The 45632-nt window shown below is 63.3% G+C and carries 40 protein-coding genes, 1 tRNA gene and 3 rRNA genes; 8 read left to right on the forward strand and 36 right to left on the reverse strand.

The window, feature by feature from the left end; translation table 11 throughout:
• The 3 genes from EET13_RS20095 to EET13_RS20105 all read right to left on the reverse strand — a co-directional run.
• Positions 1-503, reverse strand: a 503-nt coding sequence (locus EET13_RS20095) for a PE family protein (RefSeq protein ID WP_136623206.1), incomplete at its 3' end; no start/stop codon positions are given.
• 506 nt (positions 504-1009) lie between these two features.
• The gene (locus EET13_RS20100; RefSeq protein WP_122443932.1) at positions 1010-1924 is read right to left on the reverse strand and encodes a thioredoxin family protein; all 915 of its coding nucleotides are present in this window, start codon (positions 1922-1924) and stop codon (positions 1010-1012) included.
• Between the two features lie 176 nt (positions 1925-2100).
• On the reverse strand, positions 2101-3294 hold the full coding sequence (locus EET13_RS20105; RefSeq protein ID WP_122443933.1) for an acetyl-CoA C-acetyltransferase: 1194 nt from the start codon (positions 3292-3294) through the stop codon (positions 2101-2103).
• Between the two features lie 82 nt (positions 3295-3376).
• Here EET13_RS20105 and mce point away from each other — a divergent pair, with 82 nt between their 5' ends.
• Positions 3377-3832 (forward strand): methylmalonyl-CoA epimerase, encoded by a 456-nt coding sequence (mce, locus tag EET13_RS20110; RefSeq protein ID WP_122443934.1) that lies wholly within the window; start codon positions 3377-3379, stop codon positions 3830-3832.
• A gap of 10 nt (positions 3833-3842) precedes the next feature.
• On the opposite strand, the gene EET13_RS31705 is transcribed toward mce, so the two are convergent.
• On the reverse strand, positions 3843-4136 hold the full coding sequence (locus EET13_RS31705) for a hypothetical protein (RefSeq protein ID WP_122443935.1): 294 nt from the start codon (positions 4134-4136) through the stop codon (positions 3843-3845).
• 2 nt (positions 4137-4138) lie between these two features.
• Positions 4139-4810 (reverse strand): endonuclease NucS, encoded by a 672-nt coding sequence (gene nucS / locus EET13_RS20120; RefSeq protein ID WP_122443965.1) that lies wholly within the window; start codon positions 4808-4810, stop codon positions 4139-4141.
• 338 nt (positions 4811-5148) lie between these two features.
• On the opposite strand from nucS, the gene EET13_RS20125 reads away from it, so the two are divergent.
• From EET13_RS20125 to EET13_RS20140, 4 genes are all read left to right on the forward strand, one after another.
• Positions 5149-6819: an adenylate/guanylate cyclase domain-containing protein gene (locus tag EET13_RS20125; protein WP_122443936.1), complete on the forward strand. Its 1671-nt coding sequence runs from the start codon at positions 5149-5151 to the stop codon at positions 6817-6819.
• A 213-nt stretch (positions 6820-7032) separates the two neighbouring features.
• On the forward strand, positions 7033-8658 hold the full coding sequence (locus EET13_RS20130; RefSeq protein ID WP_122443937.1) for an adenylate/guanylate cyclase domain-containing protein: 1626 nt from the start codon (positions 7033-7035) through the stop codon (positions 8656-8658).
• A 91-nt stretch (positions 8659-8749) separates the two neighbouring features.
• Complete coding sequence (locus EET13_RS20135) at positions 8750-10246, forward strand: DNA-3-methyladenine glycosylase 2 family protein (RefSeq protein WP_122443938.1); 1497 nt, start codon at positions 8750-8752, stop codon at positions 10244-10246.
• Positions 10243-10740 carry a methylated-DNA--[protein]-cysteine S-methyltransferase gene (locus EET13_RS20140; RefSeq protein ID WP_122443939.1) on the forward strand — a complete coding sequence of 166 codons (498 nt, stop codon included), beginning with the start codon at positions 10243-10245 and terminating at the stop codon, positions 10738-10740. The genes EET13_RS20135 and EET13_RS20140 overlap by 4 nt, the downstream gene beginning before the upstream one ends.
• A gap of 53 nt (positions 10741-10793) precedes the next feature.
• Here EET13_RS20140 and rrf read toward each other — a convergent pair.
• From rrf to murA, 4 genes are all read right to left on the reverse strand, one after another.
• Positions 10794-10907, reverse strand: a 5S ribosomal RNA gene (gene rrf / locus EET13_RS20145).
• A gap of 83 nt (positions 10908-10990) precedes the next feature.
• Positions 10991-14108, reverse strand: a 23S ribosomal RNA gene (locus EET13_RS20150).
• A 281-nt stretch (positions 14109-14389) separates the two neighbouring features.
• Positions 14390-15918 (reverse strand): 16S ribosomal RNA (locus EET13_RS20155).
• The 16S, 23S and 5S rRNA genes sit together here, the layout of an rRNA operon.
• Before the next feature lie 284 nt (positions 15919-16202).
• A complete protein-coding gene (murA, locus tag EET13_RS20160; RefSeq protein ID WP_122443940.1) occupies positions 16203-17459 on the reverse strand; it encodes a UDP-N-acetylglucosamine 1-carboxyvinyltransferase in 1257 nt (418 codons plus the stop codon).
• A gap of 71 nt (positions 17460-17530) precedes the next feature.
• Here murA and EET13_RS20165 point away from each other — a divergent pair, with 71 nt between their 5' ends.
• Positions 17531-18127, forward strand: a complete 597-nt coding sequence (locus tag EET13_RS20165) for a cob(I)yrinic acid a,c-diamide adenosyltransferase (protein WP_122443941.1) — start codon at positions 17531-17533, stop codon at positions 18125-18127.
• A gap of 91 nt (positions 18128-18218) precedes the next feature.
• Here the strand turns inward: EET13_RS20165 and EET13_RS20170 are convergent, their stop codons facing one another.
• The 21 genes from EET13_RS20170 to argS all read right to left on the reverse strand — a co-directional run bounded on the left by EET13_RS20170 (position 18219) and on the right by argS (position 40011).
• The gene (locus EET13_RS20170; protein ID WP_122443942.1) at positions 18219-18662 is read right to left on the reverse strand and encodes a DUF2550 domain-containing protein; all 444 of its coding nucleotides are present in this window, start codon (positions 18660-18662) and stop codon (positions 18219-18221) included.
• A 7-nt stretch (positions 18663-18669) separates the two neighbouring features.
• Positions 18670-19035 carry a F0F1 ATP synthase subunit epsilon gene (locus EET13_RS20175; protein ID WP_122443943.1) on the reverse strand — a complete coding sequence of 122 codons (366 nt, stop codon included), beginning with the start codon at positions 19033-19035 and terminating at the stop codon, positions 18670-18672.
• Between the two features lie 33 nt (positions 19036-19068).
• Positions 19069-20520, reverse strand: a complete 1452-nt coding sequence (gene atpD, locus EET13_RS20180; protein ID WP_122443944.1) for a F0F1 ATP synthase subunit beta — start codon at positions 20518-20520, stop codon at positions 19069-19071.
• 28 nt (positions 20521-20548) lie between these two features.
• The gene (locus tag EET13_RS20185) at positions 20549-21463 is read right to left on the reverse strand and encodes a F0F1 ATP synthase subunit gamma (RefSeq protein WP_122443945.1); all 915 of its coding nucleotides are present in this window, start codon (positions 21461-21463) and stop codon (positions 20549-20551) included.
• Positions 21464-21469: 6 nt separating this feature from the next.
• Positions 21470-23125 carry a F0F1 ATP synthase subunit alpha gene (atpA, locus tag EET13_RS20190; protein WP_122443946.1) on the reverse strand — a complete coding sequence of 552 codons (1656 nt, stop codon included), beginning with the start codon at positions 23123-23125 and terminating at the stop codon, positions 21470-21472.
• Between the two features lie 71 nt (positions 23126-23196).
• Complete coding sequence (locus EET13_RS20195) at positions 23197-24537, reverse strand: F0F1 ATP synthase subunit B/delta (RefSeq protein WP_122443947.1); 1341 nt, start codon at positions 24535-24537, stop codon at positions 23197-23199.
• Positions 24538-24543: 6 nt separating this feature from the next.
• Positions 24544-25068 carry a F0F1 ATP synthase subunit B gene (locus tag EET13_RS20200; protein WP_122443948.1) on the reverse strand — a complete coding sequence of 175 codons (525 nt, stop codon included), beginning with the start codon at positions 25066-25068 and terminating at the stop codon, positions 24544-24546.
• A gap of 9 nt (positions 25069-25077) precedes the next feature.
• Positions 25078-25323, reverse strand: coding sequence for a F0F1 ATP synthase subunit C (locus EET13_RS20205; RefSeq protein ID WP_003406686.1), 246 nt, complete (start codon positions 25321-25323; stop codon positions 25078-25080).
• Between the two features lie 62 nt (positions 25324-25385).
• Positions 25386-26135 (reverse strand): F0F1 ATP synthase subunit A, encoded by a 750-nt coding sequence (gene atpB / locus EET13_RS20210; RefSeq protein WP_036400335.1) that lies wholly within the window; start codon positions 26133-26135, stop codon positions 25386-25388.
• Positions 26128-26613, reverse strand: a complete 486-nt coding sequence (locus tag EET13_RS20215; protein ID WP_122443949.1) for an ATP synthase subunit I — start codon at positions 26611-26613, stop codon at positions 26128-26130. The genes atpB and EET13_RS20215 overlap by 8 nt, the downstream gene beginning before the upstream one ends.
• Positions 26614-26840: 227 nt before the next feature.
• A complete protein-coding gene (gene rfe / locus EET13_RS20220; RefSeq protein ID WP_122443950.1) occupies positions 26841-28049 on the reverse strand; it encodes a UDP-N-acetylglucosamine--decaprenyl-phosphate N-acetylglucosaminephosphotransferase in 1209 nt (402 codons plus the stop codon).
• Positions 28046-28705, reverse strand: coding sequence for an L-threonylcarbamoyladenylate synthase (locus tag EET13_RS20225; RefSeq protein ID WP_122443951.1), 660 nt, complete (start codon positions 28703-28705; stop codon positions 28046-28048). The genes rfe and EET13_RS20225 overlap by 4 nt, the downstream gene beginning before the upstream one ends.
• Entirely contained in the window at positions 28702-29550 is an 849-nt protein-coding gene (gene prmC / locus EET13_RS20230) for a peptide chain release factor N(5)-glutamine methyltransferase (protein ID WP_122443952.1), read from the reverse strand. The genes EET13_RS20225 and prmC overlap by 4 nt, the downstream gene beginning before the upstream one ends.
• On the reverse strand, positions 29547-30620 hold the full coding sequence (gene prfA / locus EET13_RS20235) for a peptide chain release factor 1 (protein WP_122443953.1): 1074 nt from the start codon (positions 30618-30620) through the stop codon (positions 29547-29549). Before prfA ends, prmC begins: the two co-directional genes overlap by 4 nt.
• A 225-nt stretch (positions 30621-30845) precedes the next feature.
• Positions 30846-31091, reverse strand: a complete 246-nt coding sequence (rpmE, locus tag EET13_RS20240; protein WP_122443966.1) for a 50S ribosomal protein L31 — start codon at positions 31089-31091, stop codon at positions 30846-30848.
• Between the two features lie 179 nt (positions 31092-31270).
• Positions 31271-33115, reverse strand: a complete 1845-nt coding sequence (gene rho, locus EET13_RS20245; RefSeq protein ID WP_122443954.1) for a transcription termination factor Rho — start codon at positions 33113-33115, stop codon at positions 31271-31273.
• 258 nt (positions 33116-33373) lie between these two features.
• Positions 33374-34327 (reverse strand): homoserine kinase, encoded by a 954-nt coding sequence (gene thrB, locus EET13_RS20255; RefSeq protein WP_122443967.1) that lies wholly within the window; start codon positions 34325-34327, stop codon positions 33374-33376.
• 220 nt (positions 34328-34547) lie between these two features.
• Positions 34548-35630 carry a threonine synthase gene (gene thrC / locus EET13_RS20265; RefSeq protein WP_122443955.1) on the reverse strand — a complete coding sequence of 361 codons (1083 nt, stop codon included), beginning with the start codon at positions 35628-35630 and terminating at the stop codon, positions 34548-34550.
• Positions 35627-36952 carry a homoserine dehydrogenase gene (locus EET13_RS20270; RefSeq protein ID WP_122443956.1) on the reverse strand — a complete coding sequence of 442 codons (1326 nt, stop codon included), beginning with the start codon at positions 36950-36952 and terminating at the stop codon, positions 35627-35629. Before EET13_RS20270 ends, thrC begins: the two co-directional genes overlap by 4 nt.
• A 3-nt stretch (positions 36953-36955) precedes the next feature.
• The gene (gene lysA, locus EET13_RS20275; RefSeq protein ID WP_211189105.1) at positions 36956-38299 is read right to left on the reverse strand and encodes a diaminopimelate decarboxylase; all 1344 of its coding nucleotides are present in this window, start codon (positions 38297-38299) and stop codon (positions 36956-36958) included.
• A gap of 59 nt (positions 38300-38358) precedes the next feature.
• Positions 38359-40011 carry an arginine--tRNA ligase gene (argS, locus tag EET13_RS20280; protein ID WP_168990843.1) on the reverse strand — a complete coding sequence of 551 codons (1653 nt, stop codon included), beginning with the start codon at positions 40009-40011 and terminating at the stop codon, positions 38359-38361.
• Between the two features lie 125 nt (positions 40012-40136).
• On the opposite strand from argS, the gene EET13_RS20285 reads away from it, so the two are divergent.
• Together EET13_RS20285 and EET13_RS20290 are read left to right on the forward strand one after the other, a co-directional pair.
• Positions 40137-40212, forward strand: a tRNA-Arg gene (locus EET13_RS20285).
• A gap of 79 nt (positions 40213-40291) precedes the next feature.
• Positions 40292-40603 carry a hypothetical protein gene (locus EET13_RS20290; protein ID WP_122443959.1) on the forward strand — a complete coding sequence of 104 codons (312 nt, stop codon included), beginning with the start codon at positions 40292-40294 and terminating at the stop codon, positions 40601-40603.
• A gap of 312 nt (positions 40604-40915) precedes the next feature.
• Here EET13_RS20290 and EET13_RS20295 read toward each other — a convergent pair whose 3' ends face one another.
• The 6 genes from EET13_RS20295 to EET13_RS20320 form a co-directional block, all read right to left on the reverse strand.
• Positions 40916-41209: a hypothetical protein gene (locus EET13_RS20295; protein ID WP_244604014.1), complete on the reverse strand. Its 294-nt coding sequence runs from the start codon at positions 41207-41209 to the stop codon at positions 40916-40918.
• A 302-nt stretch (positions 41210-41511) separates the two neighbouring features.
• A complete protein-coding gene (locus EET13_RS20300) occupies positions 41512-41715 on the reverse strand; it encodes a hypothetical protein (RefSeq protein WP_122443960.1) in 204 nt (67 codons plus the stop codon).
• A gap of 92 nt (positions 41716-41807) precedes the next feature.
• The gene (locus EET13_RS20305) at positions 41808-43247 is read right to left on the reverse strand and encodes a phage major capsid protein (RefSeq protein ID WP_122443961.1); all 1440 of its coding nucleotides are present in this window, start codon (positions 43245-43247) and stop codon (positions 41808-41810) included.
• A 6-nt stretch (positions 43248-43253) separates the two neighbouring features.
• Positions 43254-43805 (reverse strand): HK97 family phage prohead protease, encoded by a 552-nt coding sequence (locus tag EET13_RS20310; RefSeq protein WP_122443962.1) that lies wholly within the window; start codon positions 43803-43805, stop codon positions 43254-43256.
• A gap of 128 nt (positions 43806-43933) precedes the next feature.
• Positions 43934-44416, reverse strand: coding sequence for a phage terminase small subunit P27 family (locus tag EET13_RS20315; RefSeq protein ID WP_122443963.1), 483 nt, complete (start codon positions 44414-44416; stop codon positions 43934-43936).
• Between the two features lie 263 nt (positions 44417-44679).
• Positions 44680-45198, reverse strand: coding sequence for a hypothetical protein (locus tag EET13_RS20320; RefSeq protein ID WP_122443964.1), 519 nt, complete (start codon positions 45196-45198; stop codon positions 44680-44682).
• Positions 45199-45632 lie beyond the last annotated feature (434 nt).

The following is a 45632-nucleotide window of genomic DNA, read 5'->3' on the forward strand; positions in this document are numbered from 1 at the left end:
GCCCCACCCAGTCCACCGTTTCCGATCAGTCCCGCCGCTCCACCACGACCACCAGCCACCCCCGCGGTGACACCGGCACCACCATTGCCGCCATTGCCATAAAGCAGCCCGCCGGGACCGCCGGGCTGACCGGGCGCGCCGTTCGCACCGTTGCCGATCAGTGGACGACCCAACAACGCTTGAGCCGGCGCATTGATCGCACCAAGCAACGTCTGCTCAACATTGGCCGCTTCGGCGGCCGCGTACGAACTGCCCGCAGCGGCCAGAGTCTGCACAAACTGAGCGTGAAACTTCGCCGCCTGCGCGCTCAACGCCTGATAAGCCTGCCCATGTGCACCAAACAGCGTCGCGATCGCCACCGACACCTCATCGGCACCAGCCGCCAACACAGCCGTCGTCGCAGCCCCCGCAGCCGCATCTGCCTCGACAATCACCGACCCGATACCCGCCAAATCAGCCCCTGCCATCGCAAACATCTCAGGTACTGCCATCACGAACGACACGGTGATCTCCTTCCAGGTCTGCAAACTCCAGGACGGTCGCGGAAAATACTTGAGTATGCCAGCGCAGAGTCGCAAACCACACCGTTCCGCAAGAAAGCCCCCTTTGGAACAACATCACCCCGCAGCCAAGACCAGATTGGCCAGCTCGGCGAATACTGAACTTCAGTGATTTGATGGTCTCGGTGATCGGGCAACGCACCGACCGAGCCATGGTCAAGACGCTTGGACACCACCACTCGCTGGGCAGGCGTCGCCGCTCGCGCACCATTTGTCGAGCAGTTCTGCGGCCACTGCCCTGCTGTCGCTGCGGTCGACCGGTCAGCGTGGCGTCAACGTCGACACGCACCCGCCCGCTCCTGGAGGGTTCGACAGCTCACGCGGTCGCATCGACGCGGTGGTCGTCGTCGACACCACGGCCTCGACGACCTCACCAGCAAAGTGCTTGCCTTCCACGCTGACAGGACCTCAGAAAAATTAGGCCTGTCCGACCCACCACTCAGTACCGCTCAGTAAAGGGCGTTGGCAAGATTGCGCCGACCGGAGATGACTTCGGGGTCGGCAGGGTCGAACAGCTCGAACAGCTCGATCAGCCGAGTGCGCACCCTGGTGCGCTCATCACCAGCTGTGCTGCGCACCAAGGCAACCAGACGACCGAACGCGCCGGTGACATCCTGGTTGAGGATTTGCACGTCGGCGGCCGCGAACGCAGCTTCGATGTCATCGGGCGCGGCGTCGGCGATCAGGACCGCATCCGGCCGCTGTGCGGTTGCGCGAGTGAGGAAGTCGATCTGCCGGATCGCCGCCTTCGCTTCAACATTGCCCGGCTCGGCGTCCAGAATCGCTTGATAAGACTTCTTGGCCGCCTCGAAGTCACCGGCCTCGAGTTCCGCCCGGGCCTGCGCCACGGCCGGGTCGACCTCAGTGAACTCTCCCGAACCCGTTGCGCCCCTGAGCTTTCCCGCTGTCGCCGACAACAGCGAGTCTAGCCAGCGTCGTAGCTGATCGGCGGGCTGGGGGCCCTGGAAGCTCGAGATCGGTTGCGCCGCAGCCAGTGCCACCACGGTCGGGACCGCCTGGACACCGAATATCTGAGCCACTCTGGGAGCAACGTCGACGTTGACCGTCGCCAGCTGCCAGGTGCCCTGATCAGCTGCGGCCAGGCCAGACAACGTGTCGAGCAGGTCAACGCACACGTCGCTGCGCGGTGACCACAGCAGCACCACGACGGGCACCTCATCGGAGCGGGCGATCACTTCGTCCTCGAAATTGGCTTCGGTGATCTCGACCGCGCCCGGCTGACCCGAAGGTGTCCGGCCGGCGGCCCCGGCTGTTGCAGCGTTTTGTTGAGCTCGTTGTTTGAGACCGGAAAGGTCGACCGCACCGGCCATGGCAGGCCCGATCGGAGGTCGGGGACGTGTCACGTCATCAAGTCTGTCACGCGGGGGTCGCGCACTCTTCAACCGGTGGCGCCGACCGTCATACGACGGCGGAAATCATCGCCGAAAAATGGCCTGAGCGGTCGCGGCCGCCATATATGACGAAGATCACATCAGTATCCGACAAACGAATCCCAGCAACGTCGCCATGCCTGCCGACACTAGCCGGCCCGCAAGATCAGCGCGTCGCCCTGGCCACCCGCACCACATAGGGCAGCAACGCCATAACCGGAGCCGCGGCGGGCCAGTTCGAGTGCCACGTGCAGCGTGATGCGCGCGCCCGACATCCCGATGGGATGACCGACGGCGATCGCGCCACCGTTGACATTGACGATCTCGGGATCAACCCCCAGCTCTCTCGTCGAAGCCAGCGCGACCGCGGCGAATGCCTCGTTGATCTCGACGACATCGAGCTGGCCGACCGAGATGCCCTCACGCGTGAGCGCCTTCTTGATCGCGTTGGCCGGTTGCGACTGCAACGTCGAATCCGGGCCGGCCACGACTCCATGCGCGCCGATCTCGACCAGCCACGAAACTCCCAGCTCTCGGGCCTTTTCTTTGCTCATCACCACGACGGCGCAGGCGCCGTCGGAGATCTGTGAGGCCGAGCCGGCGGTGATGGTGCCGTCTTTCCGAAAAGCCGGCTTGAGACCGCCCAACGAATCGGCGGTTGTGTTGGCGCGGATCCCTTCATCGTCGCTGAACTGCAGTGGATCACCTTTGCGCTGAGGAATACTCACCGGCACCACTTCGTCGGCGAACACCCCGTCCTTCCAGGCAGCGGCCGCTTTCTGGTGTGACTGCGCCGCGTACTCGTCCTGCTCAGCGCGGGTGAACTGGTCGATGTCGTTGCGTTGCTCGGTAAGCGCGCCCATGGGCTGATCGGTGAACACGTCGTGCAGACCGTCGTAAGCCATGTGGTCGACAACCGTGACGTCGCCGTACTTGTAGCCGGCCCGGCTGTCCATCAGCAGATGCGGGGCCTTCGTCATCGACTCCTGACCCCCGGCCACCACCACGTCGAATTCTCCAGCACGAATCAGCTGGTCAGCAAGCGCAATGGCGTCGATGCCGGACAGACACATCTTGTTGATGGTCAGCGCCGGCACATCCCAGCCGATGCCCGCCGCGACCGCCGCCTGCCGTGCGGGCATCTGTCCGGCGCCCGCTGTGAGAACCTGGCCCATGATCACGTACTCGACCAGCGATGCCGGGTTTTCCACACCCGGGAATGCTTTTTCCAGGGCAGCCCTGATGGCGATGGCGCCCAGGTCACTGGCGCTGAAGTCCTTCAGCGAACCCATCAACTTACCGATGGGCGTCCGGGCTCCAGCAACGATCACCGACGTCGTCATGACTACCTCCTAAGAGCGTGGGAACGGCCGATCCAGTCAACCCGGAGAAGCAGATTCTTCCCCATGAGGTTACCGTTGTGTTATGACCACCGATCAAGTTGACGCCCGTCAGGTTGTGGCCACCTCCTTGGTGACCGGGCTGGATCACGTCGGCATCGCCGTTGCCGATCTAGACGCGGCCATCGAGTGGTACCACGAACACCTCGGCATGATCCTGGTGCACGAGGAGCTCAACGATGACCAGGGAATCCGTGAAGCCATGCTTGCGGTACCGGGCTCCACGGCCCAGATTCAATTGATGGCCCCGATGAATGAATCGTCGGCGATCGCAAAGTTTCTGCAGAAGCGTGGACCGGGCATCCAGCAGTTCGCCTGCCGGGTCGCCGATCTTGACGCCCTCAGCCGCCGGCTACGCTCGCAAGGCGTCCGCTTGGTATACGAGGCTCCCCGGCGTGGCACGGCGAATTCCCGAATCAACTTCATCCACCCGAAGGACGCCGGCGGCGTGCTGATCGAACTGGTCGAGCCTGCTCGCTGAGCGCCGAGAGCTAAGACCACTTACGGGTCGGTCCTCGAGTCGAACGGTTAGCCCAACATGGGGTGTGCCAGTGCCGGCGGTCCTCGACAGCTTTCGGGTTTTCGGCGGGCCATACCACTACATGCGAAGTTCCCGAACGGATTTCGTGATCGCACCCGGGACACCGGTAGATTTTGAGGGCACGCGCAGCCGCGATTGCACGGACTTCGTAGTCGTAGCCATCTGGCCCGGTCTCGATCCGGCGCTGGATCGGCGACGGCACGACTGGCTGCTGCCGTATCGGACGACTACGACGGCGAGCCATCGTCAGAACAGCCGGTACTCATCATTGTCCATACCGCGCATCTTGTCGTAATCCAGTGTGAGGCAACGGATGCCGCGGTCGGTAGCCAAGGTGCGGGCCTGTGGCTTGATCTGTTGAGCGGCGAACACACCCTTGACCGGCGCGAGAACGCTGTCACGATTGAGCAATTCGAGATATCGGGTGAGCTGCTCCACCCCGTCGATCTCGCCGCGCCGCTTGATCTCCACTGCCACGCAGCCGCCATGTTCGTCACGGCACAGCAGATCGACCGGCCCGATCGCGGTCATATACTCGCGTCGGATCAGCGTATAGCCCTCACCCAGAAGTTGAACGTGCTCGGCGAGCAAGGCCTGCAAGTGGGCCTCGACGCCGTCCTTCACCAGTCCGGGGTCGATACCCAACTCGTGACTCGAGTCGTGTTCGATCTCTTCGACGGTGATGCGCAACTGTTCGCCGGACTTGTTCGTGACCACCCACACCGGTGATTCCGCACCCGGTTCCTCGGTCAGCCAGCAGGGGGGACTCATCCAGTTCAGCGGCTTGTAAGCGCGGTCGTCGGCGTGCACGCTGACCGATCCGTCAGCCTTGAACAACAACAACCTGCGCGCCGAGGGCAGATGCGCGGTCAGCCGGCCGATGTAGTCGACCGTGCATTGAGCGATGACTAGCCGCACCCGATTCACCTTAGCCTCGGATAGCTTCGCCCTAGCGCACCGGTAGGCATGGCTGCCGTCGAGTCACGGATTGGCCTGTGTGGATGCTGTTTTCGAGATGCGATGCGCATAGCTGGCCGGTATCGGCAGATCGGACGCGTCGGGGCCACGGCTCTTTCCTGGTCGTTTAGCTCGACAGGTCGGACGGGCTATCGACGGTGGCGACGCCAAAACGATGCCGCGCCTTAAGACAAACCGATCGTGCGCTACGGATCCAGCACCGATCAATGCCTGATACGGATACAGTTCCGCCAAAAAATACGGTTAGAGCAGGTCCGACAATTTAGGCTGAAGCCACAATGCCGTCCCTGAAGACCGTGGCGCAGCGCTTGGATCGGGTGATTGAGAAAGTGACCCGCCAGTACAGCTGGTCGTCGGAAACCCCCGCTTACGGATCACGGCTGCTCGGCGGGGCATCGGAACGCCTGGAACACCGACGGATACGTATCCAGGTGATGATGACCGTCGCCATTCTGGTCGCGCAGTTGGTCGGGATGATCATCGCCACTCTGCTACTCACTATTGCCTTCCCGAAACCGAGCGTGATCTTCGACGCGCCGCATTGGCTGTCCTTCGGGCTGGTGCCCGCTTACAACCTGCTCGCTGTGGTACTGGGCGCATCGTGGCTTACCCGGCAAACGACTCGGGCACTGCGATGGGCGATCGAAGCACGCACACCAACCCGGGCCGAAGCGCGCGATGCATTCCGCATCCCGGCGCGCGTGGCGTTGGTCGTTCTTTTCGTGTGGGGATTCGGGATGGCATTGTGGAGCACCCTCTACGGTTTAGCCAACCCGCTGTTTGTCCCACGGTTCTTGTTTTCGATGAGCGTTGTCGGCGTTCTTGTGGCCACCAGCTCTTATTTGCTATCTGAATTCGCGCTGCGCCCCGTGGCCGCCCGGGCACTTGAAGTAGGACCAACGCCGCGATCCCTAGTGCCGGGCATCATGGGCCGGACCATGGTGGTATGGCTGCTGTGTTCGGGGCTGCCCAACACCGGAATCGCCGTCACCGCATTATTCGAGAATTCGTTTTCGGATCTCGAGAACGACCAATACATAATCTCAGTACTGATCTTGTGGGTGCCGGTTTTGGTCTTCGGTTTCGTCCTGATGTGGATGCTTGCCTGGATGACGGCAACCCCGGTGGACGTCGTGCGCGCGGCGCTCAAGCGCGTCGAGCAGGGCGACCTTACCGACGATTTGGTGGTGTTCGACGGCAGCGAACTCGGTGAGCTACAGCGCGGATTCAACTCGATGGTCCACGGGCTGCGTGAGCGCGAGCGGGTCCGTGACCTTTTTGGCCGGCACGTCGGTCGAGAAGTCGCCCTTGCCGCCGAACGCCAGCCGCCGCAATTGGGTGGCGAAGAACGCCATGTCGCCGTCGTCTTCATCGATATCGTCGGCTCCACAATGTTGGTGAGCACCCAGCCTCCGGCCGACGTCGTGCAGTTGCTCAACCGGTTTTTCGCAGTGGTCATCAAGGAGGTTGACCGACATCACGGGCTGGTCAACAAGTTTCAGGGCGACGCGTCGCTGGCCATTTTCGGCGCTCCCAATCACCTTGAACAACCCGAAGATCAGGCCCTGGCCGCCGCACGTGCAATTGCCGAACGACTGGCCCATGAAGTGCCCGAGTGTCCGGCTGGCATTGGGGTGGCATCGGGGCAGGTGGTCGCCGGTAACGTCGGCGCCAACGAGCGGTTCGAATACACCGTGATCGGTCCGCCGGTCAACGAAGCGGCCCGCCTTTGCGAATTGGCCAAGTCACATCCGGGTCGATTGTTGGCCACCGCCGACACATTGCGTGGCGCAACCGAACGCGAAAGTCCCCTTTGGCATCTGGGCGAGGTCGTGACACTTCGCGGGCTCGGCCAGCCCACCCGGCTGGCATCACCGACGCAGACCGGTGATAACGCTCATCCACAGAATGCATCCAGCGCCGGCGCAACCATGACCGCCAACGGCTAACGTGCGGCGCCAACGAGTAAGGCAACCGCCGATTTGTGGCTTCGAGATGGCTCACAACCGGAATATCAACGGCTGCAGCCATTTCCGTCAACGCCGACGGTGCGACAAGCCCATCGACGCCGCGGGCCGCTACCACAGACGCGAGGCGAACCCGAAACCCACTCGGGCCAGCACGTCAACCACGTGACGGTTCCAGACTAGACTGACTCCACAATGGTGGCCGAAGAAAGTATGGCGCAACGGTTGGGCCGGGTACTTGAGGCGGTGACCCGCCAGAGCGGCCGGCTCTCTGAAACGCCCGCTTACGGTTCCTGGCTGCTGGGTCGGGTATCAGAAGACCAACGACGACGGCGGATACGCATCCAGGTCATCTTGACGGTGATGGTGGTGGCGGCGAACCTGATCGGAATCGGGGTTTCCATCCTGTTGGTTACCGTCGCCATTCCCGAGCCGAGTGTCTTTTCCGATGCGCCGTTGTGGGTGTCGTTCGCCGTTGTACCGGCCTACATTGCGGTCGCCTTGGCGCTCGGAGCGTATTGGATCACGCGACGAACGGTGATCGCGCTGCGCTGGGCGATCGAGGAGCGCGCACCAACCCCGGGCGACGAGCGCAATACCTTCATCACGCCTTGGAGGGTCGCTATTGTCGACCTGATCCTCTGGGGAGTGGGCGCGGCGCTGCTGACAACGCTCTATGGCATGGCCAACACCATGTTCATCCCCCGCTTCCTCTTCGCGGTGACCTTTTGCGGGCTGCTGGTCGCCACGGGCAGCTACCTGCTCACCGAGTTCGCATTGCGTCCGGTAGCGGCTCAGGCGCTCGAGGCGGGACCGCCGCCCCGGCGACTGGCATCGGGGATCATGGGCCGAACCATGATGGTGTGGCTGTTGGGATCGGGTGTTCCCATCGTCGGTATCGCCCTGATTGCAATCTTCCAGATCGAGATGCGGAATCTCACGGCGACTCAGTTCGCGGTCGGTGTGCTCATCGTGTCGATGGCAACGTTGGTCTTCGGGTTTGTCCTGATGTGGATCTTGGCCTGGCTCACCGCGACACCGGTACGCGTCGTCCGAGCGGCACTGCAGCGCGTGGAACGAGGGGATCTCCGAGGCGACCTGGTCGTGTTCGACGGAACGGAGCTCGGTGAGCTGCAACGTGGTTTCAACGCGATGGTCGACGGCCTGCGGGAACGCGAGCGGGTGCGCGACCTGTTCGGTCGCCATGTGGGACGCGAGGTGGCCCTCGCGGCCGAGCGGGAGCGGCCGAAGCTGGGCGGAGAAGAACGCCACGTCGCGGTGGTGTTCCTTGACATCGTCGGCTCGACGAAGTTGGTGACCAGCCAGCCTCCGGCCGAGGTGGTGCAGTTACTCAACCGCTTCTTCGCGATCGTGGTGGAAGAGGTCGATCGCCATTGCGGGCTGGTCAACAAGTTCGAGGGCGACGCCTCGCTGGCCATTTTTGGTGCCCCCAACCACCTCGACCGACCCGAAGACCAGGCGTTGGCCTGCGCACGCACGCTGGCTCAGCGACTGGCCGAGGAAATACGGGAGTGTCCGGCGGGCATCGGGGTGGCTTCGGGGCAGGTGGTGGCCGGCAATGTCGGCTCCAAGGAGCGGTTCGAATACACCGTGATCGGCGAACCGGTAAACGAGGCGGCCCGACTGTGCGAACGAGCGAAATCGCGCCCGGGCAAGTTACTGGCTTCAGCGCAGACAGTAGAGGCAGCGAGCGAAAGCGAGCGTGCCCATTGGACTTTGGGAAGGCACGTGAAGCTTCGTGGGCACAAGCAGCCCACCCGGTTGGCATCGCCGGTCGAGCCGGCCACACCGCGCAGGTAACCTGCGGCCGCCCACCCCAAGGCACGGCACACATGTCCTTGATGTCGCTTTCCCGCCAGCCATGTCGGAGGTCGGGTGTAATTGTCGAACTGTGCACGAAGATTTCGAACGCTGCTACCGAGCGGTCCAGGCCAAGGACGCCCGGTTCGACGGCTGGTTCGTGATCGCGGTCTTGACGACACGGATCTACTGCCGGCCCAGTTGTCCGGTACGGCCACCATATGCGCACAACGTGCGGTTCCTGCCGACGGCGGCGGCGGCCCAACAGCAGGGCTTCCGTGCTTGCAAACGATGCCGTCCTGACGCGTCTCCGGGTTCTCCGGAGTGGAACGTTCGCGGCGATGTGGTGGCGCGGGCCATGCGGCTCATCGCCGACGGGACGGTGGATCGCGAAGGCGTCACCGGGCTGGCGGCCCGTCTGGGTTACACCACGCGTCAGGTGCAGCGGTTGCTGCGCGCCGAGGTAGGTGCCGGCCCGCTGGCACTGGCCCGCGCACAGCGAATGCAGACGGCGCGGGTGCTGATCGAGACCACCGATCTGCCGTTTGGCGACGTCGCGTTTGCCGCCGGGTTTTCCAGCATCCGACAGTTCAACGACACCGTGCGCTTAGTCTGCGACAGCACGCCGACGGCGTTGCGCGAGCGGGCCGCTTCCCGCCGTGAGCCCGGGGCCGGTGGCGCGGGGACGATATCCCTGCGGCTCGCGGTTCGCACCCCCTTTGCCTATGAGGGTGTGTTCGGTCATCTGGCCGCCGGCGCCGTGCGCGGTTGCGAGGAAGTGCGCAATGGCGCGTACCGACGCACGCTGCGGCTTACCTCCGGCACCGCTGTGGTCACCCTGACACCGGCCGCCGATCATGTCCGCTGCCTACTGGCACTCGATGACTTCCGCGATCTCGCGGCCGCCACAGCGCGGTGCCGCCGGCTGCTGGACCTCGATGCCGATCCCGAAGCTGTGGTCAGCGCACTCAGCGGCGACCCGGACTTGGCCCCGGTGGTGACCAAGGCACCCGGACAACGAATTCCGCGCACCGTCGACGAGGCTGAACTCGCAGTACGAGCGCTGCTGGCTCAACAGGTTTCGACCAAGGCCGCGCGAACCCACGCAAGTCGGCTCGTCGCCGCCTATGGACAGCCGGTCAACGACACCAACGGCGGCTTGACCCGTACCTTCCCGTCGGTGGAGCAGCTGTCGCAGATCGACCCGGTCCACCTGGCCGTCCCAAGCGCGCGTCGGCGAACACTCGGCGCGCTCATCAGTGGCCTAGCTGACGGGACGATCCGCCTAGACCCGGGCTGCGACTGGACCGAAGCACGTAGTCAGTTGCTGGCCCTGCCCGGGGTGGGTCCTTGGACGGCCGAGGTCATCGCGATGCGGGGCTTGGGCGACCCGGACGCATTTCCCGCCGGGGACCTCGGTGTCCGGTTGGCCGCCAGACAACTGGGCCTGCCCGAGCAACGTCGCGCACTTACCGAGCGAAGTGCCCGGTGGCGGCCCTGGCGGTCGTATGCCACACAGCATTTGTGGACCACGCTCGAGCACCCGGTAAACCATTGGCCACTTACACCACCCAAGGAAGTCGCATGACTCATTACCGCACCATCGACAGCCCAATCGGACCATTGACGTTGGCCGGGAACGGCGCCGTATTGACCAACCTGCGGATGGTCGATCAGTCCCATGAACCCAACCGAGCCGGTTGGTTACCAAATCAACGTGCCTTTCCAGCCGCGGTCGAACAGCTTGACGCCTATTTCGCCGGCGACCTCCGTGATTTCGATCTGGAACTGGACCTGCGCGGGACGGAATTCCAGCGGCGTGTATGGAAAGCCTTACTAGCAATTCCCTACGGCCAAACTCGATGCTACGGAGAGATCGCGCAACAGATCGGCGCCCCGAGCGCTGCACGTGCCGTCGGTCTGGCCAACGGGCGAAATCCCATCGCTATTGTCATCCCCTGCCACCGCGTAATCGGCGCCAGCGGAAAGCTCACCGGCTACGGCGGCGGGCTTGACCGGAAACTAGCGCTGCTCGAATTAGAGAAGAACCGCGTTTCGGTCAATGTAACATTGTTCGACTGACATGAATCCTGTCAATGCAAAAACACCCCCGGTAAACGGGGGTGTTTTTGTATGTTCGGCGGTGTCCTACTTTTCCACCCGAAAAGGGCAGTATCATCGGCGCTGACAGGCTTAGCTTCCGGGTTCGGGATGGGACCGGGCGTTTCCCTGTCGCTGTGGCCGCCGTAACTCTATGTAAATTTGTATTGGTGGGGGGTGTGGACCCACGGCTAACGCCGTGAGAGTTGGAAAGTGGTTGCGATTTTTGTGTGTTGGTAAGTTTTCGGCCGGTTAGTGTCAGTTCCCTTCACTCATTACTGAGCTTCCAGGTCTGACCTATCGAACCCGTGTTCTGCGGGGGGCCTTATCCCACCAAGTGGGTGAGAAGCCTGATCTTGGAGAAGGTTTCCCGCTTAGATGCTTTCAGCGGTTATCCTGTCCGAACGTAGCTATCCAGCGGTGCCCCTGGTGGGACAACTGGTGCACTAGAGGTTCGTCCGTCCCGGTCCTCTCGTACTAGGGACAGGTTTCCTCAAGCTTCTGACGCGCGCGGCGGATAGAGACCGAACTGTCTCACGACGTTCTAAACCCAGCTCGCGTGCCGCTTTAATGGGCGAACAGCCCAACCCTTGGGACCTGCTCCAGCCCCAGGATGCGACGAGCCGACATCGAGGTGCCAAACCATCCCGTCGATATGGACTCTTGGGGAAGATCAGCCTGTTATCCCCGGGGTACCTTTTATCCGTTGAGCGACACCCCTTCCACTCAGAGGTGCCGGATCACTAATCCCGACTTTCGTCCCTGCTTGACTTGTAAGTCTCGCAGTCAAGCTCCCTTGTGCATTTACACTCAACACCTGATTGCCGTCCAGGTTGAGGGAACCTTTGGGCGCCTCCGTTACATTTTAGGAGGCAACCGCCCCAGTTAAACTACCCGCCAGGCACTGTCCGTGAACCCGATTCAGGGTTCGACGTTAGGTGTCCAATACGATCAGAGTGGTATTTCAACAACGACTCCACCCCAACTGGCGTTGAGGTCTCATAGTCTCCCACCTATCCTACACAAACCGTACCGAACACCAATACCAAGTTGTAGTGAAGGTCCCGGGGTCTTTTCGTCCTGCCGCGCGTAACGAGCATCTTTACTCGTAGTGCAATTTCGCCGAGTCTATGGTTGAGACAGTTGAGAAGTCGTTACGCCATTCGTGCAGGTCGGAACTTACCCGACAAGGAATTTCGCTACCTTAGGATGGTTATAGTTACCACCGCCGTTTACTGGGGCTTAAATTCTCCGCTTCACCCTTGCGGGTTAACGGGTCCTCTTAACCTTCCAGCACCGGGCAGGCGTCAGTCCGTATACATCGTCTTGCGACTTCGCACGGACCTGTGTTTTTAGTAAACAGTCGCTTCTCACTGGTTTCTGCGACCGAATCCCGCTCCCACCGCAACGGTGTTCACGGTATTCCGGTCCCCCTTCTCCCGAAGTTACGGGGGCATTTTGCCGAGTTCCTTAACCATAGTTATCTCGTACGCCTTGGTATTCTCTACCTGACCACCTGTGTCGGTTTGGGGTACGGGCCGTGTGTGTGCTCGCTAGAGGCTTTTCTTGGCAGCAGAGGATCACCGAATTCGCCTCAATCGGCTATGCGTCACCTCTCAGGATTAGTGAGCGACGGATTTGCCTATCGCTCTCCCTACGGGCTTGCCCCAGTATTACCACTGACTGGTACGGCTGCCTTCCTGCGTCACCCCGTCGCTTGACTACTACCAGCGAAGGTTCCACGCAGCCCCGGACCTCCACGCCCCCGAAGGGGAGTGATCGATCCGGTTTTGGGTGGTTAGTACCGCTGATTCATCACGGGCGCCCACACACGGGTACGGGAATATCAACCCGTTGTCCATCGACTACGCCTGTCGGCCTCGCCTTAGGTCCCGACTCACCCTGGGCGGACTGGCCTGGCCCAGGAACCCTTGGTCTTTCGGCGGGCAAGGTTCTCACTTGCCTTATCGCTACTCATGCCTGCATTCTCACTCCCCCACCCTCCACCACCGGTCACCCGGCAGCTTCGCTGAATGAGGGACGCTCCCCTACCCAACCTTGCGGTTGTCGCGGCTTCGGCGGTGTGCTTGAGCCCCGCTACATTATCGGCGCACAATCACTTGACCAGTGAGCTATTACGCACTCTTTCAAGGGTGGCTGCTTCTAAGCCAACCTCCTGGTTGTCTCTGCGACTGCACATCCTTTCCCACTTAGCACACGCTTTGGGGCCTTAGCCGGCGATCTGGGCTGTTTCCCTTTCGACGTACGGAGCTTATCCCCCGCCGTCTCACTGCCACGCTATACACCACGGCATTCGGAGTTTGGCTGACGTCAGTAACCTAGTGGGGCCCATCGGCCATCCAGTAGCTCTACCTCCGTGGTGAAACACGCAACGCTGCACCTAAATGCATTTCGGGGAGAACCAGCTATCACGGAGTTTGATTGGCCTTTCACCCCTACCCACAGCTCATCCCCTCAGTCTTCAACCTAAGTGGGTTCGGGCCTCCACGCGGTCTTACCCGCGCTTCACCCTGGCCATGGGTAGATCACTCCGCTTCGGGTCCAGAACACGCCACTACACACGCTTACGCGTGATACGCCCTATTCAGACTCGCTTTCGCTGCGGCTACCCCGCTCGGGTTAACCTCGCGACATGTCCCTGACTCGCAGGCTCATTCTTCAAAAGGCACGCCATCACCCCACCCGCTATAAACGGAGAGGCTCTGACGGATTGTAGGCACACGGTTTCAGGTACTATTTCACTCCCCTCCCGGGGTACTTTTCACCATTCCCTCACGGTACTATTCCGCTATCGGTCATCGAGAAGTATTTAGGCTTACCGGGTGGTCCCGGCAGATTCACAGCAGATTCCACGGGCCCGCTGCTACTCGGGAATTGATACAAGGCAGGTGCCGGGTTTTCACGTACCGGGCTCTCACCGTCTACGGCAGACCATCCCAGGCCACTTCCGTTAACCACGACACTTTCTGACTGCCCCTCAGCTGGGTAGAGCTGAGACATATCGATCCCACAACCCCGCACACACAACCCCTACCCGGTTACCCATGCGTGCGGTTTAGCCATGTTCCGCGTTCGCTCGCCACTACTGACGGAATCACTTTTGTTTTCTTCTCCTACGGGTACTGAGATGTTTCACTTCCCCGCGTTCCCCCCCGCACCCTATATATTCAGGTACGGGTAACACGACATCACTCGTGCTGGGTTTCCCCATTCGGAAATCCTCGGATCCACGCTCGGTTGACAGCTCCCCGAGGCTTATCGCAGCCTCCCACGTCCTTCATCGGCTCTCGATGCCAAGGCATCCACCATGCGCCCTTAGACACTTACAAACACTACAAAAACCAAAGAATAAAATTGCACAAAAGAACACGCCACCACTCAGGGCAGCGCATCCAGTTGATGCTCGCAACCACTATCCAGTTCTCAAACACCACACCCCACCACCAAGATGGTGGGACAACGACCCAGACAAGTCCGAGTTGTTGCCTCAGGACCCAATAGTGTGTTGGTGATTCATTTGCCGTTGCGCACCCGGCTTCGTCCACTACAGACGAGAACCCCTCACGGCTTGTACCCCACCAATTGGGGCACTTTTCGTGGTGCTCCTTAGAAAGGAGGTGATCCAGCCGCACCTTCCGGTACGGCTACCTTGTTACGACTTCGTCCCAATCGCCGATCCCACCTTCGACAGCTCCCTCCCAAGGGTTAGGCCACTGGCTTCGGGTGTTACCGACTTTCATGACGTGACGGGCGGTGTGTACAAGGCCCGGGAACGTATTCACCGCAGCGTTGCTGATCTGCGATTACTAGCGACTCCGACTTCACGGGGTCGAGTTGCAGACCCCGATCCGAACTGAGACCGGCTTTAAAAGGATTCGCTTAACCTCGCGGCATCGCAGCCCTTTGTACCGGCCATTGTAGCATGTGTGAAGCCCTGGACATAAGGGGCATGATGACTTGACGTCATCCCCACCTTCCTCCGAGTTGACCCCGGCAGTCTCTCACGAGTCCCCGGCATTACCCGCTGGCAACATGAGACAAGGGTTGCGCTCGTTGCGGGACTTAACCCAACATCTCACGACACGAGCTGACGACAGCCATGCACCACCTGCACACAGGCCACAAGGGAACGCCTATCTCTAGACGCGTCCTGTGCATGTCAAACCCAGGTAAGGTTCTTCGCGTTGCATCGAATTAATCCACATGCTCCGCCGCTTGTGCGGGCCCCCGTCAATTCCTTTGAGTTTTAGCCTTGCGGCCGTACTCCCCAGGCGGGGTACTTAATGCGTTAGCTACGGCACGGATCCCAAGGAAGGAAACCCACACCTAGTACCCACCGTTTACGGCGTGGACTACCAGGGTATCTAATCCTGTTCGCTCCCCACGCTTTCGCTCCTCAGCGTCAGTTACTGCCCAGAGACCCGCCTTCGCCACCGGTGTTCCTCCTGATATCTGCGCATTCCACCGCTACACCAGGAATTCCAGTCTCCCCTGCAGTACTCTAGTCTGCCCGTATCGCCCGCACGCTCACAGTTAAGCCGTGAGATTTCACGAACAACGCGACAAACCACCTACGAGCTCTTTACGCCCAGTAATTCCGGACAACGCTCGCACCCTACGTATTACCGCGGCTGCTGGCACGTAGTTGGCCGGTGCTTCTTCTCCACCTACCGTCAATCCGAGAAAACCCGGACCTTCGTCGATGGTGAAAGAGGTTTACAACCCGAAGGCCGTCATCCCCCACGCGGCGTCGCTGCATCAGGCTTGCGCCCATTGTGCAATATTCCCCACTGCTGCCTCCCGTAGGAGTCTGGGCCGTATCTCAGTCCCAGTGTGGCCGGACACCCTCTCAGGCCGGCTACCCGTCGTCGCCTTGGTAGGCCGTCACCCCACCAACAAGCTGATAGGCCGCGGGCCCATCCCACACCGCAAAAGCTTTCCACCACAAGGCATGCGCCAAGTGGTCCTATCCGGTATTAGACCCAGTTTCCCAGGCTTATCCCGGTGTGCAGGGCAGATTGCCCACGTGTTACTCACCCGTTCGCCACTCGAGTACCCCGAAGGGCCTTTCCGTTCGACTTGCATGTGTTAAGCACGCCGCCAGCGTTCGTCCTGAGCCAGGATCAAACTCTCCAAACAAAGACCCCTCGATAACGAGGTGAATTTACAATCAGAGATACCTGACAAGACGCCAATAACTGGCATCTAAATATACGACTACGTCTTCACACGGGGCGTGAACGGCGTAGTCAAAAAACAACAACAAAAAAATACACCAAACACACTATTGAGTTCTCAAACAACACGCTTGCTTGTCTTCGCCCGCTTCGGGGCAACCCTGCCAGCTTAATACGATTGCGGCAGTCTGGTCAAGTCCCGATTCCGACCAACTTTTGCGAGGTGGCCGGGCGCTTCGGACGCATCTAGGAGCATACCCTCTCAACCTCGGCTCCCAGACTCACCAGGTTCTCGACGAACAACGGATAGCCGCGGTCGATGTGGAACACGTCGTGGACCTCGGTGTCACCGTCTGCGACGAGCCCGGCCAGGACCAGGCCGGCGCCCGCCCGGATGTCCGAGCACCAGACTGGTGCACTGGATAGTTGCGGCAGGCCACGCACCACCGCGTGGTGGCCGTCGGTGCGCGCATCGGCTCCCAGCCGGATCATCTCTTCAACGAAGCGGAACCTCGCCTCGAACACATTCTCGGTGATCATGGACGTGCCGTCGGCGATCGATGCCAATGCGATCGCCATCGGCTGTAGGTCGGTCGGAAAACCGGGGAACGGTAAGGTCGCGACGTTGACGGCCCTAGGGCGTTCGTACTGGACGATGCGAAAGCTGTCGTCGGTTTGGGTGACGGTGGCGCCCGCGTCGTGCAACTTGTGCAGCACCAGTTGAAGGTGCGACGGGTCGATGCCCGTCACGGTGATGTCTCCGCGTGTCATGGCCGCGGCGATGCCCCAGGTGGCCGCGACGATGCGGTCCCCGATGACCCGATGCTCGGTGGGGTGAAGCCGTGGGACACCGGTGATCGTCATGGTCGGCGAACCGGCACCTTCCACTTGGGCGCCCATCTGATTCAACATCGTGCACAGGTCGATCACGTCAGGTTCCCGCGCCGCGTTGTGGATGGTCGTCACACCCTCGGACAGCACGGCGGCCATCAAGATGTTCTCGGTAGCGCCCACTGAGGGGAACTCCAACTGAATCTCGGCGCCGCGCAAGGTTTCTGCCTGGGCCACGACGCACCCATGCTCGATATTGCACCGAGCACCCAGTTGCCGCAGACCGGCCTGGTGCATGTCCAGCGGTCTGGAGCCGATCGCATCACCACCGGGGAGAGCGACCTTGGCCCGCTTGCATCGCCCGACTAAGGGTCCCAGCACGCAGACCGAGGCCCGAAACTGACGCACGGCGGCAAAGTCGGCGTCGTACTTCGGTTCGTCCGGTGAGGTAACGCGCGCGACGTCACCGTCGAGTTCCACGGTGGCGCCCAAGCCACGCAGTACTTCCGCCATCAGCGGCACATCGAGGATGTCGGGGCAGTTGGTGATTGTGCTGGTGCCTTCGGCCAGCAATGTCGCGGCCATAAGCTTGAGAACGCTGTTTTTCGCGCCTCCGACGGCGACTTCGCCTGACAACCGGTTGCCACCGGTCACCACGAATCGCTCCGCCACCCGGGTCAGTCTAGTGAAGCGCTATCGGCTTGTCAGTCAGCCAATCGAGTCGGCCCGGTACCGTTTCTGCTATGGCTGTGCACCTGACCCGCATCTATACCCGAACCGGGGACGACGGAACCACCGGGTTGAGCGATTTCTCACGGGTGCCCAAGACCGACGCACGCCTGGTGGCGTACGCGGATTGCGACGAGGCAAACTCCGCGATCGGTGTGGCCGTGGCACTGGGAAACCCTGACCGGCAGCTGACGGACGTGCTGCGGCAGATTCAGAACGATCTGTTCGACGTCGGTGCTGATCTGTCTACACCGGTGAAAGTGGAAGAGTCCGCGCACCGCCCACTGCGGATCACCCAGACCTACATCGACCGCCTCGAAGGATGGTGCGACACCTACAACGAAGCCTTGCCGGCGTTGAATTCCTTTGTGCTTCCTGGCGGTTCACCACTGTCGGCCCTGCTGCACGTCGCCCGGACCGTGGTACGGCGTGCCGAGCGGTCGGCATGGGCCGCCGTGAGCGCCCATCAAGACGGCGTCAGCGTGTTGCCGGCGAAGTATCTGAACCGGCTTTCTGATCTGCTCTTTATCCTGGCCAGGGTGGCCAACCCCGGCGGTGACCTGATGTGGCGACCAGGCGCCGCCTCCAGCGGGGACAAGCCTGCGGGGTGACGCGGCACGGCGATATCGGCAATCTGACCTGGCCAGACGTCGCAGCTACTGGCAGATCCATTTGGGCGGTTGAACTTTCAACGCCAACGGACTAGACACTGCGACGTCGTGCCCGCGGCGACGGACGGGACTCCAGCCACGACAAGAACGCGGTCAACGCGCCCTTATCCAACGCGATCTCGTATCCGGACCTGCGATCCTGGGTGGTGTCGCGCAGTTCCAGAACGACGATCTCGTCGGTCATGATGTCGAATTCGTCCCCGCGTCGTGCCCGCCTGGCAACGATCTCGACGCCCCGTCTACTGAGCCGCCGATCCGGCCACAAGCGCAGGCTGGACAGCCGGTAAAAGGCCGCTTCGGCACCGCGGTAGCGGATCACGCCGTGGTGCCAGCCATGGCCTCCGACCGCAGGGATATCTCGCATGATCCCCGCCGTTCCACCTCGGCGTAACTTCCACAACCGATAGCTCAGGGCGAGCACGGCTATGCCCAGCAAGACAACGAGCACGACCATGCCGACCATGGGCGCGCTCATCGACGTGTCAGTCGATCGCGCCAATAGCGCGCAACCTCGCGCGTCCCCTGGCGGCGATCCGGGGATCCTCAGACTCGGCGTCCTGTTTGGCGGCGCTTTCGTCGATCTCCGACTCGAATGCCGCAGATTCGGCGAGAATGGTGACGCCGTCTTCGGTTACCGACATGAACCCGCCGTCGACCGCGACGCGGAGATCCTTGGCACCCTCCCGCTCCAGGCGGACCATGGCGTCATCGACCAACTGGGCCACCAACGGAATGTGATGCGGCAGGATACCGATCTCACCAACGGTGGTGCGGGTGAAAAGGAACGTTGCCTTACCGGACCAGATCTTGCGATCGACGGCGACGAATTCAACGCTCAATTCCGCCATGGCACATCACCTTTCGGCTCGGTCGGATGCTCGTTACAGCTTTGCACCGAGACTTTCGGCTTTCTTGGCCAAGTCATCGAGGCCACCGATCAGGAAGAAGGCCTGCTCGGGGACGTGGTCGAATTCGCCCTTGGTCAACCGGTCGAACGCCTCGATGGTCTCCTTGACCGGGACCGTCGACCCCGGCTGACCGGTGAACTGCTCGGCCGCCATCATGTTCTGGGAGAGGAAGCGCTCGATCCGCCGCGCCCGCCCTACCAGTTGCTTGTCCTCTTCGGACAGCTCGTCGATGCCCAGAATGGCAATGATGTCCTGAAGGTCCTTGTAGCGCTGCAGGATTCGGATCACCTCCTGCGCCACCCGGTAATGCTCGTCACCGACCACGCCGGGGTCCAGGATGGTGGAGCTAGACGCCAGTGGGTCGACGGCCGGGAAAATGCCCTTGGAGAACACCGCACGCGACAGCTCCGTGGTGGCGTCCAGGTGGGCGAACGTCGTAGCCGGCGCCGGGTCGGTGTAGTCGTCGGCGGGCACGTAGACCGCCTGCATCGACGTAATGGAACGTCCCCGCGTGGACGTGATGCGCTCCTGCAGCTCACCCATCTCGTCGGCCAGCGTTGGTTGGTATCCCACGGCAGACGGCATCCGGCCGAGCAGCGTGGAGACCTCAGAACCGGCCTGGGTGAACCGGAAGATGTTGTCGATGAACAACAGTACGTCCTGGCCGGCCTCGTCACGGAACCATTCCGCCATGGTCAACGCGGACAGCGCGACGCGCATACGGGTGCCCGGCGGCTCGTCCATCTGACCGAAAACCAGCGCGGTGTCCTTGAGCACGTTGGCTTCCTGAAGCTCGACCCACAGGTCGTTGCCCTCGCGGGTGCGCTCCCCCACTCCGGCGAACACCGATGTACCACCGAAGTTGCGGGCGATACGGTTGATCATCTCTTGGATCAGCACTGTCTTGCCCACGCCGGCGCCGCCGAACAGGGCAATTTTTCCGCCACGCACGTATGGTGTCAGCAGGTCGACGACCTTCAGACCGGTCTCGAGCATTTCGGTCCGTGGCTCGAGATCCTCGAAAGCCGGCGGCTTGCGGTGAATCGACCAGTGCTCGAAGTCTTCTCCGTAACCGGGCTCGTCCAGGCAGTCTCCCAGCGCGTTGAAGACGTGTCCCTTCACGGCTTCACCAACTGGCACCGAGATCGGCCTGCCGGTGTCGGTGACCTCGACACCACGCACCAGACCGTCGGTGGGCTGCAGCGAGATGGTGCGCACCAAGTTGTCGCCGAGGTGCTGCGCCACCTCCAATGTCAACGTTTTGGCGAGCGACTCGAAGTCGATCTTGGCGTGCAGCGCGTTGAACAGCTCCGGGACGGAGCCACGCGGGAACTCGACGTCGACGACGGGCCCGGTGACCCGCACCACGCGGCCGCTGGTCTCCGAGTTGGTCGACTTTTCGGTCTTTTCGGCTGTAGCAGTCATAATTTTCTTCGCTTCCTGGTGGGGCTAGCTAGCGGGCATCTGCGAGCGCATTTGCGCCACCGACGATTTCGCTGATCTCCTGGGTGATCTGGGCCTGCCGCTCACGGTTTGCCATCAGCGTCAGGGCCTTGATCAGGTCGTCGGCGTTGTCAGTGGCCGACTTCATCGCTCGCTGGCGCGATGCCAATTCCGATGCCGCGGACTCGAGCAGCGCGGCGTACACCCGGGTGGTCAGGTACCGCGGCAGCAGCGATTCGAACAGCGTCGTCGCGTCCGGCTCGAACGAATACAGGGCGTGCGGCGTTGGCTCTTCCTCGACGTATTCCACCACCATTGGGGCGATCCGGCGCGCCTCTGTCGACTGCGACAGCATCGACTTGAATTCGGTGTGCACGATGTGCAGCTCGTCGACGCCCTGCTCGTTGTCGCGCTGATCCGCGCCGGCACCGGTGCCGGACATGAATGCATCCACCAGGGTCGAGGCGATCTCCGCGGCGTTCTCATACTTGGGCTGTTCGGAAAAGCCCGTCCACGACTCAGTGATGTCCCAGTGCCGAAACGTGAAGTAATTCAGCGCTTTACGCCCGACGATGTAGAGCACCGGCTGCTTGCCTTCTGCCCGCAGCAGGGAGAACAGCTCCTCGGAGCGCCGAAATACGTTGGCGTTGTAGGCGCCGCACAGTCCACGGTCGGAAGACATCACCAGAACGCCAGCGCGTTTCGGTTCGGGTCGCTCAACGAGCAACGGGTGGTCCAGCGCAGCGTCATTGGCCAAGGTGGTCAACATCCGCGTGATTTCGAGGGCATAGGGCCGGGCAGACCCGAGCCGGGCCTGTGCCCTACCGATGCGCGACGTCGCGATCAGCTCCTGGGCCTTGGTGATCTTCTTGATCGAGCCCGCCGAGCGGATCCGTCCGCGCAATTCGCGAAGTGTAGCGGCCATCGGTTGCTACTTCTTTTCCTTCTTCTCCGGCTTGGGCTTCTTGACTTTCACCGATTCCTTTTCCAGCTCTTCTTCATCCATGGCCTCGACATGCTCGTCGGGCACCACTGAGCCGCCACCCGATGGCGCGAAGCCCTTCTTGAAGTGGTTGATGACTTCGGTCAGCGCCTTCTCGGTCTCCTCGGTGAGCTTCTGCGTGTCGCGGATGGTGCTCAACAGTTTCTCTTCGGAGGCCCGAATGTGGTCCAGCAGTTCGGTTTCGAACCGCCTGACGTCTTCGACCGGCACCGAGTCCAGGTGACCGCCAGTACCCAGGAAGATCGAGATGACTTGCTCCTCCACCGCCATCGGCTGGTACTGCGGTTGCTTGAGTAGCTCGACCAGCCGGGCACCGCGTTCCAGCTGCGCCTTGGACGTGGCGTCCAGGTCCGAGGCAAAGGCGGCGAAGGCCTCCAACTCGCGGTATTGCGAAAGGTCCAGCCGCAACGAACCAGCCACTTCTTTCATCGCCTTGATCTGCGCGGCTCCACCGACACGCGACACCGAGACACCGACGTTGATGGCCGGCCGGACACCCTGGTTGAACAGGTCGGTCTCCAGGAAGCACTGCCCGTCGGTGATCGAGATGACGTTCGTCGGGATGTAGGCCGAAATGTCGTTTGCCTTGGTCTCGATGATCGGCAGGCCGGTCAGCGAGCCGCCGCCCAGGTCGTCGGACAGCTTTGCACAGCGTTCCAGGAGTCGCGAATGCAGGTAGAACACGTCACCCGGATAGGCTTCGCGGCCGGGCGGGCGCCGCAGCAGCAATGAGATGGCCCGATATGCCTCGGCCTGCTTGGTCAGGTCGTCGAAGACGATCAGCACGTGCTTGCCGTCGTACATCCAGTGCTGTGCGATGGCGGAACCAGTATAGGGCGCAAGCCATTTGAAACCGGCGGAGTCCGATGCGGGCGCTGCCACGATGGTGGTGTAGTCCATGGCGCCGCCCTCTTCCAGCGCGCGCCGGACCGAAGCGATCGTGGTGCCCTTCTGCCCGATGGCGACGTAGACGCAGCGCACCTGTTTCTTCTCGTCACCGCTTTCCCAGTTTTCCCGCTGGTTGAGGATGGTGTCCACGCACACCGCGGTCTTGCCCGTCTTGCGGTCACCGATGATCAGCTGACGCTGGCCCCGGCCGATCGGGGTCATCGCGTCGATAGCTTTGATACCGGTCTGCAGCGGCTCTTTCACACTCTGCCGCTGCACCACCGAAGGCGCCTGCAGTTCCAGCGCGCGCCGGGTCTCGGCTTCGATGTCGCCGCGGCCGTCGATCGGCTGGCCGAGCGGGTTGACCACCCGACCTAAAAACGCGTCGCCGACTGGGACCGAGAGCACTTCGCCGGTGCGCTTGACCTGTTGGCCTTCTTCGATGTTTTCGAAGTCACCGAGGATCACCGCGCCGACGCTGTGCTCATCGAGGTTGAGGGCCACCCCGAGGACCCCGCCTGGGAACTCGAGCAGCTCCTGCGTCATGACGGAAGGCAATCCTTCGACGTGTGCGATGCCGTCGCCGGCGTCCACCACGGTGCCGACCTCCTCGCGGGAGGTGTCCGAGGTGAAGGAGCCTACGTACTCTTCGATCGCGCTCTGAATATCATCGGCGGATATTGTCAACTCGGCCATGGCTTTTCGTCTTCCTACTTCGGTTTATGTTGACTAAGTTCGGGTTCAGGCAGGCTTCGTCTAGAGGGTGTTCAGTCGGGCAGTTGAGCCTTGGCAGCGGCCAGACGGGACGAGAGCGTACCGTCAATCACCTCATCACCCACCGCGATCGACAGACCACCCAGCAGCTCCGGGTCGATTTGCAGCTGCACAGTCACGGGGTGACCGTAGATGCGGCTCAGCACCTCCGTAACGCGGGCACGCTGCGCGGCGGTGAGCTCGGCCGCCGCGCTGACTTGCGCGACGACCTCGCCGCGGCGAGCCACCGCGACCTCGGCCAGCAGTAGCACCGCGTCCTCGGCCGACTGACCTCGCAGCAGCTCGACCGTCTGGGCTAGCAACGAGGCCGCGATCGGATTGACGGCGCTACCCGAGCGGTCGAGCACGTTGCGTAACAACCGGATACGGCCCTCGGCCGGTACGACGTAATCGCCCAGCAGAATCGCCAGCCGCGGCTGTGCGTCCAGGATGCGCGAGAACCGGAATAGCAGGTCTTCGACCTCGTCGACCTGGCCCTCGCGGTCGGCGACTTCCAACAGCGCTTGCCGCGACACGTGCTCGATGGCGTCGATCAAATCAGAGTTCGCCGACCACCGTTCCGTGACTGCTGCCCGCAATACGTCGAGTGCGGCGTCACCGACCTTCCCCGAGACAAGTCGCTCCAGTAACCGGACCCGAGGTCCGGCGTCCTCAGCGGGCACGGTGAGGTATCGCGTGACGACGATTTCCCGATCCAGCAGCTTGGCTACCGACACCAAGTCGTCGGCCAGGTTCGACAATCCTTCGTTGTCAAGGCCTTTGGCGAGAGTGCCGAATTTGTCGACCAAGCTCTGCAGCGCCCGTCGGCTGGCCGATCGCATCTTCGCTGCCACCGGGTACTCGACTTCCGCGGCGGCCGGCGCCATGGCGTCGAGTTCGTCGAGGAATCTGTCGACAGTGGCGGACTGCTGTGCCGAGTCGGCAACGTAATTGCGCACCAACTCCCCTGCCTGGCGCACGGATTCGTGGCCGAGCTCCAGGCGAAGCTGACGGGTCAGCTGGGTACGGAGCAATTCGACCTGACGCGCGCCCTGGAACTTGATGCGATCGGCCTCGACCTCGGCCTGCGATCGCATTTGTTCGGTGATGCGCGTGGCGTCGGTTTTGGCCTCCTCGACGACTCGTTCGGCCTCCGCGGTAGCGGCTTCCACTGCCTTGCTGTGCGCCGTCGTGGACTCAGTCAGCCGGTCGGCCGCGGCGGCCGAATCAGCCAACTGCTGACGTACGGTCTGCTGACGTGCAGTCATCAGGCGCCGCACCGGCGGCACAACGTAGCGCCACACCAGAAACACGATGGCCGCGAACCCGACCAGCTGTCCGATGAATGTTGACATCTTCGGCTACCTCGTCGCGGCCGAGGTGGTGACGTCGACGCCCAGGATCCGACTGGCCAGCGTCGCCGACATCGTTCCCACATTGGCGCGTAGATCCAGTTCCACCGCATCCCTCTCGCGCTTGAGCTGCTCATTGGCCGTTTGCAACGTCGATGCCACTTCTTGTTCGGCACGGGCACGCGCGTCTTCGATGGCCTTACGACCTTCGGCCCGCGCATTGTCGCGATAGGACGACGCCTGGACTCGGGCTTTGCTCATGGCTTCTTCGTAGTCGGCCTGCGCAGCGGCGAACTGCTCGGCGGCCTTCTTGCTGTCGGCCAGTGTCTTGGCCACCATGGCGTCGCGTTCCCGCAATACCCTGAGGATCGGCGGCACCACGAACGTGCCAATAACGGCCAGCACCAACAGGAAGATGGCCAGCACGAAAAAGAAGGTGCCGTTGGGAACCAGGAAGTTCTGGTTCTTTCCGCCTTCTTCTGCTCCCGCTGCTGCCTGGCCGGCGGCCAGAACAATCGAGTTCAGGTCACGCATCTCTGCGTATTACTTGACGGGCGTGGCGAATACGAACAGCGCCATGAACGCCAGGTTGATGAAGTAGGCGGCCTCGACCAGACCGACGGTGATGAAGAACGGGGTAAACAGCCGTCCTTGCGCCTCGGGCTGCCGGGCAACACCGGAGATCAGCGCGTTACCGGCAACACCGTCACCGATACCGGCGCCGATCGCGCCACCGGCCATGATCAGACCACCGCCGATGAGGGCGCCGGCAGCGATTGTGGGGTCCATATTCTTTATCCTCCTTGATGACTCTGGTAGCGGTTGACCAGGATTCGGTAGCGGTACGTCTCTTAGTGGTGTTCCTCAAGCTCCATCGCTTGGCTGAAGTACAGGATTGTCAGCAGTGCGAAAATAAACGCCTGGATGGCGCCGACGAATAGGTCGAACGATTTCCAGATCGCGTTGGGCAACCACATCACATACGGCGGAAACAGCGCGATCAGCGCGACCAGAATTCCGCCGGCGAAGATGTTGCCGAAAAGACGGAGCGACAGAGAGATCGGCTTGGCGAGTTCTTCGACGACGTTGATCGGCGCAAGGATCGCCACGTGTCCCTTGAGCAGTTTGATCGGGTGCCCGACGATACCCCGGCGCCAAATGCCGGCCGCGTGATAGCAGACGAAGACGAATAGGGCCAGCGCCAGTACATAGTTGATGTCGGCTGCGGCCGGTTTGAGCAGCTCGGTGGTCTGCCCGTTTTTGTCGGTGTATTGCACCGGCAGAACCGAGAGCCAGTTCGAAATCAGGATGAAAACGAAGATGGTCACCGCCAGCGGCAACACGAAGGGCGCGATCCGCATACCGATGGCGCCTTCAACCTGGTTGCGCATCTGGATGGTGATGGCCTCGAAGAACAGTTGCACGCCGCCGGGCACATCCGTCGACGTGACCTTGGAGCGCAGGTAGAACGCCAGCGCGATGACGATTACCGCGGCAATGGCCGTGGAAAGAACGGTGTCGGTATTCACGGTCATGCCGAGCCAGGTGGCGGTGTGGTGTTCGCCGACCTCGATCTGAGCGGCCAGGATCGACTCAGTCATCGCTGGTGCTCCTCACTTCCGTCCCTTCGGATACCGTCAATACGTCGCCGCCGGCACTGTAAGAGCCCGCGCCGCTGCGGAGCTTCTTCCAAACCGGCAGTGCGGTCGAGGCCACCAGCAGCACCTGGAACAGCGCGAGGCCGAACACAACTCCCAACCCAGCGGGCCGGAAGATGAAGGCCACAATCAGCCCGACAATGGTGATGATCGCCAGCCGCGACGCGGAGTTAAGGGCCATCGAGCTCTTCAGCGGATGCTCTTTTGCCGTGATCGACTCGACCGAGCGGCGGACCAACAAGGCGTTGAGCAAACCCAGCAGCAGGCCGACGCCAAAGAACACCCCGACCATCACGTGTCCGCCCAAACCGGCGACGAGCGTCGCCGCCGCGGTCAGGACAACGCTGATGATCAGTAAGCGAACCGGGCGGAAAGCAACAGAGGGAAACACCAACGGCGCGTCCTGCGCTGGTGTCGTCACTGCAGCACCTCAATCCCGGGTAGATGGAGCGGAAACCGACCGATCGACTGAGCGGTGGCCCGCCGAGCGTATCGCAAGGGTCGCGGTGGAATCACCCAAGGGGTAGCTCCCTGTGTCGGTCGTCGATCGGCGTGGTCGGATACGCATCCGGCAGGCCGGGTGGCCGGCAACCCGCGAGATTCTTTGCGGGGTTCTAGCAGCACCGTACCACAAGGTCAACAGTACTACTACTCATCGTCGTAGAAGTCGTCGCGACGGCGCAGCAGCGGGATCGCCGTCGCGATGCCGGCGATCACGATCGCGCCCAGCATCACCGCTGCGGTGTGGCGTGGGTCGAAGAAGATGGTGCTCGCCGCGCCGAACGCCACGATGCCCACCCACAGGTAGATCAGCAGCACCACCCGGCGATGAGAATGACCGATCTGCAACAGCCGGTGGTGCAGGTGCATCTTGTCCGGACTGAACGCGCTGCGGCCCGCCCGGGTACGCCGAACGATCGCCAGCAGCAAGTCCAGCATCGGCACGAACATGACCGCCACCACGAGTAGGAACGGCGACAACAGAGCAAACACATCGCGCGCCCCGTAGGCGTTCTGGGAGATCGGGCCGGCCGCGGTCGTGGAGGCGGCGGCCAGCATCAGTCCAATCAGCATCGAACCGGAGTCGCCCATGAAGATCCTGGCCCGGTGAAAGTTGTGCGGCAAAAACCCAAGGCATGCTCCGGCGAGCACGACCGAGATCACGGCCGGCGGGTAGAACAGCACGTCACCACCATGGTCACGGAGCAGGCCCACCGAGAACATGCAGATCGCCAGGGCCGTGATGAGGCCAAGCCCGGCCGCCAGACCGTCGAGGCCGTCGACGAAATTCATCGCGTTGACGATCGACACGGTCAACGCCAGGGTGAGCAGGATCGAGGACGCTTGGTCCAGCACGATGGTTCCGACGCCGCCCACCGGGATGTAGAGGACACTCCAGGCCACCCCCATGGTGACCAGCACGCTGGCGGCGGTGATCTGACCGGCGAACTTGGTCAGCGCGTCAAGACCCCAGCGGTCGTCGATGAGACCGATCCCCATGATGACCGCACCCGCGACGAGCACCGCGGGCATGCCGGTGGAATAGACGAACCCGCGGGTAAGGGCGGGAAGCTGCGAAGCAAGGAAAACCGCGGCGACGACGCCGAGAAACATAGCCAGTCCCCCCATCCTGGGGGTCGGCGTCACGTGCACATCTCGTTCGCGCGGGTAGGCGACGGCGCCAAGCCGGGTTGCCAGCACCCGCACCGGCCCCGTCGCGAAGTAGGTGACGATCGCAGCGGTCAGTCCGACCAGGGCGAGCTCACGCAGCGGGACGCCTGCGCTGCGAACGGAAAGTGCGAGCAAACCACCGGCAAGGCTGGTCACATCGCTGGACACCTCGAGACCGTACTTCAGGCGATCAGGGTGGCCACGTCCACCCCGAGCACTTCGGCGATCCGTTCCGCGCTCACCGGACCCGGCCGCAGGATGCGCGGGGAGGCTCCGGTCAGATCGACGATCGTCGAGGCGGCCTGCTGCGCAGCCGGTCCCCCGTCGAGATAGACGTCGATGCGGTCACCGAGTTGCCGACGTGCCTCGCCGGCGTCGACCGCGGCCGGCTGACCTGAGACGTTGGCGCTGGACACCGCCAACGGGCCCGCCTCACGCAGCAGTTCGATGGCGACCGGGTGCAGCGGCATCCGCAACATGACGGTGCCGCGCGCATCGCCCAGATCCCACTGCAGGGATGGTGCTTGCACCACGACCAGGCTCAGCGCCCCGGGCCAGAATGCGCGAATCAGCTCGCGCGCCCCGGGCGGCACCGAATACACGAGCCCCTCGATCGTGTGCCAGGAGCCGACCAATACTCCTACCGGCATATCGCGCCCACGCCCTTTCGCCGTGAGCAACGCGTCGACTGCGGTGGGGTCGAAGGCGTCGGCGGCGACTCCGTAGACGGTGTCGGTCGGCATGACAACTAGCCGGCCCGCCTTCAGCGCGGCGACGGCAGCGCTGATCCCGCTGGAGCGCTGGGTTGGGTCGGCGCAGGCGAATACCTCGGCCGGACTCATGATGTCTCCCGCTTGGTGGCCGTCACGAACCGGGGCCTGCCGGCCAGGTCATTGCATGCCACGATGTTCTCGAAAAGGCCTGTGCCGCTGATTAATTCGACCGTCAGCGCGGATGTGGTGTCGTCATGCTCGACCGCCAACCGGCCGCCGGGACGCAGCCAGCGTCCGGCCAGCCGCACGACGTGGGCAATCACGACCATTCCGTCCGGGCCACCGAACACGGCGTGCTGCGGATCATATTGGGCTACTTCGGCTCCCACAGTGGCGTTGTCCGGAACATAGGGCGGGTTGGCGACGACCAGGTCGACTTGCCGGTCCAGCTCGGGCAGTAGGGCGGGTGTGGCGATGTCGGCCCCGATCAGTTCGACGTGGCTGCCCTCGGTGTTACGGCGCGCGTAATCCAGGGCCGCCTCGGAGTCGTCGACGCCGATGATTCTCGCCGCCGGCCGGTGCCGGGCCAGTGCGACCGCCAAAGCGCCAGAACCGGTGCATAAGTCGACGATGACCGCTCGCTGCGGAAGTGGTTGTGTGATGGCCCACTCCAACAGCGCTTCGGTCTCCGGACGCGGTATGAACACACCCGGGCCCACACGCAGCTCCACCGGGCCGAACGACACCGCCCCGGTCAGATGCTGCAGGGGCACCCGTCGCGAGCGGGCGGCGACAACCTCGCGGTACTGCTCGAAGAACTCTTGACCCGGGGCGTTGTCGAGCAGGGCCAGCAAACCGCGGTCGGTGCCCGTGAGGTGAGCGGCCAACTGCTCGGCATCCCAGCGCGCGGAGTCGACCCCGGCTTCGGCCAGCAGAGCCGCCGCCGAGTCGATCGCGTGGCGCAGCGATGTCATGACTGTTGTAGCCGAGCCTGCTTGTCGGCGGCAGCAAGCGCGTCGAACAGCGCATCCAGATCGCCATCGAGAACCTGATCGAGATTGTATGCCTTGTAACCGATTCGGTGATCGGTGATCCGGTTCTCCGGGAAGTTGTAGGTGCGGATGCGTTCGCTGCGGTCCACCGTGCGGATCTGGCTGGCCCGATCCGCGGACGCGTCGGCCAGTGCCTGCTCTTCGGCCATCGCCTGCAGCCGCGCGGCCAACACCTGCAAGGCGCGGGTCTTGTTCTGCAGCTGGGATCGTTCGTTTTGGCAGGTGACGACGATTCCGGTGGGCAGGTGGGTGATTCGCACCGCGGAGTCGGTGGTGTTGACCCCTTGACCGCCCTTGCCGGAGGACCGGTAGACGTCAATACGCAGATCCGACTCGTCGATCTGGACTTCGCCCACTTCCTCCGGCTCCGGGTAGACGAGTACACCGGCCGCCGAAGTATGCACGCGCCCTTGGGATTCGGTCACTGGGACCCGCTGCACCCGATGCACTCCACCTTCGAACTTCATCCGCGACCACACGCCGTCAGCCGAATCACCCTTGCTAGCAATAGCCAACGTGGCGTCCTTGTAGCCGCCCAGATCTGAGGTGGTCTCATCCAGCACCGTCACGCTCCAGCCGTGTCGTTCGGCGTAGCGTATGTACATCCTGGCCAGGTCGGCGGCGAACAGCGCCGATTCTTCGCCCCCCTCACCGGATTTGACCTCGAGCACGATGTCGTCGGCGTCGTGCGAGTCGCGCGGCGCCAGCATGTCGGTGAGTTGCGCATCCAACTCTGCTACCCGAGCCTCCAATTCGGTGGCCTCGGCAGCGAAAGAGTCGTCCGAGACGGCCAGCTCGCGCGCGGTTTCCAGGTCTTCACGAGCAGCCGCAAGCTTGCGATGCGTGGCCACTATCGGGGCCAGGCGCGCGAACCGGCGACCGGCTTTACGCGCCTCGGCCGGGTTGCTGTGCAATGCCGGATCGGACAGCGCGCGCTCGAGGTCGGCGTGTTCGGCGAGCAGGACGTCGATCGTGTGCACCTGTTGCGTCATGTCACACCTCCTGCCAGCTCTGCACCGTGCACCCGGCGACGATTGCGGGCCCGGCAATCGGCAGAAAGCCCTGCCGCGTCGCCGGACTCAGGCGCCTCGCCCCCACAAGGACGGGCCTCTCTAGGCAGTATCCCAACCCGCTTGGGGGGAAGAACGGGACCGTCACACATGAACCGACGCCCGGCCTGTGCACCGGCTTGCACAGTTCGGGCGTCGGTGATCCGGCTACTTCTTGGCCTCGGCTTCGTTCTTGTCAGCTCCGACCTTGCGCTTGCCATAACGCCTTTCGAAGCGAGCAACCCGACCGCCGCTGTCGAGAATCTTCTGCTTGCCGGTGTAGAACGGGTGGCACTGCGAGCAAACCTCGACCACGATGCGGCCGCCCAGCTTGGTGCTGCGAGTCTGAAACGTGTTTCCGCAGCCGCACACCACGGTGGTCTCCTCGTAGGCGGGATGAATGTCAGATTTCATGCTGTCCTCTTCGATCGTTGCCGCTCGTGCCCCCGGCGTTCGGTTGTGGCGCGTCGGGCCGAACTCGAGAAACTGAAGTGGTTCTGTGGTCAAGCGTCGATTATGCCAGCTCAATCACCATCAGCCCAAACACCGGGATGCGCCCGCGCATTCCCGCGACGGGCGCCGGAATCGGCGGGTTAGTCGTTGTCCATGTTGCCCGGTGTGGTCTTCGACACCTGGACGAGGAATTCGTAATTGTTCTTCGTCTTGCGCAGCTGCGACATCAACAGGTCGATGGCTTGGTGGGCGTCCAGGCCCGACAGCACGCGGCGCAGCTTGTGCACGATGGCGAACTCGTCGGGCGACAGCAATAGCTCGTCCTTGCGGGTACCCGATGGGTTCACGTCCACCGCGGGGAAAACCCGTCGTTCAGAGATCTTGCGGTCCAGCTTGAGCTCGGCGTTGCCGGTGCCCTTGAACTCCTCGAAGATGACGGTGTCACCGGTGGACCCGGTTTCGACCATCGCGGTGGCGATGATGGTGAGCGAGCCGCCTTCCTCGATGTTGCGCGCGGCGCCCAAGAAGCGCTTGGGCGGGTACAGCGCCGTCGAGTCGACACCGCCGGACAGGATTCGGCCCGAGGCCGGCGACGCGTTGTTGTAGGCCCGCCCCAACCGAGTGATCGAGTCAAGCAGCACCACGACGTCCTTGCCCTGCTCCACGAGCCGCTTGGCACGCTCGATCGCCAGCTCGGCGACCGAGGTGTGGTCCGACGGCGGGCGGTCGAACGTCGAGGCGATGACCTCGCCCTTGACGGAGCGGGTCATATCGGTGACCTCTTCGGGCCGCTCGTCGACCAGCACGACCATCAAATGGCATTCCGGATTGTTCTTGGTGATCGCGTTGGCAATGTCCTGCAGGATGGTGGTCTTGCCGGCCTTGGGCGGCGACACGATCAGCGCCCGCTGGCCCTTGCCAATCGGCATGATGAGGTCGATGACCCGGGTGGTCAGTCGTTCCGTGGTGGTTTCCAGGCGAAGCCGCTGGTTGGGATACAACGGGGTGAGCTTGCTGAAATCGGGCCGCTTCTTGGCGTCTTCGACCGATCCACCGTTCACACTGTCCAAACGCACCAGCGGGTTGAACTTCTGCCGCGGATTCTTGTCGCCCGCTTCTCCTTCTCGAGGCACCCGGACGGCGCCGGTCACCGCGTCACCACGGCGCAACCCGTTCTTGCGCACCATGTTCATCGACACGTACACGTCATGCGGACCGGCCAGATAGCCGGAGGTGCGCACGAATGCGTAATTGTCGAGCACATCGAGAATGCCGGCTACCGGCTGGAGAACGTCATCCTCACGCACCTCGGTTTCAGCGCCGTCACCGGATCGTTCACCGCGGCGCCTGCGGTCGCGGAACCGCCGGCCCCGACGGCCCTGCCGTCCTTCGCCGTCCTCCTCGCCACGGGACTGCTGGCCACCCGAGCTTTGCTGTTCGCCGCCCGACTCGTCGCGCTCGTCGGTCTTATCTTTTCGTTCGTCAGCTTTGGCCCCCGCTTGGGCGCGTCGGCCCTTGTCATCCTCGTCAGTTGCGGCCGCATCATCCGCGGCAGCTGCTTCGCCAGCCGATTCCGCGGCGCCAGGCGAGGTGCCGGCCTCACGGGAAGCCTTGCGCCGTTCCCGTCGCTGCGTCTCGCCCGAGTCATCCCGGCCCTCTGCAGGGGCCGCTTCGGCAGCAGTTGCCTTCGCAGCCGCCGTCGGCTCCGGTTGTCCGGGGTCTTTGGATGACGTCGAGGCGGAAGATGCGCCGTTGGCCTGCCCGGTGATCTCCTGGATTGCGGCGATCAGTTCGTTCTTACGCATACCCGACGTCCCTTTGACGCCGGCTCGGTTAGCCAGGGCACGCAGCTCGGGCAACACCATGGTGGACAATGAGCCGCCCGGCACCACGGTATTGACCTCTGAAGTGTGTTTGGTCACGGATTCCGACTGCTTGTCGGCGTTGGTGCTTTCGCCAGCCGTGATGAGGTCCGTATCAGTCACGGATTTCCTTTCTTCCCCCGCTGATCACGTCATACGGGGGGTTCGTTGCCTCGGCAAATCGCCGAGTGCGCCAAATCATCGACTCTGCAACGGTGATCGCCTGGATCGGCGGCGAGTGCGGCGAACCTCGTCCACGAGAAGAATTGGTGGCTGTCCTAGCGGCAAGCAGTATGTATGCAGATGCAGATGCTGCGATTGCTGGACGGCTCCGAGGATAACCCGCTTCCTGACCGGAAGCAAGCAAACACTCGCGTGGCGCTATGGATCAATCAATGATGGAACTCCTGGGCTCCAGCGAACTCCGTCTCCGGCAGACATCGCAGTTACGGTGAATCCATGTGCGGCCCCATACTCCTGCGCCTCTGAAGGCAGTTCGGGCTCCGTTGTCATTGTGATGAGCGCTGGACCAGCCCCGGAAATCGTCGCTGCCACGTTATGACGCCGCAGCAGCCGTAAATATTCCGCCGAGGCCGGCATGGCCGGCGCACGCTGGGGTTGGTGGAGTACGTCTTCAGTGGCCGGCATCAGCAGATCGGGCCGTTCGGTCAGAGCGACCACCAGCAACGCGACGCGGCTGATATTGAAACGTGCCTCGTCGTGGCTGACCAGAGCCGGAAGCAGCACCCGCGTCTCCGCGGTCGAGGACCGCTCCTCGGGTATCGCCGAAAAGAGATGGATATCGGGATGGAGGCGCAGCGGCACGGCCGAGTAGTCGGGGCGATCACCCGTGCGGTCGATCCAGGAGACCACCGCCCCTCCGAGCACCGCGGCCGCCGCATTGTCGGGATGGCCCTCGAACTCCGAGGAAAGTTGAATCAACTGAGCATCGCTCAGCGGGGTCGAATCAACCTGTGCCACAAGGCCGTTGACAATCGCGAGGCCGCCGACCACGGCTGCCGCTGAAGAGCCGAGACCGCGGGAGTGCGGAATGGCGTTGCGGCAGCGAACCACCAGACCCCCGGCTTGGGCGCCAACGGCCCTCAGCCCGTGCTGGATAGCGCGCACCACCAGATGTTCGGCGCCCAGCGGTACCTGGTCCGCCCCTTCCCCGTCGACCATCACCGTCAAACCGGAATCCGTTGTCTCAACGATAATCTCGTCATAAAGACTCAATGCCAGGCCGATACTGTCGAATCCCGGGCCGAGGTTGGCGCTGGATGCCGCCACCACGGCACTCGCCACGAGCCCGGCAGGCAGTGGCTGGGTCACCAACAGGCCTTCGCCGAACCCGCACCCGGCTGCGCCGGGCTTGCGATCGCCACGGTGCTTGACGAGCGGCGACCCGCCACACCCGGCTGCGCCGGGCTTGCGATCGCCACGGTGCTTGACGAGCGGCGACCCGCCACACCCGGCTGCGCCGGGCTTGCGATCGCCACGGTGCTTGACGAGCGGCGACCCGCCACACCCGGCTGCGCCGGGCTTGCGATCGCCACTAGACCAGCCCCAGCTGCTCGACCACGGCCACCGGATCAACCGGCAGCGGAGACACAACCGGCATGTCCTTGAGCGCCGTATCGGGGTCCTTCAAACCGTTGCCGGTCACCGTGCACACCACCGTCGAGCCGCGAGCCACCCAGCCGTCATCGATGGCTTTGAGCAAGCCGGCGATGCTGGCTGCCGACGCAGGCTCGACGAAAACCCCTTCAGCGCCAGCGACCAGGTGATATGCGGCCAGAATTTCCTCGTCCGTTGCGGCCAGGAAGCGCCCGTTCGATTGCTGTTGCGCGGCAACGGCTTGCGCCCACGATGCGGGAGCGCCGATGCGGATCGCGGTGGCAATGGTCTCCGGGTGGCTCACCGGCTTACCCAGTACCAGCGGCGCGGCTCCGGCCGCCTGAGTGCCGAGCATGCGGGGCAGCCTGTCGATGACCCCATCGCGGTGATACTCGGTGTAGCCCTTCCAGTAAGCGGTGATGTTGCCGGCATTGCCGACTGGGAGTGCGTGTACGTCGGGCGCGACGCCGAGCGCGTCGACGACCTCGAAGGCCGCCGTTTTCTGGCCTTCGATACGGACCGGGTTGACCGAGTTGACCAATGAGATGGTGGGAAAATCGGCGGTCATTTTACGGGCCAGCTCGAGACAATCGTCGAAGTTGCCGTCGATCTGGATGATCTTGGCGCCGTGCATAACCGCCTGAGCCAGCTTGCCCATCGCGATCTTGCCCTGAGGTATCAGCACCGCGCAGGTAATGCCGGCACGGGCCGCGTACGCCGCAGCCGACGCCGAGGTGTTTCCGGTCGAGGCGCACAACACGGCCTGCTGACCGCGGGACAGCGCGTCGGTGACCGCCATCGTCATGCCCCGGTCCTTGAACGACCCAGTGGGGTTGAGCCCCTCGACCTTGAGATGAATCGTGCAACCGGTCTGTTCGGAGAGCCGGGGCGCCGCAATCAACGGCGTACCGCCCTCGAGAAGGGTGACCGGGGTCCAGTCATCGCCCACGGGCAACCGGTCGCGGTAGGCCGCGATCACGCCCGGCCAGGGCTGGTGGGTGGCAGTGCGCGGGGTGGTCACAGGCCGGTTCCTTCCAGTCGCAGCACGCTCGTCACATCCTGAACGACATCCAAGTCGGCCAGCGCTGCAACGGTTTCGGAGAGCGCAGCATCGGTAGCCACGTGGGTGACTACCACGATTCGGGCACCCACTCGTTTGCCGCCCTCGTCCGCCACACCTTCCTGGCGCACCTCGGCAATGCTCACATCATGCTTAGCGAATTCCGCTGCTACCGAAGACAATACACCCGGTTTGTCGGCCACGTTCATGCTGACGTAATAGCGGGTTGAGATCAAACCCATTGGCGCGATGGGCAGTTGGGCATATTTGGATTCGCGTGGACCGCGGCTGCCGAGCACCCGGTTGCGCGCCGCCATCACCAGGTCGCCGGTCACCGCCGATGCGGTGGGCGCGCCGCCAGCGCCCTGCCCGTAGAACATCAGCCGGCCCGCGGCCGCGGCTTCGACGACCACGGCATTGAAGGCACCATTGACGGTGGCAAGCGGATGCGTCAGCGGCACCAAAGCCGGGTAGACGCGTGCTGAAACTCGTTGTTGCCCAGCGTCGTCGGTGATCCGCTCGCAGATGGACAACAGCTTGATGGTGCAGCCCAGAGCGTGGGCGGTCTCGAAGTCGGCCGGCGTGATCCTGGTGATGCCTTCGCGGTAGACGTCGTCGGCATGCACCCTGGTGTGGAAGGCGATGGATGCCAGAATCGCGGCCTTGGCCGCGGCGTCGTAGCCTTCGACGTCGGCGGTGGGGTCGGCTTCGGCATAGCCCAGCGCACTCGCGTCGGCCAGAGCGCTCTCGTAGTCGGCGCCGGTGCTGTCCATTGCCGAGAGGATGTAGTTGGTAGTGCCGTTGACGATGCCGGCGACCCGCAGCACCGTGTCACCGGCCAGCGACTGCGTCAGCGGCCGAATCACCGGGATGGCACCGGCGACGGCCGCCTCGAAATAGAGGTCGACGTGCGCGCTTTCCGCGGCCTGTGCCAATTCGCCGGTGGACGTGGACAACAGGGCCTTGTTTGCGGTGACAATCGACTTGCCGTGCTCAAGCGCGGTCAGGATCGCCTTGCGAGATGGTTCCACCGGTCCCATTACTTCGACGACGATGTCGACGTCTTCACGCGAGACGAGTTCTTCGATGTTGTCGGTCAGCAACTCGACCGGCACCCCGCGGCCGCGCGCCACCCGGCGAACTCCGACTCCGCGCAGCACCAGTGGTGCCCCCACCCGGGCAGCGAGATCGTCAGCGCTTTCCTCGATGATGCGGACAACTTCACTGCCGACATTGCCCAGCCCGAGAACCACTACGCCGACCGGCTTTTCATCACCCAGCACAGGTCACCTCACCTCTAGACTCAGCAGATCGTCGACCGTTTCCCGGCGCAGGACCAGGCGCGCCTTTCCCTTGCGCACCGCTACCACGGCGGGACGGCCGATCAGGTTGTAACGGCTGGACAGCGAATAGCAGTAGGCGCCGGTCGCGGCCACCCCGACCAGGTCGCCGGGAGCTACATCGTCGGGCATCCACGTATCGCGCACAATGATGTCGCCGCTCTCACAATGCTTTCCGACCAGCCGCGCGGGCACCGCCGGCGCGTCGCTGACTCTGGACACCAGGCGGACGTCATATTCCGCGTCGTACAGCGCCGTGCGGATGTTGTCGCTCATGCCGCCGTCGACGCTGACATAGCGCCGGTTAGCGGTGGCGCTCACGTCGACATCCTTGACGGTGCCGACCTCGTACAACGTGATGGTTCCTGGTCCAGCGATGGCCCGTCCGGGCTCGACCACCAGCCTGGGCGCGGGAAGTCCCACCGCGGCGGACTCGTTGCTCAAGATGGCGCTCAGCTTGGCCGCCAGTTCGCTGATCGGCGGCGGATCGTCAGCGGGCACATAGGAGATGCCCAAACCGCCGCCGAGGTCGACGGCGGACAGCTGCGCCGTCTTCTCGGCGCCGAATTCGCCGACGATTTCGCGCAGCAGGCCGATGACACGGTGTGCGGCGATTTCGAAGCCGGCGGCATCGAAGATCTGTGAACCGATGTGGCTGTGCAGACCGACCAGTCGCAGGTGATCGGCGGCGAATACCCGTCGAACCGCCGCCATCGCGGCTCCGCTGGCCACCGACAGCCCGAACTTCTGGTCTTCGTGTGCGGTGGAAATGAATTCGTGGGTGTGAGCCTCGACGCCGACAGTGACCCGCACCAGGACGTCTTGAACTATGCCGGCCTGCGCCGCGATGGCATCAAGTCGCTCGATCTCGATCATCGAATCCAGAACGATATGGCCCACACCGGCTTTGACCGCGGCGGTCAACTCCGCGACAGATTTGTTGTTGCCATGCAGGGTGATTCGTTCTGGCGGGAAATTCGCGTGCAGCGCGACGGCCAACTCGCCGCCGGTGGCCACATCGAGGGAGAGGCCTTCTTCGTCCACCCAGCGCGCGATCTCGCTGCACAGGAAGGCCTTACCGGCGTAGTACACGTTGTGTCCGCCGCCGAATGCCGCGGCAATTTCTTGGCAGCGCGAGCGAAAGTCGTCCTCGTCGATGACAAACAGCGGAGTACCGTACTCCTGAGCCAGCTCGGTCACCGGTACCCCGGCAATGCAGGCTACACCCGATTGGTCGCGAATCATGTTACGCGGCCACACATTCGGGGCGAGTCGCAGCAGCTCCTGCACCGACTGCGGGCGCGTGGGCCGGCTGTCTTCGGTGTGTCGTGGGGCGGCCGGGTGGGCGTTCACATTCGCTCCGGTGCGGTGACTCCGAGTATTGACAGGCCGTTGGCAATGACCTGGCGGGTGGCCTGGCACAGCGCCAGGCGCGCCGCGTGCAGGTCGGTGGGCTGCTCGTCACCTTGCGGCAACACCCGGCAGGAGTCGTAGAAGCGGTGGTAGTCGCCGGCCAGATCCTCCAGGTAGCGGCACACTCGATGGGGCTCGCGCAGGGCTGCCGCAGTCTTGAGTACTCGCGGGAACTCGCCGATGGTCAGCAGCAGCTTGCCCTCTTTCTCGTGACTGAGCAGCTCCAGGTGCGTGGTGTCGGGTATCAGCCCAAGTTCAGCGGCGTTGCGCGCCAAAGCTGATAGCCGGGCATGTGCGTATTGGACGTAATAGACCGGGTTTTCATTCGACGCCGAAGACCACAGCGCCAGGTCGATGTCGATCGCCGTGTCCACCGACGAGCGAATCAGGCTGTAGCGCGCGGCATCCACGCCGAGCGCTTCGACCAGGTCGTCGAGGGTGATGACGGTGCCCGCCCGCTTGCTCATCCGGACCGGCTGGCCGTCACGCACCAGGTTGACCATTTGGCCGATGAGCACCTCGACGGTCGCCGGATCCTCACCGAATGCGGCCGCGGCCGCCTTGAGCCGGGCGATGTAACCGTGATGGTCGGCGCCGAGCATGTAGATGCACAGGTCGAAACCGCGTTGCCGCTTGTCCAGGTAGTAGGCGAGGTCACCGGCGATATAGGCCGGCTTGCCGTCGCTCTTGATCACCACCCGGTCCTTGTCGTCACCAAAAGCGCTGGTGCGCAACCAGGTTGCGCCGTCCTTGTGGTATACGTTGCCGCTTTCGCGAAGCCTCGTAATGGCCTGGTCGACCCGGCCGCTAGTGTGCATCGAGTCTTCGTGGGTGTAGACGTCGAAGTCGGTGCCGAACTCGTGCAACGACTCTTTGATATGTGCGAACATCAGGTCGACACCGATTTCGCGGAAGGTTTCCCGCATCTCGGATTCGGGCAGGCTCAGTGCCTCGGGAGCTTTTTCCAGCACGTGCGCGGCGATGTCGGTGATGTAGCTGCCGGCGTAGCCGTCGGCCGGGGTGGGCTCGCCCTTGGCGGCGGCGATCAAGGAGTTGGCGAATCGGTCGATTTGGGCGCCGTGGTCGTTGAAATAATATTCGCGGACCACGTCGGCACCCTGTGTGGTGAGCAAGCGGCCCAGCGCGTCGCCGACGGCGGCCCAGCGAGTGCCGCCGATGTGAATCGGCCCCGTTGGGTTGGCCGAGACGAATTCCAGGTTGATTTTCTGTCCGGCCAACAGGTCGGAATGCCCGAAATGGTCGCCGGCGTCGATGACGCTGTTGACGACCTGGGCCTGCGCCACCGTCTCGAGGCGCAGGTTGATGAATCCCGGTCCTGCTACTTCCGCCGAGGCGATACCGTCAGCGTTCGTCAGCGCCGCGGCGAGCCATCCGGCCAGTTCGCGCGGGTTGACACCGACCTTCTTGGCGAACTGCAATGCCAGGTTGCTGGCGTAGTCGCCGTGTTCGGGATTGCGTGGCCGCTCCACGACAACTGCCTGAGGCAACACAGACGTGTCGAGGCCATGTTCGGCCAGCACTGCAGCGGCGGTCGCCTTGAGCAGCTCAGCCAGGTCGGCGGGGGTCACGAACGTCCATCCTATGGTCTGGGCCGCTCGGGGCTCGAATCCAGAGCGGTGGCCCGGCGGCAACCGCGATGCGCTAGTCTGTCCGTGCTTGTTCAAGCCCCAACGGCGCAACATGGTGTTGATGCGCCCCCGTAGCTCAGGGGATAGAGCGTCTGCCTCCGGAGCAGAAGGCCGCAGGTTCGAATCCTGCCGGGGGCACCATTTGACCAGCGCAGATGTGTTTCCGCACAAGATTCGCGCAATTTAGGTGGCGTGGCTCCAAATGAAATGGAGTCCGACCATGACCACACCCACATCCGCCGTCCCCCTGCCTCCCGGCGCCAAGTACGCCGACCTGTGGGAAGACGCCACCACCGACCAGCCCTATCGGCGGATCACCGGCGAGGTCCGCGGCGTGACCGGCAACACCAACGTGCTGGTGTGGGTCGAGGCCGTCCAGTACGCCGACGGCAGCCTCGACCAGTCCGCAATTGACCGCCCCTCGGTGCAAATCGAGGCCAACCAAGAAGCCCTGAGCAGCCGGCAGGCACGTGAGCTAGCCATGGCGCTGCTGACCGCCGCCGACGAGTTGGATGGGTGGGCCAAGCGATGAGCACGGGCGGCAAACCGGACTGTGGTCAGGTGATTTCTCTCGGAGGTTCCGCTCCGCTTCTAGGTCGAACTCTTCGGCGTCGAACTCAAGGGCTACCTTGAGCAGCCGTCCATCATTGGTTACGGCCACCACTGACCAAACGGTCGGGTCAGCCGGGACGAACTCCGCCGAAGACCCCGCGATCTCCTCATCGCCGACAAGCGCAGCAAGCTGTAGCTGTATTGCCCAGGGCGCGCTGTTGCTCGGCGTACTGGTGTCCCTGAGGGGGGATCTTCATGCAACAGCACGCTAGCCGGTAAGCCGCCACGGAGGCTATTGCGCCCGGCCCGCTGCACTTGTCATGGCCTGCACAGCGGCCAGTCGCCCGCCCCGCCGCTGCTGACCCTTCGCCAGCTTGTCCAGCAGCTCGACCAGCCGCCCGGCCGCCGCCGGCTGCTGCGGCATGGCCTGCGGGTCGTCCAAAATCCGGGCCATCGCCACGGCGCACGCCACCAGCCCCGGACGCTGGACGGCGGCCAGATTGCCGGCCAGCTCGGCCCGCACCGCATCCACCACGGCCGTCGATACCGGCTCAGGTGAGTCATTCGACTCAGCTGGCGGGACCACCCGCAGCCGCTTCGCCCGATGGGCGCGCTGATACTCGCGGTTCGCTTCCCGGCACGTACCGCAGCGACAGCCACGGCGGTACCGGGACCGCCCGTGCGGCAAGTCGTCCGTCGTCACGTCGTTACACAGCCCTTCTTTGCGAAACTAGTCCACCCGTGGCGATCGTGACGGGTTCTGTTTGCTCAAGGGGCGACACCGCCCCCCTATGTCTGCATATCAGCAGTTCAGCGCACTGTCTGGTGGGCAACCACGGTGCCTACGACCGTGGTTGCTTGAAGCTTGCCTAAAGCCGACAATTCGCCTTACTGCCAGCCGGTGATACGCAAACCGTTGGCCTTAGCCCAGGCCGACCACCGGTCACGGTCGGCCTGCTCAATCCGTTCACTGAGCGAATGAATCGGGTCCCGGTTTTGCTCCTCAAAGAGCCTGCGCAAACGCTCGCGCTGTCGCCACTGCTCAAGCCAGTCGGGAATGTTTTCCTCGTAGCCTGGTACCGCTTCGGCCATTGGGTTTGCACCTTTCTTCTTTGCCGCTAAGTCCCCCTGGCGCGGCGGCTCGACAGGGAAAGGGGACCCTCGCCGCGCCAGGGGAAGATTTGCTAGGCGGTGGTCTGCACCTTCAACACGCGGAACGCGTTGTCCACCAAGACGTCTGAGCCGGTGCGGAACCAGGCGAAAAATCCACGCTGGCCAGTCGGTCGGCGGCCAGCGCCGAACACGTGCGGCACCAGCTCTACGGTGCTTCCGACCCGATCAGTAATCAGGAACTGCGACCAATCACCAAGCACCAGCGGGTAGCTGGTGGCGGTTACCGCAGCGTTGACCGTGTCCATGTTCGACACTTCCCACATACGGCGCCCACACAGCATCGGCGGATTATCCTGCAAAGCAGGGAACTTCAACGCACCGGCTGCGGTTTCCGCCTGCCGCAGCACGTTGATCGTGGTCAGGTTCGCCGCGAACGCCGAATTGGGTTGGAACCGTGCAGGTAACGCGGACTGCAGCGCGTAGGCGTCTGCGGCCACGACGGTTTCGCTACCGACGCCGCTGACCGCGTAGGTCGCGACCTCGGTCAACGCAGGAATGAACCCGGTGGGCTGGCCCGTTCCGCTGCCGCCGACATAGGCGGCGGCGGTCAACTGCTCGACTGAATCCAACAGCAGGCGACTGACCTCGGTGACGAAACCCGCTCCGTCGCCTTCAATTTCGATGCTGAACGGCACCCAGGCTGCGCCTTTGTAGCAGGGCACGGCGGGTTGCGAGAGCGTGGGGCTGGCGTCGGCCACCTCCGCGGCCTCATCCAGCCACTCGGCGGTCACACCCTCACTCGAAACGCCGTGCCACACATCACCGATGGTTTGCACCACCCTGGCCATCTGCCGCAGCGGATTCACAGAACCGCTGCTGGACAACAAGATTGCGGGATCAAGCTGAGCCGGGATCAGGAACCCGCCCGTGACGTCGACCGCGCCCATTGCGCGTTCGGCCTGTACCTGTGCTGCGGCACGCCAGGCTTCTGCTTCCTCGGCCGTCCACAGCGTTTGGCCCATCTCAGGATTGGCGACCTTCTTGGCGAACGCCCGCAGATAATTCTGATCACCGGCCGCGGCGGCCCAGCGGGAAGCCCACGAACGGGACTGCGGCGCACCGGTCGTCACGAGCCGTTCGACAGTCTCGGCTCCGCGCGCCTGCATGGTGCCGCCCCTCACGGCACGCTCAAGCACACGCATTGCGCGGTCACGCTGACGATCCGGGGCCGGGCGGTCCTCGTCATACGGCGACCGCTGCTCGCCGTTGAGGGTGTGCATGCCGTTGGCGCCGCCCTCGGTGCGAAGCTCGCCCGATTGCAGACCGCGGACCAATGCGGTTAAGTCATTGGCGTGCTGACGGTCGCGCTCACGGAGCTGCTCGGCGTGCCGGGTCAACGCCTGGAAGCGCTCGGCGGCCGGTCCGGTCAAGTCGCCGTCGGTGCTGTCGAGTAATTGCTGGGCAGCCGCGCGGGTCTGCTCGATGGTCATGTTCTCAATGAGTTCGGTCATGTTGTTTCACCAATCAAAAAGCGACAGCCGGGCTTCGGCTATCGAACGGGGAATGACAAGTTGCTGTGGTTGCGCCGCCCGGATGCCGCCGACAAGAGCGCCTTCGTAGGCGGGCATCGACACCAAGCTGATTTCGCGCAGCTTGGCCTCTGCCCTTACCAGAACGCCGTTTTCGCGGCGGTCCCGAACCGGCTCGAAACAGATGGAGAACGCGTCGAGCGTGCCCGTGCGGACCAGCTCGAGCACGTCGTCACCCTCGCGGGTATTGGGGATGGCGAACTCGCCGTGTAGGCCGTCGTCACGTTCCTCTAATGCCGTTGCGCGGCCTATCGGGAACCGTCGCCGGTCATGCCCAGCGAGCAATTTGATTTTGTGCGCGCGCTGCTCCAAAGAACGCTGAAACGAACCGCGGACGAACATTTCATCGAACCTGGACCCGTCGTACTCAGTAATCGTTGTCCGCTGGTTATACGGGACGCAGATTCCCCAGATACGGCGGCCTTGCTCATCGGCACGTAGTTCGGTGCCGAATATGTCACGGCGCTGAGAATTGTTCATTAGCAATCGCTTCCGCAAGGCAACATCAACCACAGATGTCCGGCGGGTGGCCTTACCGGGTCCACCCCGGCGTCAGCGACGTACAGAACGTTGATTATGATTCTAGCAATGCAGGAGAACATTTTCAGCTAGCCAGCCGCGAACGGATCGTCAACGTCGCCGGAATCGACTGGAAGCGAGGCCAACCGCGCTTCGGCCGCGGGGCTGAAACCGAACTCGCGGGCGAATTGCAGGATCTGGGCGCGGGAAGCCCTGGCGTCGGCCACCGCCGGATGCGGATGCTGGTGGCCGGTTTTGGGGTTGGTGATGATCCGGCCCTCGGCAGCGACGAGAGCGACCGCGGCCGCGTGGTCGGCGACGGCCTGGCAGTAACAGGCCAGTGCTTGCGCGTCGACCTGCTTTAACAGGTCCATCGGTTCCAGCTCAGCCAGAATGCGGTCCCATTCGGCCCGTGCGGCCCCATCGAGCCAGTCGGGCGGGTCCGGTGCCTCTCGTACGAACTTCGGCGTCGTTGGCACCAGCCGGCCACCGCTGTCGCGGCCCGCCGACGTGCCCTTGAGTAACTTCAACCCGGCCGGGGCCGGAATCCGGCCGCTACCATGACCACCCACGGGTTACCTCCTGATTTTGGATTCGGTTTTCTGACTGCGTGCATGCCGGGACACCGTGGCGATCAGGTGCGCCCAGGGGGTGGCGATCACTTGATACCCCCCCTGACCTGCGGTTTTGTCGCTCAGCCGATGAGTGCAAGCTGATCACCTCCTCCTTGGTTGCCTTTGCGTGTGTTGCATATCCACGCCAACCGGGTTGTCGCGCACTGGATGCGGCAGAAGCGTCACCGTGGCGGTGTCCCGTCGGGCAACGGTCATGATCGTCACCCCGCGGTGTCAGGCCGGTTCAGTGTCCGCGCGACCCGCTCAAGTCCGGCCAGGCCGCCGGGCGTGGCGAGTGTCGAGCCGGGTGCCATGTAGGCCAGTGCTGCCGCGGCGCCGATGAGAGCTGTTGCCCGGCCAGCCTCCTCAGCTTCACAAAGGACGGAGTTTGCACCGTCCGAGTCGTTGTGCTGACGGTAGCGAAAGAACATTGCGGCCCGCTTGATGTCCCGGCCGTGGGCACGCTGGTCTGTACCGGGGGCTTCATCGGTGGCGTGGGTGGCCATATCCAACGCAAGTTCGCCGAGCGCTCGGATGCCCTCGGGCGTTCCGATTGTGTTGCCGTCCTCGGCAATCGCGGTGTCAGCGACGGCCCACAGTAGGGCTGATAACCGGCGGTCGGCTTCAGCGGTGCGGATGATTTCGGTTACGCCTGCAACGTCCTGGCGGATGTGGTGCGCGATAAGTGCTGCGGCCCGGGCGAAGTCGAGCCGGGTTGGAGTCTGGTCGTTGCTGGTCATGCTGGTTTCCTTTCGGTGGTGACGACGAAGCTGCCCGGTTTTTCTTGGGCAACGGCCTACGGTGCCGGCCCGCGGAGTGGGGCTGTAGTCCGCAGTCAGTGCACACACCGCAGCGGTAGCGTTCGGCACGGCGCTCCCGGCCGATCCGCGCGTGGTCCGTCAAGAGCCACGGGGCGGCGCACTCTTTGCAGCGCCGGTTGCCCGGCTCCGGCGGTTGTTGGCGGCAGTCGGGGCACCGGCGTGGAAGGCAGGGGCCGGTCATCGGGTGCCGCCGGTGTTTGCTGCAGCTTTGGCTGTGCAGCGTGAACACACGCCGCGGGCGCGGGCTGAGCGCATGTGCTCAGGGATCGGGGCACCGCAGTCACGGCAATGTGGACTGTGGCCGTTAATGGCTATGCCGTTTATATGCGCTACATCCGCAACATCCGCAACAG

This window comes from Mycobacterium attenuatum (assembly GCF_900566085.1).
In the GTDB taxonomy this organism is placed as follows: domain Bacteria; phylum Actinomycetota; class Actinomycetes; order Mycobacteriales; family Mycobacteriaceae; genus Mycobacterium; species Mycobacterium attenuatum.

Bases quoted from the DNA above. Each gene is read 5' to 3' on its own strand.
- EET13_RS31705 (WP_122443935.1), bottom strand. From the start codon at position 4,136: ATGGCTCGCCGTCGTAGTCGTCCGATACGGCAGCAGCCAGTCGTGCCG.
- EET13_RS20165 (WP_122443941.1), top strand. From the start codon at position 17,531: ATGGCTGTGCACCTGACCCGCATCTATACCCGAACCGGGGACGACGGA.
- EET13_RS20125 (WP_122443936.1), top strand. From the start codon at position 5,149: ATGCCGTCCCTGAAGACCGTGGCGCAGCGCTTGGATCGGGTGATTGAG.
- mce (WP_122443934.1), top strand. From the start codon at position 3,377: ATGACCACCGATCAAGTTGACGCCCGTCAGGTTGTGGCCACCTCCTTG.
- EET13_RS20290 (WP_122443959.1), top strand. From the start codon at position 40,292: ATGACCACACCCACATCCGCCGTCCCCCTGCCTCCCGGCGCCAAGTAC.
- EET13_RS20225 (WP_122443951.1), bottom strand. From the start codon at position 28,705: ATGAGTCCGGCCGAGGTATTCGCCTGCGCCGACCCAACCCAGCGCTCC.
- EET13_RS20170 (WP_122443942.1), bottom strand. From the start codon at position 18,662: ATGAGCGCGCCCATGGTCGGCATGGTCGTGCTCGTTGTCTTGCTGGGC.
- EET13_RS20200 (WP_122443948.1), bottom strand. From the start codon at position 25,068: ATGCGTGACCTGAACTCGATTGTTCTGGCCGCCGGCCAGGCAGCAGCG.
- EET13_RS20130 (WP_122443937.1), top strand. From the start codon at position 7,033: ATGGTGGCCGAAGAAAGTATGGCGCAACGGTTGGGCCGGGTACTTGAG.
- atpA (WP_122443946.1), bottom strand. From the start codon at position 23,125: ATGGCCGAGTTGACAATATCCGCCGATGATATTCAGAGCGCGATCGAA.
- EET13_RS20305 (WP_122443961.1), bottom strand. From the start codon at position 43,247: ATGACCGAACTCATTGAGAACATGACCATCGAGCAGACCCGCGCGGCT.
- EET13_RS20300 (WP_122443960.1), bottom strand. From the start codon at position 41,715: ATGGCCGAAGCGGTACCAGGCTACGAGGAAAACATTCCCGACTGGCTT.
- EET13_RS20195 (WP_122443947.1), bottom strand. From the start codon at position 24,537: ATGTCAACATTCATCGGACAGCTGGTCGGGTTCGCGGCCATCGTGTTT.
- prfA (WP_122443953.1), bottom strand. From the start codon at position 30,620: ATGACGCAACAGGTGCACACGATCGACGTCCTGCTCGCCGAACACGCC.
- prmC (WP_122443952.1), bottom strand. From the start codon at position 29,550: ATGACATCGCTGCGCCACGCGATCGACTCGGCGGCGGCTCTGCTGGCC.
- atpD (WP_122443944.1), bottom strand. From the start codon at position 20,520: ATGACTGCTACAGCCGAAAAGACCGAAAAGTCGACCAACTCGGAGACC.
- atpB (WP_036400335.1), bottom strand. From the start codon at position 26,135: ATGACTGAGTCGATCCTGGCCGCTCAGATCGAGGTCGGCGAACACCAC.
- EET13_RS20140 (WP_122443939.1), top strand. From the start codon at position 10,243: ATGACTCATTACCGCACCATCGACAGCCCAATCGGACCATTGACGTTG.
- EET13_RS20310 (WP_122443962.1), bottom strand. From the start codon at position 43,805: ATGAACAATTCTCAGCGCCGTGACATATTCGGCACCGAACTACGTGCC.
- EET13_RS20175 (WP_122443943.1), bottom strand. From the start codon at position 19,035: ATGGCGGAATTGAGCGTTGAATTCGTCGCCGTCGATCGCAAGATCTGG.
- EET13_RS20185 (WP_122443945.1), bottom strand. From the start codon at position 21,463: ATGGCCGCTACACTTCGCGAATTGCGCGGACGGATCCGCTCGGCGGGC.
- rpmE (WP_122443966.1), bottom strand. From the start codon at position 31,091: ATGAAATCTGACATTCATCCCGCCTACGAGGAGACCACCGTGGTGTGC.
- EET13_RS20320 (WP_122443964.1), bottom strand. From the start codon at position 45,198: ATGACCAGCAACGACCAGACTCCAACCCGGCTCGACTTCGCCCGGGCC.
- EET13_RS20105 (WP_122443933.1), bottom strand. From the start codon at position 3,294: ATGACGACGTCGGTGATCGTTGCTGGAGCCCGGACGCCCATCGGTAAG.
- EET13_RS20205 (WP_003406686.1), bottom strand. From the start codon at position 25,323: ATGGACCCCACAATCGCTGCCGGCGCCCTCATCGGCGGTGGTCTGATC.